The sequence below is a fragment of the Pseudomonas sp. Pseusp49 genome, assembly GCF_059491875.1.
This window is the reverse complement of sequence record NZ_CP168514.1, coordinates 2133753-2190891: the sequence shown is the minus strand read 5'-3', so window position 1 is coordinate 2190891 and position 57139 is coordinate 2133753. Positions and strand designations below refer to the sequence as shown.

General features: G+C 60.1%; 50 protein-coding genes and 5 tRNA genes (2 of these 55 only partly in view). 23 read left to right on the top strand and 32 right to left on the bottom strand.

What is annotated here, in order from left to right:
- The 7 genes from ACEN83_RS09795 to leuC all read right to left on the bottom strand — a co-directional run.
- Positions 1-1870, bottom strand: partial view of a motility hub landmark protein FimV gene (locus ACEN83_RS09795; RefSeq protein ID WP_495580127.1) — the 5' portion only. The gene continues 758 nt to the left of window position 1, outside the view; only the first 1870 of its 2628 coding nucleotides appear in the window; it begins with the start codon at positions 1868-1870; the stop codon falls past the left edge of the window.
- A gap of 205 nt (positions 1871-2075) precedes the next feature.
- Complete coding sequence (locus tag ACEN83_RS09790) at positions 2076-3086, bottom strand: aspartate-semialdehyde dehydrogenase (RefSeq protein ID WP_495580126.1); 1011 nt, start codon at positions 3084-3086, stop codon at positions 2076-2078.
- A 255-nt stretch (positions 3087-3341) separates the two neighbouring features.
- Positions 3342-4454: an aspartate-semialdehyde dehydrogenase gene (gene asd, locus ACEN83_RS09785; protein WP_495580125.1), complete on the bottom strand. Its 1113-nt coding sequence runs from the start codon at positions 4452-4454 to the stop codon at positions 3342-3344.
- A gap of 66 nt (positions 4455-4520) precedes the next feature.
- Complete coding sequence (gene leuB, locus ACEN83_RS09780) at positions 4521-5603, bottom strand: 3-isopropylmalate dehydrogenase (RefSeq protein ID WP_007975659.1); 1083 nt, start codon at positions 5601-5603, stop codon at positions 4521-4523.
- A gap of 51 nt (positions 5604-5654) precedes the next feature.
- Positions 5655-6422 (bottom strand): class I SAM-dependent methyltransferase, encoded by a 768-nt coding sequence (locus ACEN83_RS09775; RefSeq protein WP_495580124.1) that lies wholly within the window; start codon positions 6420-6422, stop codon positions 5655-5657.
- A 147-nt stretch (positions 6423-6569) separates the two neighbouring features.
- Complete coding sequence (gene leuD / locus ACEN83_RS09770; protein WP_103395076.1) at positions 6570-7214, bottom strand: 3-isopropylmalate dehydratase small subunit; 645 nt, start codon at positions 7212-7214, stop codon at positions 6570-6572.
- 10 nt (positions 7215-7224) lie between these two features.
- Positions 7225-8643 carry a 3-isopropylmalate dehydratase large subunit gene (leuC, locus tag ACEN83_RS09765; RefSeq protein WP_116582040.1) on the bottom strand — a complete coding sequence of 473 codons (1419 nt, stop codon included), beginning with the start codon at positions 8641-8643 and terminating at the stop codon, positions 7225-7227.
- Positions 8644-8791: 148 nt separating this feature from the next.
- On the opposite strand from leuC, the gene ACEN83_RS09760 reads away from it, so the two are divergent.
- Together ACEN83_RS09760 and ACEN83_RS09755 are read left to right on the top strand one after the other, a co-directional pair.
- On the top strand, positions 8792-9682 hold the full coding sequence (locus ACEN83_RS09760; RefSeq protein WP_007975654.1) for a LysR family transcriptional regulator: 891 nt from the start codon (positions 8792-8794) through the stop codon (positions 9680-9682).
- A 67-nt stretch (positions 9683-9749) separates the two neighbouring features.
- Positions 9750-13028, top strand: a complete 3279-nt coding sequence (locus ACEN83_RS09755; RefSeq protein WP_495580123.1) for a PAS domain S-box protein — start codon at positions 9750-9752, stop codon at positions 13026-13028.
- Between the two features lie 141 nt (positions 13029-13169).
- Here ACEN83_RS09755 and ACEN83_RS09750 read toward each other — a convergent pair whose 3' ends face one another.
- The 10 genes from ACEN83_RS09750 to gltX all read right to left on the bottom strand — a co-directional run bounded on the left by ACEN83_RS09750 (position 13170) and on the right by gltX (position 19182).
- Complete coding sequence (locus tag ACEN83_RS09750) at positions 13170-13616, bottom strand: Hsp20 family protein (RefSeq protein WP_218474865.1); 447 nt, start codon at positions 13614-13616, stop codon at positions 13170-13172.
- Positions 13617-13747: 131 nt separating this feature from the next.
- Positions 13748-14707 (bottom strand): tRNA dihydrouridine synthase, encoded by a 960-nt coding sequence (locus ACEN83_RS09745; protein WP_495580122.1) that lies wholly within the window; start codon positions 14705-14707, stop codon positions 13748-13750.
- 157 nt (positions 14708-14864) lie between these two features.
- Complete coding sequence (locus tag ACEN83_RS09740) at positions 14865-15302, bottom strand: acyl-CoA thioesterase (RefSeq protein ID WP_104449648.1); 438 nt, start codon at positions 15300-15302, stop codon at positions 14865-14867.
- Between the two features lie 48 nt (positions 15303-15350).
- Complete coding sequence (locus tag ACEN83_RS09735) at positions 15351-16184, bottom strand: alpha/beta fold hydrolase (RefSeq protein WP_495580121.1); 834 nt, start codon at positions 16182-16184, stop codon at positions 15351-15353.
- A 30-nt stretch (positions 16185-16214) separates the two neighbouring features.
- A complete protein-coding gene (locus tag ACEN83_RS09730; RefSeq protein ID WP_007978672.1) occupies positions 16215-16754 on the bottom strand; it encodes a TetR/AcrR family transcriptional regulator in 540 nt (179 codons plus the stop codon).
- Between the two features lie 184 nt (positions 16755-16938).
- Positions 16939-17014, bottom strand: a tRNA-Glu gene (locus ACEN83_RS09725).
- 80 nt (positions 17015-17094) lie between these two features.
- Positions 17095-17170: transfer RNA gene (locus ACEN83_RS09720), tRNA-Ala, on the bottom strand.
- 53 nt (positions 17171-17223) lie between these two features.
- A tRNA-Glu gene (locus ACEN83_RS09715) sits at positions 17224-17299 on the bottom strand.
- A gap of 79 nt (positions 17300-17378) precedes the next feature.
- A tRNA-Ala gene (locus tag ACEN83_RS09710) sits at positions 17379-17454 on the bottom strand.
- Between the two features lie 246 nt (positions 17455-17700).
- A complete protein-coding gene (gene gltX, locus ACEN83_RS09705) occupies positions 17701-19182 on the bottom strand; it encodes a glutamate--tRNA ligase (protein ID WP_104449650.1) in 1482 nt (493 codons plus the stop codon).
- 231 nt (positions 19183-19413) lie between these two features.
- On the opposite strand from gltX, the gene ACEN83_RS09700 reads away from it, so the two are divergent.
- Together ACEN83_RS09700 and ACEN83_RS09695 are read left to right on the top strand one after the other, a co-directional pair.
- Complete coding sequence (locus ACEN83_RS09700) at positions 19414-20502, top strand: HlyD family secretion protein (RefSeq protein WP_495580120.1); 1089 nt, start codon at positions 19414-19416, stop codon at positions 20500-20502.
- Positions 20492-22042, top strand: a complete 1551-nt coding sequence (locus ACEN83_RS09695) for an MDR family MFS transporter (protein ID WP_495580119.1) — start codon at positions 20492-20494, stop codon at positions 22040-22042. Before ACEN83_RS09700 ends, ACEN83_RS09695 begins: the two co-directional genes overlap by 11 nt.
- A 128-nt stretch (positions 22043-22170) precedes the next feature.
- Here the strand turns inward: ACEN83_RS09695 and uvrB are convergent, their stop codons facing one another.
- Positions 22171-24186: an excinuclease ABC subunit UvrB gene (gene uvrB, locus ACEN83_RS09690; protein WP_495580118.1), complete on the bottom strand. Its 2016-nt coding sequence runs from the start codon at positions 24184-24186 to the stop codon at positions 22171-22173.
- A 335-nt stretch (positions 24187-24521) separates the two neighbouring features.
- Here uvrB and ACEN83_RS09685 point away from each other — a divergent pair, with 335 nt between their 5' ends.
- Positions 24522-25718, top strand: a complete 1197-nt coding sequence (locus tag ACEN83_RS09685) for an amino acid aminotransferase (protein ID WP_007978664.1) — start codon at positions 24522-24524, stop codon at positions 25716-25718.
- A 212-nt stretch (positions 25719-25930) separates the two neighbouring features.
- A complete protein-coding gene (locus tag ACEN83_RS09680) occupies positions 25931-26140 on the top strand; it encodes a hypothetical protein (RefSeq protein WP_116582049.1) in 210 nt (69 codons plus the stop codon).
- On the opposite strand, the gene ACEN83_RS09675 is transcribed toward ACEN83_RS09680, so the two are convergent.
- Complete coding sequence (locus tag ACEN83_RS09675; protein ID WP_116582050.1) at positions 26137-26367, bottom strand: hypothetical protein; 231 nt, start codon at positions 26365-26367, stop codon at positions 26137-26139. The two genes, ACEN83_RS09680 and ACEN83_RS09675, sit on opposite strands and share 4 nt — an antisense overlap.
- A gap of 227 nt (positions 26368-26594) precedes the next feature.
- On the opposite strand from ACEN83_RS09675, the gene ACEN83_RS09670 reads away from it, so the two are divergent.
- Positions 26595-26670: transfer RNA gene (locus ACEN83_RS09670), tRNA-Asn, on the top strand.
- Between the two features lie 177 nt (positions 26671-26847).
- Here ACEN83_RS09670 and ACEN83_RS09665 read toward each other — a convergent pair.
- Positions 26848-28365, bottom strand: coding sequence for a nucleobase:cation symporter-2 family protein (locus ACEN83_RS09665; protein ID WP_007978657.1), 1518 nt, complete (start codon positions 28363-28365; stop codon positions 26848-26850).
- 255 nt (positions 28366-28620) lie between these two features.
- Here ACEN83_RS09665 and ACEN83_RS09660 point away from each other — a divergent pair, with 255 nt between their 5' ends.
- Positions 28621-28902 carry a BrnT family toxin gene (locus ACEN83_RS09660; RefSeq protein WP_495580117.1) on the top strand — a complete coding sequence of 94 codons (282 nt, stop codon included), beginning with the start codon at positions 28621-28623 and terminating at the stop codon, positions 28900-28902.
- Positions 28903-28905: 3 nt separating this feature from the next.
- Positions 28906-29211 (top strand): BrnA antitoxin family protein, encoded by a 306-nt coding sequence (locus ACEN83_RS09655; RefSeq protein WP_495580116.1) that lies wholly within the window; start codon positions 28906-28908, stop codon positions 29209-29211.
- A 55-nt stretch (positions 29212-29266) separates the two neighbouring features.
- Here the strand turns inward: ACEN83_RS09655 and ACEN83_RS09650 are convergent, their stop codons facing one another.
- Positions 29267-30097 carry an arylamine N-acetyltransferase family protein gene (locus ACEN83_RS09650; RefSeq protein ID WP_495580115.1) on the bottom strand — a complete coding sequence of 277 codons (831 nt, stop codon included), beginning with the start codon at positions 30095-30097 and terminating at the stop codon, positions 29267-29269.
- Positions 30098-30210: 113 nt separating this feature from the next.
- A complete protein-coding gene (locus ACEN83_RS09645; protein WP_495580114.1) occupies positions 30211-31005 on the bottom strand; it encodes an exodeoxyribonuclease III in 795 nt (264 codons plus the stop codon).
- A 356-nt stretch (positions 31006-31361) separates the two neighbouring features.
- On the opposite strand from ACEN83_RS09645, the gene ACEN83_RS09640 reads away from it, so the two are divergent.
- The gene (locus ACEN83_RS09640) at positions 31362-31688 is read left to right on the top strand and encodes a hypothetical protein (protein WP_495580113.1); all 327 of its coding nucleotides are present in this window, start codon (positions 31362-31364) and stop codon (positions 31686-31688) included.
- Positions 31689-31723: 35 nt separating this feature from the next.
- Here ACEN83_RS09640 and ACEN83_RS09635 read toward each other — a convergent pair whose 3' ends face one another.
- Both ACEN83_RS09635 and ACEN83_RS09630 read right to left on the bottom strand, forming a co-directional pair.
- Entirely contained in the window at positions 31724-33130 is a 1407-nt protein-coding gene (locus tag ACEN83_RS09635; RefSeq protein WP_495580112.1) for a DUF1254 domain-containing protein, read from the bottom strand.
- 112 nt (positions 33131-33242) lie between these two features.
- Positions 33243-34814, bottom strand: a complete 1572-nt coding sequence (locus ACEN83_RS09630) for a sensor domain-containing diguanylate cyclase (RefSeq protein WP_495580111.1) — start codon at positions 34812-34814, stop codon at positions 33243-33245.
- A 212-nt stretch (positions 34815-35026) separates the two neighbouring features.
- On the opposite strand from ACEN83_RS09630, the gene ACEN83_RS09625 reads away from it, so the two are divergent.
- The gene (locus tag ACEN83_RS09625; protein WP_116582057.1) at positions 35027-35494 is read left to right on the top strand and encodes a hypothetical protein; all 468 of its coding nucleotides are present in this window, start codon (positions 35027-35029) and stop codon (positions 35492-35494) included.
- Positions 35495-35799: 305 nt separating this feature from the next.
- Here ACEN83_RS09625 and ACEN83_RS09620 read toward each other — a convergent pair whose 3' ends face one another.
- Positions 35800-37554 (bottom strand): L,D-transpeptidase family protein, encoded by a 1755-nt coding sequence (locus ACEN83_RS09620; RefSeq protein ID WP_495580110.1) that lies wholly within the window; start codon positions 37552-37554, stop codon positions 35800-35802.
- A gap of 82 nt (positions 37555-37636) precedes the next feature.
- Between ACEN83_RS09620 and ACEN83_RS09615 the strand changes: the two genes are divergently transcribed.
- The 7 genes from ACEN83_RS09615 to ACEN83_RS09585 all read left to right on the top strand — a co-directional run bounded on the left by ACEN83_RS09615 (position 37637) and on the right by ACEN83_RS09585 (position 43897).
- Entirely contained in the window at positions 37637-38362 is a 726-nt protein-coding gene (locus ACEN83_RS09615) for a murein L,D-transpeptidase catalytic domain family protein (RefSeq protein WP_495580109.1), read from the top strand.
- Between the two features lie 80 nt (positions 38363-38442).
- Positions 38443-40149 carry a copper resistance system multicopper oxidase gene (locus ACEN83_RS09610; protein WP_495580108.1) on the top strand — a complete coding sequence of 569 codons (1707 nt, stop codon included), beginning with the start codon at positions 38443-38445 and terminating at the stop codon, positions 40147-40149.
- Positions 40150-40159: 10 nt separating this feature from the next.
- A complete protein-coding gene (locus tag ACEN83_RS09605) occupies positions 40160-41062 on the top strand; it encodes a copper resistance protein B (protein WP_116582061.1) in 903 nt (300 codons plus the stop codon).
- Between the two features lie 52 nt (positions 41063-41114).
- The gene (copC, locus tag ACEN83_RS09600; RefSeq protein WP_116582062.1) at positions 41115-41498 is read left to right on the top strand and encodes a copper homeostasis periplasmic binding protein CopC; all 384 of its coding nucleotides are present in this window, start codon (positions 41115-41117) and stop codon (positions 41496-41498) included.
- A gap of 3 nt (positions 41499-41501) precedes the next feature.
- A complete protein-coding gene (gene copD / locus ACEN83_RS09595) occupies positions 41502-42425 on the top strand; it encodes a copper homeostasis membrane protein CopD (RefSeq protein WP_495580107.1) in 924 nt (307 codons plus the stop codon).
- A 116-nt stretch (positions 42426-42541) separates the two neighbouring features.
- Complete coding sequence (locus ACEN83_RS09590) at positions 42542-43303, top strand: transporter substrate-binding domain-containing protein (protein ID WP_495580861.1); 762 nt, start codon at positions 42542-42544, stop codon at positions 43301-43303.
- 165 nt (positions 43304-43468) lie between these two features.
- Complete coding sequence (locus ACEN83_RS09585) at positions 43469-43897, top strand: DUF2628 domain-containing protein (protein WP_116582067.1); 429 nt, start codon at positions 43469-43471, stop codon at positions 43895-43897.
- A gap of 54 nt (positions 43898-43951) precedes the next feature.
- Here the strand turns inward: ACEN83_RS09585 and ACEN83_RS09580 are convergent, their stop codons facing one another.
- Both ACEN83_RS09580 and ACEN83_RS09575 read right to left on the bottom strand, forming a co-directional pair.
- On the bottom strand, positions 43952-44173 hold the full coding sequence (locus tag ACEN83_RS09580) for a hypothetical protein (protein WP_116582068.1): 222 nt from the start codon (positions 44171-44173) through the stop codon (positions 43952-43954).
- A 105-nt stretch (positions 44174-44278) separates the two neighbouring features.
- On the bottom strand, positions 44279-44659 hold the full coding sequence (locus tag ACEN83_RS09575; protein ID WP_495580106.1) for a DUF6124 family protein: 381 nt from the start codon (positions 44657-44659) through the stop codon (positions 44279-44281).
- Between the two features lie 431 nt (positions 44660-45090).
- Between ACEN83_RS09575 and dusA the strand changes: the two genes are divergently transcribed.
- A complete protein-coding gene (gene dusA / locus ACEN83_RS09570) occupies positions 45091-46086 on the top strand; it encodes a tRNA dihydrouridine(20/20a) synthase DusA (RefSeq protein WP_495580105.1) in 996 nt (331 codons plus the stop codon).
- A 55-nt stretch (positions 46087-46141) separates the two neighbouring features.
- Here dusA and ACEN83_RS09565 read toward each other — a convergent pair whose 3' ends face one another.
- Complete coding sequence (locus tag ACEN83_RS09565) at positions 46142-46975, bottom strand: undecaprenyl-diphosphate phosphatase (RefSeq protein ID WP_495580104.1); 834 nt, start codon at positions 46973-46975, stop codon at positions 46142-46144.
- Positions 46976-47530: 555 nt separating this feature from the next.
- Between ACEN83_RS09565 and ACEN83_RS09560 the strand changes: the two genes are divergently transcribed.
- The 4 genes from ACEN83_RS09560 to ACEN83_RS09545 all read left to right on the top strand — a co-directional run bounded on the left by ACEN83_RS09560 (position 47531) and on the right by ACEN83_RS09545 (position 52783).
- Positions 47531-48271, top strand: a complete 741-nt coding sequence (locus ACEN83_RS09560) for a winged helix-turn-helix domain-containing protein (RefSeq protein ID WP_495580103.1) — start codon at positions 47531-47533, stop codon at positions 48269-48271.
- Positions 48272-48566: 295 nt separating this feature from the next.
- Positions 48567-49226 (top strand): winged helix-turn-helix domain-containing protein, encoded by a 660-nt coding sequence (locus tag ACEN83_RS09555; protein WP_495580102.1) that lies wholly within the window; start codon positions 48567-48569, stop codon positions 49224-49226.
- 391 nt (positions 49227-49617) lie between these two features.
- Positions 49618-51012 (top strand): undecaprenyl-phosphate glucose phosphotransferase, encoded by a 1395-nt coding sequence (locus ACEN83_RS09550; protein WP_116582074.1) that lies wholly within the window; start codon positions 49618-49620, stop codon positions 51010-51012.
- Between the two features lie 808 nt (positions 51013-51820).
- Positions 51821-52783, top strand: a complete 963-nt coding sequence (locus ACEN83_RS09545; protein ID WP_495580838.1) for an IS110 family RNA-guided transposase — start codon at positions 51821-51823, stop codon at positions 52781-52783.
- Between the two features lie 13 nt (positions 52784-52796).
- Here ACEN83_RS09545 and ACEN83_RS09540 read toward each other — a convergent pair whose 3' ends face one another.
- The 4 genes in view from ACEN83_RS09540 to ACEN83_RS09525 are tightly spaced (at most 14 nt apart) and all read right to left on the bottom strand, a layout consistent with a single transcriptional unit that may run on beyond the window.
- Entirely contained in the window at positions 52797-54875 is a 2079-nt protein-coding gene (locus tag ACEN83_RS09540) for a YjbH domain-containing protein (protein ID WP_495580101.1), read from the bottom strand.
- Complete coding sequence (locus tag ACEN83_RS09535) at positions 54872-55633, bottom strand: capsule biosynthesis GfcC family protein (RefSeq protein WP_495580100.1); 762 nt, start codon at positions 55631-55633, stop codon at positions 54872-54874. The genes ACEN83_RS09540 and ACEN83_RS09535 overlap by 4 nt, the downstream gene beginning before the upstream one ends.
- Positions 55630-56295, bottom strand: a complete 666-nt coding sequence (locus ACEN83_RS09530; RefSeq protein ID WP_495580099.1) for a YjbF family lipoprotein — start codon at positions 56293-56295, stop codon at positions 55630-55632. Before ACEN83_RS09530 ends, ACEN83_RS09535 begins: the two co-directional genes overlap by 4 nt.
- A 14-nt stretch (positions 56296-56309) precedes the next feature.
- A protein-coding gene (locus tag ACEN83_RS09525) for a polysaccharide biosynthesis/export family protein (protein WP_420832634.1) crosses the window boundary here: on the bottom strand, positions 56310-57139 show its 3' portion. 286 nt of this gene lie beyond the right edge of the window; the window shows 830 of its 1116 coding nt (coding positions 287-1116); its start codon lies beyond the right edge, outside the window; the stop codon is at positions 56310-56312.

Below are 57139 nucleotides of genomic sequence, written 5' to 3'. Positions count from 1 at the left end.
ACTGCGCGTCCAGCTCGGCCGCAACGGCGGCTGCGGCGATGCCACCGGCAGCCACCAGCGCCATGGCCGGGAAGCGGCTTTTGAGCTTTTCCACCTGGGCGAAGTTGTCGCCATTGGCCACCAGCTTGCGCTCCTGGCCGACGAACGCATCGCGATCGCCTTGCTGGCCGTAGACTTCCATCAGCTTCAAGCGCAAATCGCTGCGCTGCGGCTCTCGCTTGACGCCGTCCTCCAGCAACGCGGCAGCCTGGTTCAGGCGACCGGCATCGATGTGCGACTGAGCCTGGCCCAGCACGTCATCGGAACGCTCGGCAGCCGGCGACACCAAGGGCGCGGCGATCGGCGTGGTCATCACGACCGGGGCAATGACCGGCGCAGGTGCAGGAGCTGGCGTCGGTGCAGTGGCCAGCTTCACGCTTGGCGACGGAACTTCCAGGCCTTCGAAGCTGCTTTCCGGCAGGTCGAGATCGGCCGAGAACGGCTGTTCTTCGGCCAGCGCACGCGCCATGCGCTGATGCTTCTCGGCTGCTTGCTGGGCTTTGCGGCGGCGCGCCAGCAACAGCAGCAAGAGCAGCAGAACGACAGCACCGCCACCCACCAGGCCCAGCAGCACCGGATTGCTCAGCAACTCATTGAATTTCTGATCGTCGGATGCGGCCGGCGTCGCCTCGACAGGTTGCCCGACCGGAGTCGGAGCTGCCTCGGGCGCCGCGGCCACAGGTGCAGTGTCTGCCGGAGCAGGTGCAGCCGGATTGGGCGCCAGCTCGGCCGACATTGCCGGAGCCGTTGCGGTGCCTGCTGCGCCAGTCGCACCCTCGGCCTGCAACTTGGCCAGTTGATTGTTCTTCAGCTCGATCAGGCGCTGCAGCTTGTCCACCTGGCTTTGCAGGTCGGCCATGCGGCTTTTCAGTTCGGCGTTATCACGACGACTGGAGTCGAGGCTTTCCTGAGTCACCGCCAGCTTGTTGCTGAGGGCGACGGCATCACCAGCAGGCCCTTTGCCACGATTCTTGCCGGACTCGGCAGACACCAGGCTCAGTTTGTCGCTGGCCGCTTGAGCCAGAGCAACATCGGAGCGAGCGCGATTGGTGGCGTCCAGTTGCTGCTGCCCTGCCCCGGGCTTGGCGACATAACGTCGCCCCTGACGCCAGGCCTTGTTCTGCGCAGCCACTTCGGCGATGGCCTTGGGTTGCGGCAGATTCGTGCTCTGCGCCTGATCCGGCATACGCAACACCTGGCCGGTTTTCAGGCGGTTGATGTTGCCGTCAATGAAGGCGTCCGGGTTCAGCGCCTGAATGGCCAGCATGGTTTGCTGGATCGAACCGCCATTACGCGCCTTCGCGGCGATTTCCCACAGGGTATCGCGCGGCGTGGTGGTGTATTGCGATGGCTTGGTCGCACCGGTGACCGGTGCAGCCACGGTTGAAGTCGGTGCAGGCTGCGCAGCCGCCTCGGCGGTTTGCGACGAGAATTTCGATGGATCGAGCAGCACACTGTAGTCGCGCAGCAAACGGCCGTTCGGCCACATGACCTGGACCAGGAATTTCACCATCGGCTCGGAGAGCGGCTTGCTGGAAGTCACGCGCAGGATGCTTTTGCCGTTGGCGTTAAGCACCGGGGTGAAGGTCAAGTCATTCAGAAACGCCTGGCGGTCGACACCGGCCTTGGCGAAATCTTCCGGCGAAGCCAGGCTCGGCACCAATTCGGCAGCGGTGAGGTCCTTGACATCGAGCAGCTCGATTTCCGCCACCAGCGGCTGGTTGAGCGTCGATTTCAGGGTCAGTTCCCCGAGCCCGAGGGCATGCGCCATACCGGAGGACAGCGCCGAGGCGGCCGCTATTGCTAACACCAGTTTGCGAACTTGAACCATTAGCTCATCCTTAGTTTGAACATTCCTCGGCCAGCGAGAAGATATTGATAGCCGCCGCCGTAAGGCATTGCGTGCAACGACGAAGGTTGTCGCGCGCGATCATTTGATTGATGCCCCGCAAAGCCCCGCAGAGTGGCTCGCCTTCAGCGCTCCGGCAAGCATAGGCTCGCGCGGAATCATTCGACAAATTGTTGCAAAGTATCTTTTACAGCAGGTCTTTAATCAACAACTCAGCCAGCTGCACAGCGTTGAGCGCGGCGCCTTTGCGTACGTTATCTGACGTCAGCCACAAATTAAGTTCCGACAGGTCGTCGATACCCTGGCGAACCCGCCCCACGTAGACCACATCCTGGCCTACCGCGTCACCTACCGGGGTCGGGTAATCGCCCGCCTCGACCAGCTCGATGCCGGGCGCGTCTTCCAACGCAGCATTGACTTTGGCCAAATCAATGTCGCTTGCGCACTGCAGGGTCACGCTATAGCTATCGCCAAAAAACACCGGGGCTTGAATGCAAGTGACGGAAATCTTCAATGCAGGCAGCGCCATGACCTGACGCAGCTCACGCACCAGGCGTTTTTCCAGCAGCGTATGACCTTGTTCGTCCGGCTTGCCAACCTGGGCCAACAGGTTGAAGGCCATCTGCCGATCAAAGAATTTCGGCTCCAGCGGCCGCACATTCAGCAGTTCAGCGGTTTGCCGGGCGAGCTCGCTCACGGCTTCACGGCCTTGGGCCGATACCGCCAGGCTGGCGGTCAGGCTGACGCGCTGCAAATCGAGCACATCCATCAGCGGCGCTAGCACCACCGCCAGCGTGGTAGCCGACGGACTTGGAGCGCTGACCAGAAACGGCTTTTTCAAGCCCGCCAACACCTGAGCGTTGGCCTCAGGCACGACCTGCGGCGCCTTATCCGCCGGCAGCGCACCGGACAGATCGATCACCGAGCAACCGGCATCGGTCGCACGGGAAGCAAAACTCAAGGAAACAGCCGGGCCGGCGGCAAAAAATGCCAACTGCACCTTGCTGAAGTCGAACTCATCGACTTCCCGGACCCGCACGTTCTTGCCGCGAAAGGGTACGGAACTGCCGGCCGACTCGCTGCTGGCCAACAGATGAAGGGTGCCGATCGGGAAATCGCGCTCTTCGAGAATCTGCACGAGTGTTTCGCCGACAGTACCGGTGGCGCCGATCACGGCAATATCAATGGACTGGTTCATGGCTTGGCCTCTGGCGAAACGGGGGGAGCGGCACTTTACCGGGTGACTGGCATGCAGGCAATTCTGCCGGGCCTTGTGGTGCCTGTGATGGCCCCTTCGCGAGCAAGCCCGCTCCCACAAGGATCGCGCTGAACCCTGTGGGAGCGGGCTTGCCCGCGAAGAGGCCGGTACGGGCAACACATAAACGTCAGACAGTCAGGGATAAAAAAACCCGCGCCTCTTTCAAGGCGCGGGTTCTTTCATTGCATCAGTCGATCAACGCTCGAGCAGGATCCGCAGCATGCGACGCAGCGGTTCGGCCGCGCCCCACAGCAACTGGTCGCCGACGGTGAACGCGCCGACGAACTGCGAGCCCATGTTCAGCTTGCGCAGACGGCCAACCGGGATGTTCAGGGTGCCGGTGACCTTGTTCGGGCTTAGCTCCTGAATGCTGGTCTCGCGGCTGTTCGGCACCAGCTTGACCCAAGGGTTGTGCTGGCTGATCAACCCTTCGATATCGGCGATCGGCACGTCTTTGTTCAGCTTGATGGTCAACGCCTGGCTGTGGCAGCGCATGGCGCCGATGCGCACGCAGATGCCATCCACCGGGATCGGGCTCTTGAAGCGACCGAGGATCTTGTTGGTCTCGGCCTGGGCCTTCCACTCTTCACGGCTTTGACCGTTCGGCAGTTCCTTGTCGATCCACGGGATCAGGCTGCCGGCCAGCGGTACGCCGAAGTTTTCGGTCGGGTACGCGTCGCTGCGCATGGCTTCGGCCACACGACGGTCGATGTCGAGGATCGCGCTGGCCGGATCGGCCAGTTGATCGGCGACAGCAGAGTGGGTCGCGCCCATCTGCTTGATCAGTTCACGCATGTTCTGCGCGCCGGCACCGGAGGCCGCCTGATAGGTCATGGCGCTCATCCACTCCACCAGGCCCGCTTCGAACAGGCCACCGAGGCCCATCAGCATCAGGCTGACGGTGCAGTTGCCGCCGATGTAGTTCTTGGTGCCGGCATCGAGCTGCTGGTCGATGACCTTGCGGTTCACCGGGTCCAGCACGATCACCGCGTCATCCTGCATGCGCAGGCTGGAAGCGGCGTCGATCCAGTAACCCTGCCAGCCGGCTTCGCGCAGCTTGGGGAAGACTTCGCTGGTGTAGTCGCCACCCTGGCAGGTCAGAATCACGTCGAGGGTTTTCAGCTCTTCAATGCTGTAAGCGTCCTTGAGCGGAGCAATGTCCTTGCCCACGGACGGGCCTTGGCCACCGACATTGGAAGTGGTGAAAAACACCGGCTCGATAAGATCGAAATCCTGCTCTTCCAGCATCCGCTGCATGAGCACGGAACCGACCATACCGCGCCAACCGATCAGACCTACACGTTTCATCGCAACTACACCTTCTTGAAATGTGGGCCGCTGCCTTGTCTTGAATTTGGCAGCGGGCCCGAGAGATTACAGATTCCGCAGCGCGGCGACTACTGCGTCACCCATTTCCTGCGTACCGACTTTAGTGCAACCGGCCGACCAGATGTCGCCCGTGCGCAAGCCCTGATCGAGCACCAGGCTCACGGCTTTCTCGATGGCATCGGCGGCAGCCTGCTGATTGAAGCTGTAACGCAGCATCATCGACACCGACAAAATGGTCGCCAGCGGGTTGGCAATGCCCTTGCCCGCGATGTCCGGCGCCGAACCGTGGCACGGCTCGTACATGCCCTTGTTGTTGGTGTCCAGGGACGCCGACGGCAGCATGCCGATGGAACCCGTGAGCATCGACGCCTGGTCGGACAGGATGTCGCCGAACATGTTGTCGGTGACGATCACGTCGAACTGCTTCGGGGCACGCACCAGCTGCATGGCGGCGTTGTCGACGTACATGTGGCTCAGTTCGACTTCAGGATAATCCTTGGCCACTTGCTCGACCACTTCACGCCACAACTGGCTGGACGCCAGTACGTTGGCCTTGTCCACCGAGCACAGCTTTTTGCCGCGGACCATGGCCATGTCGAAGCCGACACGGGCGATACGGCGGATTTCGCTTTCGCTGTACGGCAGGGTGTCGTAGGACTGACGCTCACCGTTTTCCAGGGTTCGGGTGCCACGCGGTGCGCCGAAGTAGATGCCGCCGGTCAGTTCGCGAACGATCAGGATGTCCAGCCCGGAAACGATTTCCGGCTTCAGGCTGGAAGCCTCGGCCAGTTGCGGGTACAGGATCGCCGGACGCAGGTTGCCGAACAGGCCCAGTTGCGCGCGGATTTTCAACAGGCCGCGCTCAGGGCGGATGTCACGCTCGATGGTGTCCCATTTCGGGCCGCCAACGGCGCCCAGCAACACGGCATCGGCCGCGCGGGCACGTTCCAGGGTTTCATCGGCCAAAGGCACGCCGTGCTTGTCGATAGCCGCGCCACCGATCACGTCGTGGCTCAGCTCGAAGCCCAGAGAGAACTTGTCACTGGCCAGCTCCAGGACCTTGACCGCTTCGGCCATGATTTCCGGGCCAATACCGTCACCTGGGAGAATCAGAATCTGCTTGCTCATGCTTTCCTCATGTCATCAGTCGGTGCGCCCTGGGGCGCTCCCGGAAAAATTCTATCGCTCGGCCATCAATACCAGCACATCGGTACTGAACGAACCATCGGCCTCAATCTCAAAATATTCGCGTACTTCATGACCCATCGACTGCTGCAACTGGCGGATCGCCGCGCGCATCACTTCAGGGGTGCGCATGCGCTCGACCCAGCTGTTGTACTCCAGTCGCAAGCGCTGACGGGTGGTACTGCGGGTGTACAACCCCGCCTCGCTGACCTGGCGCAGCCACTCACCGGCGGAATAATCGCGCACATGGCTGGTGTCGCGCAGCACTTCGACGCTTTGCAGGTAAGTGTCGAACAACGGACTGCCCGGTGACAACACGTCGACAAATGCCGCCACGCCACCCGGTTTCAACACCCGCCGCACTTCGCGCAGGGCCACGCCCAGATCGCTCCAATGGTGCGCCGAATAGCGGCTGAAGACGAAATCGAATTCGCCATCGGCGAACGGCAGGCGCTCGGCGGCACCGTTGACCGTGGTCACGTTACTCAAACCACGCTCGGCAGCGGCAGCCGTCACCACATCGAGCATCTGTTGCGACAGGTCGTAGGCCACCACTTCCTTGACCAGCGGCGCTACGTGGAAACTCACGTGACCGGCGCCGCAACCCAGGTCCAGGACCCGGGCATCGCCCTGCCCCGCCAGTTCAGCCTGTAGCAGCGCGAATTCGGTGCCTTGAGCGTGTACGGCGCTGCTCAGGTAGGCGGCTGCCTGTTCACCGAATTGCTTTTGGACTACCTGGCTGTGCTGGGCGGTGCTGGTCATGGGGACTTCCTTTTAGGTGTGAGCCTTGCGTTGTCTGGTCTGCCGTCTTCGCGAGCAAGCCCGCTCCCACATTGGAACGCATTTCAAAATGTGGGAGCGGGCTTGCTCGCGAAGAGGCCGGCCCTGCCTACATCAATTTCTGATCAATCACGCATCGCGAAACAACCACGGCTGGCTCGCACGGTGCTTGGCTTCAAACGTTGCAATCGCATCGCCGTCCTGCAAGGTCAGGCCGATATCGTCCAGGCCGTTGAGCAGGCAGTGTTTGCGGAACGCATCGATTTCAAAGCTCAACACCTTGCCGTCAGGGCGGGTCACGGTCTGGGCTTGCAGATCGACCTGCAACTGATAACCCGGATTGGCTTCGACCTGCTGGAACAGTTCGTCGACTTCAGCATCGCTCAGGATGATCGGCAGCAAGCCGTTCTTGAAGCTGTTGTTGAAGAAGATGTCGGCATAGCTCGGCGCGATGATGCTGCGGAAACCGTACTCTTCCAGCGCCCACGGCGCGTGTTCACGGCTGGAGCCGCAACCGAAGTTCTCACGGGCCAGCAACACGCTGGCGCCCTGGTAACGCTCGGCATTGAGGACGAAGTCCTTGTTCAGCGGACGCTTGGAGTTGTCCTGGTACGGCTGCCCCACATCCAGGTAACGCCATTCATCGAACAGGTTCGGGCCAAAACCGGTGCGCTTGATCGACTTCAAGAACTGCTTCGGGATGATCTGGTCGGTGTCGACGTTGGCACGATCCAAAGGCGCGACAAGTCCAGTGTGCTGGGTAAAAGCTTTCATGCTGCGCTCCTTAAATCAATTCACGGACGTCGACGAAACGACCGTTTACGGCAGCGGCCGCGGCCATGGCCGGGCTGACGAGGTGGGTACGGCCACCGGCGCCCTGACGGCCTTCGAAGTTACGGTTGGAGGTCGAGGCGCAATGCTCGCCACTTTCCAAACGGTCCGGGTTCATCGCCAGGCACATCGAGCAACCCGGCTCACGCCATTCGAAACCGGCTTCGAGGAAAATCTTGTCCAGGCCTTCCGATTCGGCCTGAGCCTTCACCAGGCCCGAGCCCGGAACGACGATGGCCTGCTTGATGGTCGAGGCCACTTTGCGGCCCTTGGCGATCACCGCGGCGGCGCGCAGGTCTTCGATCCGCGAGTTGGTGCAGGAACCGATGAACACGCGGTCGAGCTGAATGTCGGTGATCGCCTGGTTGGCGGTCAAACCCATGTACTTCAAGGCACGGACGATGGAATCACGCTTGACCAGGTCCATTTCCTTCGCAGGATCCGGCACGTTCTGGTCGACCGCCAGGACCATTTCCGGCGAGGTGCCCCAGCTGACCTGCGGCTTGATTTGCGTCGCGTCGAGCTCGACCACGGTGTCGAAACTGGCGTCGGTGTCAGACACCAGGTCTTTCCAGGCTTCGACGGCCAGGTCCCACTCCGCGCCTTTCGGCGCGAACGGACGACCCTTGACGTATTCCACAGTCTTTTCGTCTGCAGCCACCAGGCCTACGCGAGCGCCGGCTTCGATGGCCATGTTGCAGATGGTCATGCGACCTTCCACGGACAGGTCGCGAATCGCACTGCCGGCGAATTCGATGGCGTGACCGTTACCGCCGGCGGTGCCGATCTTGCCGATCACGGCGAGCACGATGTCCTTGGCGGTCACGCCGAACGGCAATTGGCCTTCGACGCGCACCAGCATGTTCTTCATTTTCTTGGCGACCAGGCACTGGGTGGCGAGCACATGCTCGACCTCGGAAGTGCCGATACCGTGGGCCAATGCGCCGAATGCGCCGTGGGTCGAGGTGTGGGAGTCGCCGCAGACCACGGTCATGCCCGGCAAGGTGGCGCCCTGCTCCGGGCCGATGACGTGGACGATGCCCTGGCGAACGTCGTTCATCTTGAATTCGACAATGCCGTATTCATCGCAGTTGTCATCGAGGGTCTGGACTTGCAGGCGCGAGACCTGGTCAACGATGGCGTCGATGCCGCCCTTGCGCTCCGGGGTGGTCGGTACGTTGTGGTCCGGGGTCGCGATGTTGGCATCGATGCGCCATGGCTTGCGCCCGGCCAGACGCAGGCCTTCGAAGGCTTGCGGCGAAGTCACTTCGTGGATGATGTGACGATCGATGTAGATCAGCGCAGAGCCATCGTCGCGCTGCTTGACCAAATGCGAATCCCAGAGCTTGTCGTAGAGCGTTTTGCCGGCCATCAGACGGTTTCCTCATCAGCTTGTTTCTATGCCCTGGGTCTTGAGCGATTCAATAACCCCTTGGCTTGTGAGGTCGATCCTATGGGGTTACATTAAATAACTCAAATTCATATTTTTTATGCTTTGGATAACCAACTGGAATACAAACATGGACCTGGCCAACCTCAATGCTTTTATTGCCATTGCCGAGACAGGAAGTTTCTCCGGCGCAGGTGAACGGCTGCACCTGACCCAGCCGGCCATCAGCAAGCGCATCGCCGGACTGGAGCAGCAATTGAAGGTGCGGCTGTTCGATCGCCTGGGCCGTGAAGTGGGCTTGACCGAGGCCGGGCGCGCCCTGCTGCCGCGGGCCTATCAGATTCTCAATGTGCTGGATGATACGCGCCGCGCCCTGACCAACCTCACCGGCGAAGTGACCGGCCGCCTGACCCTGGCCACCAGTCACCACATCGGCCTGCACCGTCTGCCACCCTTATTAAGGGAATTCACCCGACGCTACCCGCAAGTGGCGCTGGATATTCAGTTCCTCGATTCGGAAGTGGCCTACGAGGAAATTCTCCATGGCCGCGCCGAACTGGCGGTCATCACCCTCGCACCGGAGCCCCACACATTGGTCAAGGCCACCCCGGTGTGGGACGACCCGCTGGATTTCGTGGTCGCCCCGGAGCACTCACTGCTCAACAACGGCAAGGTCAGCCTGGCGGACATCGCCCGACACCCGGCGGTTTTCCCCGGCGGCAACACCTTTACCCACCACATCGTGCAACGGCTGTTTGAAGCCCAGGGCCTGACGCCCAACATCGCCATGAGTACCAACTACCTGGAAACCATCAAGATGATGGTCTCGATCGGTCTGGCCTGGAGTGTCTTGCCGCGCACCATGCTCGACGACCAGGTGGCGCGCATACCTTTGCCGGGCATACAGCTCACTCGCCAGCTAGGCTATATCCTGCACACGGAAAGGACGCTGTCGAATGCTGCGCGGGCCTTCATGGCCTTGCTGGACGCTCAACTCGATCTGCCAGGGACTCAAGGCTAACTTGTGCTACTCCTATAGAGCCGCGAATACCTGCAACAAACGCCCAACACCAGCCCAAGGCTTGCCAATGCCGAAATCTGTAGACCGTATTCCGCCGATGCCGCGTATCCAGGCAATTGATCCGAAAAGCTCCGAACAGAGCTGGGAAAGCGCCTCGCAATTGCTCGCCGCGCTCAACGGAGCGCGCCTGGGCGCCTGGTATTGGGACATCGAGCGCGGGCAGATCAGCTGGTCCCGGGGTACGCAGGCGCTGTTCGGCTTCGATCCACGGCAACCGCTGCCCCATGACCTGGAATACCTCGACCTGCTGCCGCCAGAGGATCGCGCCAAAACAGTTCGTGCCTTTCACGCGGTCATCGGCGGTGCGCCGCTGGAGCAGGCCATGCACCACCGCATCCGTTGGCCCGACGGCAGCCTGCACTGGCTGGAAATCAGCGGCAGCCTGTTGCCGGACAAGCATGGCCGGCCGCGGATGATCGGCGTGATCCGCGAGATCACTCACCAGCGCCAGCGTGAGCAGGCGTTGAGCAGCTCGGAAAAACGCTTCGCCACCCTGTTTCACCTGTGCCCGAACATGGTTCTGCTGACTCGTCAGGAAGACGGCCTGATTACCGAAGCCAACCAGTATTTCGAAAGCCTGTTCGGTTGGCCGGTGCAAAACGCGATCGGCCGCACCACCCTGGAACTGGGGCTCTGGGTACACCCCGAGCAACGAGCCGATCTGGTCAAGGCCACTAAAGCCAAAGGCGACCTGGTCAGCATGGAAGTGCAGTTCCGCGCCAGCAACGGCCAGATCCATGACGGCATCCTCAGTGCGCAAAAAGTCGAGCTCGAAGGCCAGCCCTATCTGCTGAGCACCTTCCTCGACACCACCGAACGCAAAGCCGCCGAACACGCCCTCAAGGACAGCCAGGAACGCCTCGACCTGGCCCTGGATTCGGCGCAACTCGGTACCTGGGACTGGCACATTCCCAGCGGCATGCTCTACGGATCGGCACGGGCCGCCCAACTGCACGGCCTGGAAGCCAAACCCTTTCACGAATCCTTCGACGCGTTTTTCGAGGGCGTGCCCGGCGAAGAGCGCGACACCATGCGCGACGCCTACCGCAGCCTGCGCGAAGGCCCGGCCGGCAACTATCAATTGACCTACCGCGTGCAATTGCCCGACGGCAGTTCACGCTACCTGGAAAGCCGCGCCCGCCTCTACCGCGATGACAACGGCGTGCCGGTGCGCATGGCCGGCACCTTGCTCGACATCACCGACCAGGTGGAGCGCGAACAACGGCTGGTGGCCTCCGAAGAAAAATTCGCCACGCTGTTCCAGGTCAGCCCCGATCCGATCTGCGTCACCCACCAGGACAGCGGCCAGTTCATCGAAATCAACTCCAGCTTCACCCAGACCTTCGGCTGGAGCACCGCCGATGTGATCGGCCGCAGCGCCGACGAAATCGGCTTGTGGGACGCCTCGGCGAAAAGCCTGCGACGGATCGAACAAGTGATCCGCGAACAAGGCCTGAACAATGTCGCCATACTGGTCCAGCACAAGGACGGACAGGCCCTGACCTGCGTGATTTCCAGCCGTCAGATCAGCGTCGGCGACCAGCCCTGCATCGTCACCACGCTGCGCGACATCACCCAGCAACAACGCTCGGAAGCGGCGCTCAAGGCCAGTGAAGAGAAGTTTGCCAAGGCCTTCCACTCCAGCCCCGACGCCATCACCATCACCGAGCGCGACACCGGCCGCTATCTGGAGGTCAACGACGGTTTCTGCCGCCTGACCGGCTACCGCGCCGAGGAAGTGGTGGGCCGTACGGTGTACCAGGTCGGGATCTGGGCAGAAGAAAAACAACGCTCGGCGCTGCTGGCCGAATTGCAGATCAAGGGCCGGGTTCATCACCAGGAAATGCTCGGGCGCAACAAGCGCGGCGAACTGCTCACCGTCGAAGTCTCGGTGGAGCCGATCACCCTCAACGAAACCGCCTGCCTGCTGTTGACCGCACGGGACGTGAGCCTGCTGAAAAACGCCGAAGCGCAGATTCGCCACCTGGCCTACCACGACCCACTGACCAACCTGCCCAACCGTGCGTTGCTGATGGACCGCCTGAGCCAGCAGATCGCTCTGCTCAAACGGCACAACCTGCGCGGCGCGCTGATGTTCCTCGACCTCGACCATTTCAAGCACATCAACGACTCCCTCGGGCACCCGGTGGGCGATACCGTGCTGAAAATCATCACCGCGCGCCTGGAGGCCAGCGTGCGCATGGAGGACACCGTTGCGCGCCTGGGTGGCGACGAATTCGTGGTGCTGCTCAGCGGTCTCGAAGGCTCGCGCAGCGAAGTCAGCGATCAGGTTCGCGAACTGGCCGACACCCTCCGCGAGCTGCTGTCCGAGCCGATGTTCCTCGACGGCCAGCGCCTGCAAGTGACGCCCAGCATCGGCATTGCGCTGATCCCCGATCACGGCTCGACCCCGACCGACCTGCTCAAGCGCGCCGACATCGCGCTCTATCGCGCCAAGGACTCGGGGCGCAATACCGCGCAGATGTACCACAACACCATGCAGAAGGCCGCGAGCGAACGCCTGCGCATGGAAACCGACCTTCGCCTGGCCCTGTCCCGAGGCGAGTTTCGCGTGCATTACCAACCCCAGGTCGACGCCCGGGGCGACCGCATCGTCGGCGCCGAGGCCCTGGTGCGCTGGAATCACCCGGAACTCGGCGCACAGTCACCCACCGAGTTCATCAAGGTGCTGGAAGACAGCGGACTGATCCTGGAGGTCGGCACCTGGATCCTCGACGAAGCCTGCCAGGCCTTCAAGCAATTGATCGACCGAGGCGTGGTGAACCCGTACAAATTCAGCCTGTGCGTGAACATCAGCCCGCGCCAGTTCCGCCAGAACGATTTCGTTGAACGCGTTGAAAACAGCCTCGCCACCTATGGGCTGCCCTGCTCGTTGCTGAAACTGGAAATCACCGAAGGCATCGTGATCCAGAACCTGGAAGACACCATCAGCAAAATGCGCCGCCTGAAGAAACTCGGCGTGAGCTTCGCCATGGACGACTTCGGCACCGGCTATTCCTCACTGACCTACCTCAAGCGCCTGCCGGTCGACACCCTGAAAATCGACCAGTCGTTCATCCGCGACGCCACCAGCGACCCGAACGACGCCGAGATCATCCGCGCCATCGTCGCCATGGCCCGCAGCCTGGATTTGAAGGTGATTGCCGAAGGGGTGGAAACAGCGGAGCAGCTTGAGTTCCTGCAGGGGCTGGAGTGCCACTTCTACCAAGGGTATTTGCACAGCCCGCCGTTGCCGGTGGAAGAGTTCCAGAAACTCCTGAAATAACGCAAACCCTGTAGGAGCTGCCGCAGGCTGCGATCTTTTGATCTTGATCTTAAAAAACAAAATCAAAAGATCGCAGCCTTCGGCAGCTCCTACAGGGCACAAAAAAAAGGGCGCCGATGGCGCCCTTTTTTGTGCCCGGACTCAGTGTTGCAGAGCCGGTTTTTGCACCCCGTTGATCGGGATGCGCTTGGCTTTCGCCTCTTCCGGAATCACCCGCAGCAGGTCGATGCTCAACAGACCGTTGCTCAGGCCGGCAGCCTTGATCTCGATGTGGTCCGCCAGACGGAAGGACAGTTTGAAGGCACGCTGCGCAATGCCCTGATACAGATAAGTGACGTCTTCGTTTGCGTCGCGTTTACCGCCACTGATGGTCAGCACACCCTTCTCGACTTCGAGCTCCAGGTCTTCTTCCTGGAAACCAGCCGCTGCGATGACAATACGGTACTGGTCGTCGCCATGTTTTTCCACGTTATAGGGTGGATAGCTGCTGCCTGGCTCATTGCGCAGGGCGGTTTCGAACAGGTCGTTGAAACGGTCGAAACCTACCGAGGAACGGAACAGTGGGGCCATGGAAAATGTAGTAGCCATGATTCAAATCTCCTGAAAACAATCAGCAAGGTTTTTTGTCTCCGCGACCCGAATTCGGCATCGCGTAACCCTTAGATAGGGACCGCCGATTGCATTTCAAGAGCTTATTTTCCACTTTTTTTAAAAGAGCCTCAGGCGGCTTCAGCCACCGGCAGCCCCAACAAACGCGAGACGTTATCCAGTTCGGTCTCACGACGCAGGACGGTGAACAGCTCTACCGCCTCGGGATAATTGCGGGTCAGCATCGCCAGCCATTGCTTCAGGCGACCCGGCGATTGGCGTGGCGTCATCTGCGCCTTGGCTTGCAGCCAGAAGTCCTGGATCAGCGGCAGCAGTTCGCTCCAGGTCATCTCCACGACCTCTTCACCGGCCCGGGCAGCGGCGATCTGCTTGGCCAGATCGGGGCGCGAGACCAGGCCGCGACCGAGCATGATGTCTTCCACGCCACTGATCTCGCGGCAACGGCGCCAGTCTTCGACGCTCCAGATATCACCATTGGCGAACACCGGCACCTTGACCACCTCCTGCACCCGCGGAATCCACTCCCAGTGCGCCGGCGGCTTGTAGCCATCGACCTTGGTCCGCGCGTGCACCACGATATGTTCCGCACCGCCTTCGGCCAGGGCCGTGGCACACACCAGCGAACCGTCCGGGCTGTCGAAGCCCAGGCGCATCTTGGCGGTGACCGGAATGTGCGCGGGGATGGCACGACGGACGTGCTCGACGATCTGGTTGAGCAGCTCGGGTTCCTTGAGCAGGACCGCGCCACCACGGGATTTGTTGACGGTCTTGGCCGGGCAGCCGAAGTTCAGGTCGATCACTTCCGAACCCAGCTCGCACGCCAGCGCGGCATTTTCCGCCAGGCACACCGGATCGGAACCGAGCAGTTGCACACGCAGCGGCACGCCAGAGGCTGTCCGGGCACCGTTGAGCAGCTCCGGGCCGAACTTGTGGAAATAGGCAGGCGTCAGCAACTGGTCGTTGACCCGAATGAACTCGGTCACGCACCAGTCAATACCACCCACGCGGGTCAGCACATCGCGCAGGATGTCGTCGACCAACCCCTCCATGGGCGCCAAAGCAATTTGCATGAAAAACACACTCGAGGAAAAACGTGCGGCAGTTTACTGGGTTTCAGCAATGAAAAGGTAAACCCCTGTGTAGGAGCTGCCGCAGGCTGCGATCTTTTGATCTTAAAAAATCAAGAGCAAAAGATCGCAGCCTGCGGCAGCTCCTACAAGGATTGTGTCAGGCTGGGGTGAGTAGCGCCGGGCCATAGCCTTCGATGAACTCCGTCGGCATGCGCTTGGGTTTGCCGGTGGACAGCTCGATGCAGACGAACGTGGTTTGCGCGCGCAGCAACGTTGCATTGTCGCTGGGGCGAATCAGCTGGAAGTGCCGGGTCATTTTCAGGCGCTGATCCCAATCGACGATCCAGGTCGCCAATTGCAGTTCGTCGCCTTCGTAGGCCGCGGCCAGGTAATCGATCTCGTGGCGCACCACCGCCATCGCCCGGTCCAGCCGCCGGTATTCGACCAGATCCAGGCCAAGGCGTTGGGAGTGGCGCCAGGCGCAGCGCTCGAGCCAGGTCACGTAGACCGCGTTGTTCGCGTGTCCCAGCCCGTCAATGTCCTCGGCGTCCACTTGCAGATCAATGATAAATGGCGTTTCCCGATCCCAGCCCATGCCCCACTCCCGGTCAGATGATTTCGACCGGGGCAGTGTAACGGAAGCTCAAGCGGATTGGCGTGATTGCAGACTGCGACCGGCCAGCAGTGATAACACGCCATCAATCACTCGGGGGTCGGCCAATACGCGCTGATGACCACCCTCCTTCAAGCGCAGCAGGCGACTGTCGAACCACGCTTCGTGGATCAATTCCGACTCACTGGCCGGGACGAAGTCATCATCTTCGGCGTGAACGATCAGGCCGGGCATATCGAGTTGATAGTGCGCGACATCCAGCATCGCGGCGCGCATGCCGACATCATTCTCCACCTGACGAATGAACGCCGAGCGAGCCTTCGGCGGCAGCCCGACATAACGGGCGAAACCACGCAGTACGCCGAGAATCCGCGCCGGGGCGGCAATGCTCACCAGGGTTTCGGTACGCAAACCCAACTGGACCGCGAGCATGGCACTGGCGCCACCCATGGAGTGGCCGATGACCGCTTGCAGCGGCGGCAGTTCGGAAGCGGCTTCAAGCATGGCGCGAGCAAACAGCACCACATTCGCCTCCTTGCCCGGTGAGCGGCCGTGGGCCGGACCATCCAGGGCGACGACCGAGTAACCGGCATCGACCAGCGCGGTGATGAGGCTGGCAAACTGCGTTGGCCGGCCTTCCCAGCCGTGCATCAGCAGCACGGCCGGCCCCTGCCCCCAGCGCAGCGCCGACAGGCCAAACCGCAGGGTAATGCGCTCGGATCGCGCTAACAGCGGCAGTTCCCAGTCACGGGGCGGCAGGTCCCGCGGAGTCATGAAGGCCAGTCGCATTTTGCTCGCGACCAGTTTCGGGGCAAACCAGCCCAAGGTGCCATTAACGCCACGAACCCACTTTAACGCGCTCATCGCATTCTCCTCAGGCCGCAGCCTTCAGGGTCAACGCACTGCCGATTTGGCGGCGCGCAGTAATCGATCGGACAACTCGCCCGGCCCCAGCGCCCGCGCCAGAGCCAGCCCACCCACCATCAAGGCCATATCGGCCAGGGCTTTTTCGGTTTCTTCAGGGCTGGCCGCCAACTGCGCGACCATCAATTCCACATGCTCATTCAGGGCGACACGAAACGCTTCCGGCAGCCGCCCCAGCTCGCCGACCGATGCCGGGATCGGACAGGCCGATTCGGAGGAGTCACGGTGCTTGCGCGACAGATAGAACGCGGCCACCAGCGCCCGGCGCTCTTCACCGGTCAACTGCGCATCCATGTCGGCAATCAGGTCGCGGCGGTGACCGAGCAATTGCTTGAACGCCTCGAGCATCATCGCGTCCTTGCTTTCGAAGTGTGCGTAGAAGCCGCCGACCGTCAGGCCCGCCGCGCCCATCACTTCGCCCACGCTTGGCTCGGCCGGGCCGCGCTGAATCAGCGCTGCGCTGGCAGCCTTGAGGATGCGCTCGCGGGTTTGAGCTTTTTTATCGTTCATCGTTGCCTCCGAATATTACGATTGAAATATTATTCTCATAATAAATTTTAGCAAGTCATGGGCGTGACCGCTGGTCTGAAGAACAGTTTTTTTGGAAATGGAGGAATTTGGCCAAACGCCAGACAAACAAAAGGGCCATTCAATAATTGAATGACCCTTATAAATCCCGCAGAGCGGGTAATCGTGGCGTCCCCTAGGGGACTCGAACCCCTGTTACCGCCGTGAAAGGGCGGTGTCCTAGGCCACTAGACGAAGGGGACACAAACCCTTCTATACAACTGATCAGTGCTGAGTGCTGATCGATTCAAGGCCGGTGTGGCCAGACCTTGAACTGTAAAATTGGTGGAGCTAAGCGGGATCGAACCGCTGACCTCCTGCATGCCATGCAGGCGCTCTCCCAGCTGAGCTATAGCCCCGGATTTTTCGCCTCGCGGCGGAGCGACATCTTGCAACATCGCTTCTGTAAAACTGGCGTCCCCTAGGGGACTCGAACCCCTGTTACCGCCGTGAAAGGGCGGTGTCCTAGGCCACTAGACGAAGGGGACGCAAACCCTTCTATACAACTGATCAGTGCTGAGAGCTGATCGCTTCAAGGCCGGTGTGGCCAGGCCTTGAAGTGTAAATTGGTGGAGCTAGACGGGATCGAACCGTCGACCTCTTGCATGCCATGCAAGCGCTCTCCCAGCTGAGCTATAGCCCCTCATCGTTGATGTCATCGCTGAGGACGGGGCGAATCTTAAGGGCGTATCGAAAGCCTGTCAAACTTATTTTTGAAATTTTTCAAAATTTTTTGTCGGCATAACAACCACTTACCGCCCTCCCCCCGGAAATTCGGGAGGTTTACACGCAACACAGACCTGTAGGAGCTGCCGAAGGCTGCGATCTTTTAGAAGCCAACGTCAAAAGATCGCAGCCTGCGGCAGCTCCTACAGGGGATCAGGAGCAGTTAGGCGATGGCGCCCAACAGCTTTTCCCACTCTTTGTTTTCTTTCTTCGACACACCGCCCAGCAGATCGATGGCCTGGCGCAGACGGAATCGGGTCAGGTCCGGACCGAGGATTTCCATCGCATCGAGCACCGACACCGAACTCGCCTGGCCGGTGATCGCGGCAAACATCAGCGGCATGGCATCACGCAGCTTCAACTCCAGGGATTCGACCACGGCCTGAATGGTCGCGGTGATGCTGTCCTTCTCCCACTGACGCAGGCTTTCGAGCTTCCACAGGATCAACTGCATCAACTGACGGACCTGATCACCCGACAGTTTCTTGGATTCGAACAGCTTGGCGTCCGGATTCACGCCACCGGCAAAGAAGAACCCGGCCAGCGGTGCCACCTGGCTGAAGGTTTCGACCCGGCCCTGCACGTGCGGTGCGATCTTCATCATGTATTCGGAATTGAACGCCCACTTCTGCACGCGCGCGGCGAACTCTTCCACCGGCAGGTCACGCAGCCACTGGCCATTCAGCCAGGACAGCTTCTCGATGTCGAAGATCGGCCCGCCGAGGGACACGCGCTTCAGGTCGAAGTGGTCGACCATTTCCTGCAACGAGAATTTCTCGCGCTCGTCCGGCATCGACCAGCCCATGCGGCCCAGGTAATTGAGCATCGCTTCCGGCATGAAGCCCATGCGCTCGTAGAACGTCACCGAGGTCGGGTTCTTGCGTTTGGACAGCTTGCTCTTGTCCGGGTTACGCAGCAGCGGCATGTAGCACAGCTCCGGTTGTTCCCAGCCGAAGTACTCGTAAAGCAGGATCAGCTTCGGTGCCGATGGCAGCCACTCTTCGCCGCGCAATACATGGGTGATGCCCATCAGGTGATCGTCGACCACGTTGGCCAGGAAGTACGTCGGCAGGCCGTCGGTCTTCATCAGGACTTGCATGTCCATGCGGTCCCACGGGATCTCGACGTCGCCACGCAGCATGTCCGGCACCACGCAGACGCCTTCGCTCGGCACCTTCATGCGGATCACATGGGGTTCGCCAGCGGCCAGGCGACGGGCGACTTCTTCCTTGGACAGCAGCAGCGCGCGGCCGTCGTAACGCGGGGTTTCCCCGCGAGCCATCTGCTCGGCGCGCATCTGGTCCAGCTCTTCGGCGGTGCAGAAGCACGGGAAGGCATGCCCCATGTCGACCAGTTGCTGGCAATACTTCTGATAAATATCGCCGCGCTCGCTTTGCCGATACGGACCGTGCGGGCCGCCGACGTCCGGGCCTTCGCTCCAGTCGATCCCCAGCCAGCGCAAGGCGTCGAAAATCTGCTGCTCGGACTCGCGGGTCGAACGCAATTGGTCGGTGTCTTCGATCCGCAGGATGAACTCACCGCCATGCTGCTTGGCAAAGCAGTAGTTGAACAAGGCGATGTAGGCGGTACCTACGTGGGGATCCCCAGTAGGCGATGGCGCGATGCGAGTGCGGACGGTGGTCATGGCATGTCTCGAAAAGAAAAAAAAGCGAAGTTCAAACTAGGCGCGAATGGTAACAGGCGACACCCGCCCGGCTCCAGCGAACAGGGCATTTAAGCCAAGGTTGCGTCTGTAACGCCCCTATGACGCGGTGAATGGCCGAATATCCGCCGATGGCATTTACCACTTATCGGCTGTATGCCAGATTTGCCTGCTGATAACTTCCCTTACAATTTCTCGACTACAGTTTGCCACATGCCTGCCCAACTCAAGCGTCGCCTCTTTACATTCCTGCTGATGGTCCTGTTGATTGCCGGGGGCCTGTTTGCCCATTGGTTCTTCAAGGGGCGCTTTTATGAAAGCACCGACAACGCTTATGTCCAGGGCGAGATCACCCGTGTGTCGAGCCAGCTGGGCGCGCGCATCGATCAGGTGCTGGTGCAGGACAACCAGCATGTCGAGAAGGGCCAGTTGCTGATCAAACTCGAAGGCGACGACTTCCGCCTCGCTGTCGACCGCGCCAATGCCGCCCTGGCCACCCGCCAGGCCGAGCGCCTGCAAGCCCAGAGCAAGCTGACCCAGCAAGCCAGCCTGATTGCCGCCAGCGAAGCGCAAGTCGCGTCCAGCCAGGCCAGTCTGGGCCGCTCGCAGATCGACCTGACCCGCGCCGAGACCTTGCGCAAACCCGGTTATGTCTCGGAAGAGCGGGTGACCACCCTCTCCGCCGAATCCCACATTGCCCGCTCGCAAGTGGCCAAGGCCCAGGCCGATGCGCAAAGTCAGCGCCAGCAAGTCAACGCGCTGACCGCCGAGATCAAACGCCTGGACGCGCAGATCGCCAACGCAAAAACCGACCTGGCCCAGGCCGAACTGAACCTGACCCGCAGCGAAATCCACGCCCCCATCAGCGGCCTGATCGGCCAGCGCGCTGCCCGCGAAGGCCAATACGTGCAGGCCGGCGCTTACCTGCTGTCGATCGTGCCGGACGAAGACATCTGGATTCAGGCCAACTTCAAGGAAACCCAGATCGGCCACATGCAGCCCGGCCAGAAAGCCGAGCTGACCTTCGACGCCTACAGCGACACGCCGATCGAAGCCCGCGTCGACAGTCTGTTCGCCGCCTCGGGCGCGCAGTTCAGCCTGTTGCCGCCAGACAATGCCACGGGCAACTTCACCAAAGTCGTGCAACGGATTCCGGTAAAACTGACCTTCGCCGCCGACAACCCACTGCGCGGCAAGATTCGTCCGGGCATGTCGGTGACCGCCAAGGTGAACATCAAGGATGCCCCGGCAGACGTCACCCCCACAGTGAGCAGCAAAGACGCCGCCGACGATGGCCGGTGATCAACTGATCCGCCCGGTCGGCGAACCGACCCGGCGGGACTGGATCGCGGTGATGAGCGTGATGCTCGGTGCCTTCATGGCGGTGCTGGATATCCAGATCACCAATTCCTCGCTCAAGGATATCCAGGGCGCGCTATCGGCGACCCTGGAGGAAGGCTCATGGATTTCCACCTCCTACCTGGTGGCGGAGATCATCATGATCCCGCTCACTGCCTGGCTCGTGCAGTTGTTGTCGGCGCGACGCCTGGCGGTGTGGGTGTCCCTCGGTTTTCTCGCGGCCTCCCTGCTCTGCTCCATGGCCTGGAGCCTGGAGAGCATGATCGTGTTTCGCGCCCTGCAGGGGTTTACCGGCGGCGCGCTGATTCCGCTGGCGTTCACCCTGACCCTGATCAAGCTCCCGGAACACCACCGCGCCAAAGGCATGGCCATGTTCGCGATGACCGCCACCTTCGCGCCCTCCATCGGCCCGACCCTCGGCGGCTGGCTGACGGAGAACTGGGGCTGGGAATACATCTTCTACATCAACATCCCGCCCGGCTTGATCATGATCGCCGGCCTGATGTACGGTCTGGAGAAGAAAGAAGCACACTGGGAATTGCTGAAAAGCACCGACTACGCCGGCATTCTCACCCTCGGCGTCGGGCTCGGTTGTCTGCAGGTATTCCTGGAGGAAGGCCATCGCAAGGACTGGCTGGAATCCAGCCTGATCGTGACCCTGGGCAGCATCGCGCTGGTCAGCCTGATCACCTTCGTCATCGTGCAGTTTTCCAAACCCAATCCGTTGATCAACCTCGGCATCCTCGGCAACCGCAATTTCGGCTTGTCCAGTATTTCCAGCGTCGGCATGGGGGTTGGGCTGTACGGCTCGATCTACCTGCTGCCGCTGTACCTGGCGCAAATCCAGAACTACAACGCTCTGCAGATTGGCGAAGTGATCATGTGGATGGGGGTGCCGCAGCTGTTTCTGATCCCGCTGGTGCCCAAACTGATGAAGTTCGTCTCGCCGAAATGGCTGTGTACATTGGGCTTCGGGCTATTCGGGTTGGCGAGCTTCTCTTCGGGTGTGCTGAACCCGGACTTTGCCGGACCGCAGTTCAATCAGATCCAGATCATCCGCGCCCTGGGCCAGCCGCTGATCATGGTCACCATCTCGCTGATCGCGACGTCCTACATCCTGCCCCAGGATGCAGGGTCGGCCTCGAGCCTGTTCAACATCCTGCGCAACCTCGGCGGGGCCATCGGCATCGCCCTGCTCGCCACGCTGCTGGATGCGCGGACCAAGGTTTATTTTGATTACCTGCGTGAGTCCATCGTGCCGAGCAATCCGCAGGTGGCCGAGCGCATTGTCTCGCTGACCGACCGGTTGGGCAGTGAAACGGCGGCATTGGGCAAACTCAGCGAGATCGCGCATCAACAGGCGTCGATCATGGCCTACAACGATGCGTTTCATTTTGTCGGGATTGCGCTGGGGATCAGCATGCTGGCGGTGTTGCTGACCCGGAAATTGCCGGCGGGGTTGAAGGCCGGCGAGGCCCATTGATACACCGCTACCTTGTGTAGGAGCTGCCGCAGGCTGCGATCTTTTGATTTTTTTAAGATCAAGATCAAAAGATCGCAGCCTGCGGCAGCTCCTACAGGGGGAATTGTCCGGCCATCAATTGGCGTGTTTCAGACGGTAATCAACCGCTCGCGCAACTTGGCAATTTCGTCGCGCATCTGTGCCGCGGCCTCGAATTCCAGGTCGCGAGCGAGCTGGTACATCTTCTCTTCCAGCCCCTTGATGCGCTTGGCGATCTCGCCCGGCGAGCGCAATTCGGCTTCGTATTTGGCGTTTTCCTCGGCGGCCTTGGCCATGCCCTTGCGCTTCTTGCTGCGCGAGCCGGGCACTGTGGCGCCTTCCATGATGTCGGCGACATCCTTGAACACGCCTTTGGGCGTGATGCCATTGGCCAGGTTAAAGGCAATCTGCTTGTCGCGACGACGCTCGGTTTCGCCGATCGCCCGCTCCATGGAACCCGTGATGCGGTCGGCATACAGAATCGCCCGGCCATTGAGGTTACGCGCCGCCCGGCCGATGGTCTGGATCAGCGAGCGCTCGGAACGCAGGAAGCCTTCCTTGTCGGCATCGAGGATCGCCACCAGCGACACTTCCGGCATGTCCAGGCCTTCGCGCAACAGGTTGATGCCCACCAGCACATCGAAGGTGCCCAGGCGCAAGTCGCGGATGATTTCGACCCGTTCCACGGTGTCGATATCCGAGTGCAGGTAGCGCACGCGCACGCCGTGGTCGGCCAGATAGTCGGTCAAGTCTTCGGCCATGCGCTTGGTCAGCGTCGTGACCAGCACCCGCTCTTCCAGAGCGACACGCTTGGTGATTTCCGACAGCAAGTCGTCGACCTGGGTCAGTGCCGGGCGGATCTCTATTTGCGGGTCCACCAGCCCGGTCGGGCGCACCACCATGTCAATCACGCGCCCGGCGTGCTCGGCTTCATAGTTGCCCGGCGTCGCCGAGACGAAAATCGTCTGCGGGCTGATGCTTTCCCATTCATCGAAACGCATCGGCCGGTTGTCCAGGGCCGAAGGCAGGCGGAAACCGTATTCGACCAGGGTTTCCTTGCGCGAGCGGTCGCCCTTGTACATGGCGCCCACCTGCGGAACGCTGACGTGAGATTCATCGATCACCAGCAAGGCATCGGCCGGCAGGTAATCGTAAAGGGTTGGTGGCGCCGCGCCAGCTTCGCGACCGGACAGATAGCGCGAATAGTTTTCGATGCCGTTGCAGTAACCCAGTTCGAGGATCATCTCCAGATCGAAACGGGTGCGCTGCTCCAGGCGCTGGGCTTCCACCAGCTTGTTGTTGGAGCGCAGGTATTCCAGGCGTTCCTGCAACTCGACCTTGATGCCTTCGACCGCGCCCATCAGGGTTTCCCGGGGCGTGACGTAGTGGCTCTTCGGGTAGAAAGTGAAGCGCGGCAGCTTGCGGATCACTTCGCCGGTCAGCGGATCGAATGCCGACAGGCTTTCCACTTCATCGTCGAACAGTTCGATGCGGATCGCTTCGAAATCCGATTCCGCCGGGTGGATATCGATCACATCGCCGCGCACACGGAAGGTCGCGCGGGCGAATTCCATGTCGTTGCGGGTGTATTGCAGGTCGGCCAGGCGCCGTAGCAACTCACGCTGGTCGAGCTTGTCGCCGCGATCCACGTGCAACACCATCTTCAAATAGGTTTCCGGGCTGCCCAGGCCGTAGATGCACGACACCGTGGTGACGATGATCGCGTCCTTGCGCTCGAGCAATGCCTTGGTCGCCGACAGCCGCATCTGCTCGATGTGGTCGTTGATCGAGGCATCTTTCTCGATGAAGGTGTCCGAGGACGGCACGTAGGCTTCGGGTTGGTAGTAGTCGTAGTAGGAAACGAAATACTCCACCGCGTTGTTCGGGAAAAACGCCTTGAACTCGCCGTACAACTGCGCCGCCAGGGTCTTGTTCGGCGCCAGCACCAGCGTCGGGCGCTGCACCTGGGCGATCACGTTGGCGATGCTGAAGGTCTTGCCCGAGCCGGTCACACCGAGCAGCGTCTGGTGCGCCAGCCCGGCCTCGATGCCCTCGACCATCAGGCGGATGGCTTCCGGCTGATCGCCGGCGGGCTCGAAACGGGTGACTAGCTGGAATTCAGACATGAAATACCTCTGGATCACTCTTGCCGGACAAACCGACACGAACGAGAAAGACCGCAAACGACCGATGTCGCCCGAGGAAAAAACTGGATTGTGCTCAATGTGGAGCCGATTGCCAGCGCTTTCAAGGCAAACGTCCTGCATCACGCAAAACCTTTGCCGACACCATTCGACTGACGGTCGATAAATAATCGGAAAAACTTGCCTTAAAAGGTCAATCGCCTGTCGCCAGCCATCGCCGATGGCCTCTATACTAGCTCCCCGTTTGTGCACCGCTCTAGTGCATTCGGCTGGAGCGCGACACGTCCCTCCACTCTCCATTCAGAGCCGCCGCAATAATGAGCCTGTTCTCCGCTGTCGAAATGGCACCACGCGATCCAATCCTGGGCCTCAACGAAGCATTCAACGCCGATACCCGTACCAACAAGGTCAACCTGGGGGTCGGTGTTTACTGCAACGAGGAGGGGCGAATTCCACTCCTGCGCGCCGTTGTCGAAGCCGAAACGATTCGCGCCGCTCAACACGTTTCCCGTGGCTACCTGCCAATCGACGGCATCGCCGCCTACGACCAGGCCGTGCAAAAGCTGCTGTTCGGCAATGATTCGCCACTGCTCGCCGCTGGCCGCGTCATCACCACCCAGGCCGTTGGCGGTACTGGCGCTCTGAAAATCGGTGCCGACTTCCTCAAGCAACTGCTGCCGAACGCTGTCGTGGCGATCAGCGACCCGAGCTGGGAAAACCACCGCGCCCTGTTCGAAACCGCCGGTTTCCCGGTGCAGAACTACCGCTACTACGACGCCGCGACCCACGACGTGAACCGTACCGGCATGCTGGAAGACCTGAACGCGCTGCCAAACGGCTCGATCATTGTGCTGCACGCCTGCTGCCACAACCCGACCGGCGTGGACCTGAGCCCGGCCGACTGGAAAAACGTCCTGGAAGTCGTCAAAGCCAAAGGCCACGTGCCGTTCCTCGACATGGCGTATCAAGGTTTCGGCGATGGCATCGACGAAGACGCCGCTGCCGTGCGCCTGTTCGCCGAGTCGGGTCTGACTTTCTTCGCTTCCAGCTCGTTCTCCAAGTCGTTCTCGCTGTATGGCGAGCGCGTCGGTGCCCTGTCGATCGTCAGCGAATCGAAAGAAGAAAGCGCGCGCGTGCTGTCGCAGGTCAAACGCGTGATCCGTACCAACTACTCCAACCCGCCGACCCACGGTGCCAGCGTTGTCGCTGCCGTGCTGAACAGCCCGGAACTGCGCGCCCAGTGGGAAGCCGAACTCGCCGAAATGCGCCTGCGCATTCGTGGCATGCGTACCCAGATGGTCGACCTGCTGGCCAAAAAAGCGCCTCAGCGCGATTTCAGCTTCGTCGGTCGTCAGTGCGGCATGTTCTCCTACTCCGGCTTGAGCGTTGAGCAAGTTCATCGCCTGCGCAACGAGTTCGGCATCTACGCCCTGGACACCGGCCGCATCTGCGTGGCCGCGCTGAACCAGAGCAACATCGAGGTGGTGACGGACGCGATTGTCCAGGTCATCTGATTCAGCCTTGAAATGAAAAACGGGAAGCCTGTGGCTTCCCGTTTTTTATGGACCATCGATATTCCCCTAGACTGAATCAGATCAACGTGTGGGAGCGGGCTTGCTCGCGAAAGGGCCAGCAGCTCCAACACCGATGTCTCAGTCAGATCGCATTCGCGAGCAAGCCCGCTCCCACAGGTTTGCGTACACCTGAATGACCTACGAGATCCCACATGAAAAACGATGACCTGCGCGCCGACCGCGATGACCTGGATGACCTGGATCGCTTCACCCCCCGCGCCCCGGCCAAACGCGGCAACAACCTGGTAATGCAAGTCGCTGCCGGTGTATTCCTCGGCGGCCTGGCCCTGTGGCTGGTGCAACTGGGCGCCACGATGCTGTATGCCAAACTGATGCTTGGCACCATTACCTTCGGCGGTTAAGCCAGTTCGGACGCACGCTGGCTGGCAGCGTCGTCGTAGGCGACATACAGCGATTCGGCGATCTGACTCTTGATCGCCTTGGTGCTTTCCAGCCCCAGGACGAAACCTTCGGCCTTGCCACCCGCACGGTTCAATGCTTCAGCGGTGCCGGCCTGAGTGATGGCGTCAAACAACTTTTCGGCATGGGGGCCGACACCCTTGGGCAGGCTGATCTGAGAGATGCTCATGGGTGCACCCCGTGGTGTCGAGGTTGGAGGATCGAATGATTCATGGCGCGTACCTTTTCGGCGAATGGCCGGCAGCGCGTGTCACCACTTCCGGGCGGCCATGGTAGACCTCTGGGGCGATCCTGGTAACCGTCAATCGCCGCTAAACCACCGCCCGTCCCGATAATTCGCTCCATTTATTATTCGATGCTTGACTTCTCTTTTTGAATCAGTAAGATACGCGCCATTCCGCGATAGCTCAGTTGGTAGAGCAAGTGACTGTTAATCACTGGGTCCCTGGTTCGAGTCCAGGTCGTGGAGCCAGACAGCAACACAAAAAAGCCCCTGAATCGAAAGATCCAGGGGCTTTTTTGTGGCCGATATAAATATCAAAAGATCGCAGCCTGCGACAGCTCCTACACAGGCTGCGATCTTTTGATCCATAAAAAAAGCCGATCTGTCCATTCAACAGATCGGCCCTTTTTTCAGTCGCTGCGAACGTCAGACATGCTCACTGCTTTTCGCATGCACCGCGTGTGGCTCGCCATGCCCGTGGTCCACCTCAACCACCGGAATCTCCTTGCCGTCGCAATCGTGCAGTTTGCCGTCGCTGAAGTAGTCCCCTTCGCGCAACGCTGCCAGATCCTGATAACGCAGCACCCGCTCGGTACCGGCCGCAAACACCGATTGCTGGTCGGAGTTACCGGCAGTGAGGTGGTTGAAGGTCAGGTTCAGCACGATGGCCATGATCGCCGACGAACTGATGCCCGAATGGAAAATGGTCGCGAACCAGCTTGGGAAGTGATCGTAGAAGCTCGGTGCCGCGATCGGGATCATGCCGAAGCCGATCGAGGTGGCAACAATGATCAGATTGACGTTGTTGCGGTAGTCGACCTTGGACAAGGTCCGGATGCCGCTGGCCGCGACGGTGCCGAACAGCACGATGCCGGCACCACCCAGTACCGAGGTCGGCACGGCGGCGATAACCCGGCCCATGAAGGGCAGCAAGCCGAGGAGCACCAGGAACAGACCGCCAGTGGCCACCACATAGCGGCTCTTGATGCCGGTGACCGCCACCAGCCCTACGTTCTGGGCAAAGGCGCTCTGGGTGAAGGATCCGAAGATCGGCGCGAACATGCTCGACAGCATGTCGGCGCGCAGGCCATTGCCCAGGCGCTTGGAGTCCACCTTGGTGCCGATGATCTCACCGACCGCCAGAATGTCGGCCGAGGTCTCCACCAGCGTCACCATCACCACGATGCACATCGACAGGATCGCAGCAAAGTGGAAGGTTGGCATGCCGAAGTGGAACGGCGTCGGGAAGCCGAACATCGGGCCCTGGGTCACTGACGAGAAATCCGCCATGCCGAGGAACACCGCGATCACTGTACCGACGACCATGGCCAGCAGGATCGACAGGCGGGAGATGGTCGCACTGCCGATTTTGCTCAGCAGCAGCACCAGCACCAGCGTCACCGCCGCCAGACCGATATTCGCCATGCTGCCGAAATCCGCTGCGTGGCTGTTGCCGCCCATGGCCCAGCGCGCGGCTACCGGCATCAGCGTCAGGCCGATGGTGGTAATCACGATGCCGGTCACCAGCGGCGGGAAGAACTTGGTGATACGCGAGAACACCGGGGTTATCAGCAATCCGATCAGGGACGCCGCTATCACCGCCCCCAACACCGACTGGAACCCGCCCTCCCCGCCACTGCTGACAATCGCCACCATGGTCGCGACGCCGGAGAAGGATACGCCCTGCACCAGCGGCAATTGACAACCAAAAAACGGTAGACCCAGGGTTTGCAGCAGCGTTGCCAGCCCCCCCGCAAACAATGAAGCAGCAATCAACAAACCGATGTCCGCTGGCGAGAGCCCGGCCGCCTGGCCGATGATCAATGGCACAGCGACGATACCGCCATACATGGTCAGAACATGTTGCAGGCCATAAGCCATATTCGCGCCGATCCCTAGGTTTTCGTCCTCGGGCCGTTGGTGTGAAACATGGGGCGTTTTCATGGTAGGGGGTTCCCTGGTTTTTGTTATGCGCACACTGTATGCAAGACATAGGACAAATGTCTATAGAGTTGTATACAACTTATCAGTCACAAAATGGATACTTGTCCATTCCCGCCTGATACCCACCCTCCTGCCCCCGCCAAAAACCTTGAAATACATCCCTCGCTGCCTCCCCCCCAGTGCTGACTAGTCTTTCGAATTCCTGGCGACCATCGGTATGACTCGCCTCTTTTTTATACATATAAAGTATGCATAATGAAGCCATTCGACATTCAGTTCCACAAGGCAAAGAACGCAGCCAACAAACTCAAGCACCAAGGCATCAGCCTCGCAGAGACTGAAGCGGTATTCCATGACGAACGAGCGCTGACCATCGAGGACAACCACCACGATGAACAACGCTGGATCACCCTGGGGCTGGATGCCAAAGGCCGTTTGCTGGTCGTCGCGTACACCTGCCGCGATCCGAATTTCGTTCGAATCATTTCCGCGCGCATCGCCACCAAAAGCGAGCGCCGTCAGTATCTGGAGACATGACAGATGAAAGACGAATACGACTTCAGTGACGCCAGGCGCGGGGCCGTGGCGCCCGCCAAAGGCAAGACCCGCATTACCATCATGCTCGATGACGCCGTCATCGAAGCGGCCCGCGCACTGGCAGAACACGAGGGGTACGGCTACCAGACGGCGATCAACAATACGTTGCGCCGGGCCCTGCTCAACGAAGGCAAGACGGCAAAACTGAAACAACCCCTCACGCCTGCCGAACTCAAGGGCCTGGAGCAGAAACTGGCAGAGGCCTTGCGCGAAATCCAACGGGTGATGGCGCCGGGTGTTCAGCCCTGAAGCGCAAAGGGCCGATCAATCCGACCCGCCCTTTGTGATGTCTGCGATCAGCCCGCTATTGCGGCGCTGCGATCAATCGCTCCAGCGTCTTCACCAATTGCGCCTGCTCCGGTACGCGGATGCCGAACTCACTGCCCAGCAGCCCAATCAGTTCCTGCACATCCGTCACCTCCCGCCGCTCGCTGTCATGGCCGATCCGGTGAATAGCGAAGCTGCCGTTGTTGAGCGTACGGCGCCAGCCCTCCCCGGTGCGCGCCACCATCAACTGCCTGGCGAAAGTCGACTCGGGGTGGGTCGAGACGTACCAGTTGCCCACAGCAAAATCGATATCTTCCTGGCGTTGCAGGTCGAAGATGTACATCGCTCGCCATTCACCGGCCACATTGGCGCGCAGGGTAAAACCGTCGACGTGCAGGTCGATGCGATACGGCTCGTGCGGGGTGAGTTGTTCGGCGCGGGAATCGAGCAGCAGTGGCGCGGTCGGCACCATGCCGCCGAAGCCGACGTCGGTGATGTAGCGTACGTCGTCAATGATGACCAGGCTCAGGCGATGGGTCCGGGCCGTCCAGGCGCCCTCCGGTTGCCCCATCACCACCCGACCGCTGATGGCGCGGGCGTCGAAACCCAATTCCTGAAGCAAGGCCAGAAACAGCTTGTTGAGTTCGTAGCAGTAACCGCCACGCCCCGCGTGCAAGACCTTCTGCTCGATGGACGGCAGGTCGATCAGCACCGGTTCGCCGGACAACGTGGTGAGGTTTTCAAACGGGAAAACGCCGGTATGGCGCAATTGCAGCTGGCGCAAGGTTTCCAGCGTCGGTGCCGGGGGTGCATCGAACCCCAGGCGTTGCAGATACAAAGCACGGTCAGTCAGGCGTGGCTCGCTCATCGTTCAATCCTTTTGCACGCAAGCGGCGGATTGCTCCGCCAATGGTCGCTATGTATACGGGATCGGGTACGGCCACCGACAATTGATTTAGCCAATCGCTCGTCAGGAAAAACTCAACGCCGCTTGCGCGAACCCAATTGAATCCAGGTCGGCGCATGGTCGCTGGCGTGGGGCTCATTGCGCACCCAGGCATCTACCCCGGCGTCTTGCAGATACGGACTCAAGGCCGGGTTGAGCAGCAAATGATCAATGCGCAGGCCGGAGTTTTTCTGCCAGTGCTGGCGGAAGCAATCCCAGAATGTGTAGAGCCGATCCTGCGGATGCAAGTGCCGCAATGAATCGGTCCAGCCCTGCTCCAACAAGCGCTGGTAGCACTCGCGACTCTCCGGCTGCAGCAAGGCGTCCTTGAGCCATGAGCGCGGGTTATAGATATCCAGGTCGGTGGGCACCACGTTGTAGTCGCCCGCCAGCACCACCGGATGCTCACTGCCTTGAAGTGTCTGCGCATGACGGATAAGCCGTTCGAACCACGCCAGCTTGTACTCGAATTTCGGCCCCGGCTGTGGGTTGCCGTTGGGTAGGTACAGGCAACCCACCAGAACCCCGTGGACCGCGGCTTCCAGATAACGACTGTGCTTGTCGCTGTCATCGCCGGGCAACCCGCGCCGGCTCTCCAGCGGCTGCGCATCCCGCGCCAGGATCGCCACGCCGTTCCATGACGCCTGCCCCTGCCAGATAGCGCCGTAGCCGAGCGCTTCAAGCTCGGCAGCCGGGAATGCGCTGTCCACTGCCTTCAACTCCTGCAAGCAGGCGATGTCCGGTTTTTCCCGTTCAAGCCAGGCCAACAGGTTGGGCAGCCGGGCGCGCAGGCCATTGACGTTGAACGTGGCGATCCGCAGCTTCTTCATGAATGGACACTCCTGAAGGCGAGGTGCCTGAACTGTGACACCTGCCCCTTTCGGTGGTTGCATCCGTGGTCCCGGGGGCGGCAGCACCTTGAGCGCAAGCTTGTCGATTCGAGGGTGTCCGCAATTTCCCGTCCGGCACAGATCAAATGTGGGAGCTTGCTCGCGAATGCGCAGTGTCAGCCAACATCAATGCTGAATGGGCCGACGTCTTCGCGAGCAAGCCCGCTCCCACAAGATTCTCGCTTGGCCATGGATCGGTGGCCCACCAGGGCCCCGCGCCACTCGTCAACCGGATCGGCACCTACCACGTGCCCTGTCACACTGACATCAGGCAATGACTCATCCTGGAGACGACCATGATGAACATAAAAATGACTTCGCTGCTCATGGCCACATGGATGTCGGCTACGTCCGTGGCCATCTTTGCTGCGTCCGGCGAGGGGCCTGGTACGACCAGTACGGCACCCGGCGCCACCCGCAGTTCAACCATGCTGCCAGACAGCAACAGGCCCAGCGATCCCTCGGGTAACAACGGGCGCGCAAAGAGCCCCGGCTCGTCAATGGGCAGCACCGGCGTCAATGGTCCGGGCAGTGGCGCGGGTGGAGGCACCGGTGCACCCGGTGGCGGAACCGGCGGTGCTGGCGGCGGCACGGGTAGCTGGACAGGCAAAGGCAACCAATGACATGCCGCCATTGGCCGCTTTTTGTCAGCTGATACCTACATCGGCTTGATCGCCGGCGGGTTCCATTGGCCATTCAACGCCTCGGCTTTCGGGCCGTACAAGCGCATGGTCAGATTGAATGAGCCTTTGGGCGCCGGCAGCCAGTTGGCCTCCAGATCCTTGCCGGGGCTTTCGTTCTGGAAATAGAGGTCCAGCGAGCCATCGGCGTTGTGCTTGAACGGCATCCAGCTACTGACTGCAAAACGGTTGAGTGAGTTGCCGACCTGGAAACCTTGCGGGTCGTACAGGGTGATCGACCAGAAAGCGTTAACCGGTGGTGTCTCGCCCTTGCTGAAATGCAACACGTATTTGTGCGCGCCATTGAGTGGCTTGCCGTTGCTGTCGCCGATATTCAACGGATAAATCGCGTCCTCGGGCAGGTTGGCGCCGAGCCCCACCTGCGTAACGATGGCACGCTTGAGGTAATAGTTGCCGTAGACGCCCATGGTGTCGGTGTTCATCGACCAGCCATTGACCTCCCGTGCCAGGGTCGGCACTTTCCAGGCCATCAAGGCCTGCGCATCCTGGGGCACCCTTTGCAGCACGGCCTGGATTTGCGGGTCCAGCGCGTCCATGCTGAACGACTTGCCGACTTCGATTCCAAGGCGCTTGATCTGCGCCAGCATTGGCTGGTCGGTGCTGTGCGGCGGGTTCACCTTCAGCAACTCGGCAGCGTAAGTGAAGTAATCGGCAGCCGACATGGAGTCGACCTGAATCTTCGGTGGCGTTTTCATGTCCACCGCAGGGTCGACTTTCACGGTGACGGCTTCAGGTTCCTTACCTAAGCGCGACAACGGCGTCACCGTGTAGCCGGCCTGGATCTTGTGCACCGCCGCGTAATCCTCTGCACCGTCAGTCTTGGTCCTGCCGATGACCCAGACAAAGGGCGTTGGCGCCGGCAGATGGCTCATCCCGGCAGGCACCGCGCCCGCCCAGCCCGGTGGCGTCACGAGGAATTGTCCGGCCTCGGTGCCCGTGGTGCGCCAGCCCGGCGATGCGAACACGTCGCTCCACATATCGAGCATTGGCAGCAGGTAGAAGCGTCCATCGGTATTCGGCGCAGCGATCACCAGCGGCTCCTTGCTCAAGTCCAGCCAGGCAATCGAATACAAGGTGTCGAAGTTTGAGCGCACCACCCCTTTGAAATCGGCTGGTGGGTACTGCGGCACACTGACAAACATGTTCATCGGACCCTTGCCGAATTCCTTGCCCGGCTCAATGTTGGTGAATTGCTTGCGGGTGACGTCCATGCTCAGCAGCGGGTAAAAATAGATGTAGGCATCCACGCCGATGGCATGCGCTTCTTCGGCGGTGATTTTCGGTTGCGCTTGGCTGACCAGCGGAAAAATGGCAGCGGCTGCGACGGTCAGAGCAACGGCTGTCAACGTTTGAAGTAGCAACATGTTGGCGATCGTCCTTACGTGGGGGAGCCTGCCGGGTTCGACAGCGCTAACGGAACTCTAGACGATCAATTCTGACGGACCCGGAAGACGGACCACCGGCAGCAAAAGCACTTCAACGGTCGGAGCGCATCAACGCCTCGCCAGCCCCGGCCATCGACAACGTAGCCACGCGGTTCCGTCCCGAATGCTTGGCCTGATACAACGCCGCATCCGCCCGCTCGACAAACACGTCCATGCTGTCCCGGCCCGCGGGCACGAACGAATAGCAACCCAGGCTGACCGTCACGTAGCCATTGGGCGAGCCGGTGTGAGTGATGTTCTTGTCGATGACACTGCGACGAATCTGCTCGGCAATCGTCATGGCGCCATGGATGTCGGTGTCGGGCAGCAGCACCGCAAACTCTTCACCGCCGTAACGCACCGCCAGATCGGCCTTGCGGTGGCAGCAACTCTTCAGCGCGCGTGCCACCTCGGCCAGGCAGTGATCCCCCACCACGTGGCCGTAGGTGTCGTTGTAGCGCTTGAAGTAATCGATATCGAGCATGATCAGGCTCAAGGAGCTTGCCTGCCGGGCACCGCGCCCGAACTCGACGTCCATCGCCCGCTCGAACAACCGGCGGTTGGCCAGGCCGGTCAGGCTGTCATGCGTGGCGATCAGCTCCAGTGCTTGCTGGGCCCTGCGCAAATCCGACTCGACCTGCTCGCCAACACGCACCTGATGCAGGAACACCCACCCGAACAGCCCCACGCCCAGCAGCACCAGGGCAACGATGAGGCTGGAGCGGAACGCCGTGTCGTACCAGTCCGCGAGAATGGTCTGCGTGGACGACGCCGCGGCGACCACCAGCGGGTACGCCTCCAGCTGGCGGTAACCGTACAGGCGTGTCACTCCATCGATGATGGACGTGAACATCGCATTGCCTGAGTTGGCCAGTGGCAGGAACTTCTGGAAGATCTCGCCCTGGGCCAGCGACACGCCGATCTGCGCTTCTACAAAAGGTCGACGCGCCAACAAGGTGCCATCGGTCAGGCCGAGAAACATCGAGCCGTTGTCGTCCAGGCTGAAGCTTTTGAAGAACTGGTCGAAGTACGACATCTTGATGCCGGCCAGCAATACGCCCTGGAAATGCCCGTTCCTGTCGTTGACCCGTTTGGAAATCGGGATGATCCACTCGCCGTTTTCCCGACTGCGGATGGCCGGGCCGATATGCGCCACCGACGATACGTTCTGCTGGTGATACTTGAAGTACTCGCGATCCGCGACCCCGGTCCCCCGGGGCAGGTTTTCAAACGAGGTCACCACCCACTGGCCCTTCTGGTCGAACAACAGGATGCCGTGCAATTGATCCAGTGCCAGCACCCGCCGGGCAAAGGTCTGCTGCAAGCGGGGGCGCATGTCCTGGCCGAAACCGTCGACCTGAATCCAGTCCACCAGGCTGGTCAGCACCAGGTCAGCTTTCATGAAGGTGTCTTCGGCTTGCTGCGCCATGGCCCGCGTCAAGTTCGAAGACGCCACTTGCGCCAGGCTCAGGTCATGGCGACGGGACTGCTCCAGTTGCAGGTAGAGCAGACCGCACAGGCACAGGCACACCGTGGCAATGAACAACACCGCGGCCTTGCGCAGCGGTATGCGTTTCAATACAACGCCAGGGGCGTGGTCCGGGTTGTTAAAGCGCGTGGGCAAACGTTCATCCTTTCGGGGGCAAGCATGGACAACGGCCCAAAGCCCTCAGTTTTTGTGGGCCGTAGTTTACGGGGTTATCCACGACAAAGGGGCAACCACTTGCCCGGCGGTCTCACGCCTGCCCGGTGATGGTGGTGCAAACATGACCCAGGGCAGCACTGCCTGCGCCTCAACGAGCTACGATTAGACTGACCTCCATACAGGGAATCGACATGAGCAAGGCAGACGAGCTCGCTGCAAAATTGAAACAGACAGGGCTGACCAGCGCGGATCAGGCGATCGATGGCTGGCCGGGCCAGGTCTACGAACTGTATCAACGGATAGAGCACTGGCTGCTGCCCTTGACCGAAGCGGGCCTGGTCCTGCGGCGCAACGCCACCCACGTGATCGAACGTCATGCCGATGGTGACACTTACGATTACGCCATCGACCAGTTGGTCATCGCCGGCAACGGGCACAGCATGACCTTTGACCCGGTTGCACGCTTCACCGCCGATGGCGAGGGACGCGTCGAGATTCACTCCCCGGGCAACGAGTTCGCCCTGTTGCGCACCTTGGACGAACACGGCGAAACACACTGGTGGCTACAAACGATCGAGCAAGCCACGGCTCAGCTGGATGCGGTGGCGCTGACAGAAAGTGATCTGCTTGTCGTGGTGCAACAAGGGTTGGCGCTTTAGGAAGGTTGCCAAAGGGTTCGGGAAACTGTAGGAGCCAGCTTGCTGGCGATGGACTCGAGTGCGCCGCGTTTATCCAGTTCACACGCGTTATCGTTAACGTCCATCGCTGGCAAGCCAGCTCCCACAAGGGGTCGTGCCCACGCTGAAACTGTAGGAGCCAGCCTGCTGGCGATGGACTCGAGTGCGCCGCGTTTATCCAGTTCACACGCGTAATCGTTAACGACCATCGCTGCGATGCGGCGACCCGACAAGCCATCTCCCACAAGGGGTCGTGCCCACGCTGAAACTGTAGGAGCCAGCTTTGGTTACTGTTGGCCCTGCCCCGTCACCACCAGCGGGATCTCTGCCCGACGCAAGTCCAGGGGAGGCAATTTCGTCGGCTGACTCAAGCCCTGCAACACCCGGGTGTCGTAATCATAAATGTCCGGCTTGAACGTCACCCGCCCGTCATTGCTCAGGTCCACGGTCCAATAGGCCAGAAGCACCGGCACCTTCACCGGCAGCTGGATATTCTCGGTCCGGCCATTGGCCAACTGTTTTTGAATCCCGGCACTGTTCCAGCGCACCGGGTCGTTGAACAACAACTCGACCAGTTGCAGCGGGTTTTCCACGCGGATGCAACCCGAGCTGGTGGCCCGCACCGTCTTGGCAAACAGCTCGCGGTGCGGCGTGTCATGCAGGTAAATCGCATAGTCGTTGGGGAAGCGGATCACCACCTGCCCCAACGAACTGTCGGGCCCGGCATCCTGACGCAGGTGGATGCCTCGCGGGTTGCTCCAGTCAACGTCCGATGGATCGAGTACATTGCCTTCGCGATCAAGCACACGAATCCGGTTGGCCGCCAGATAGCCAGGATCGTTCTGGACTTTCGGAATCACGTCCTGCTTGAGGATGGTCGGCGGCACGGTCCAGGTCGGGTTGAACGTGATGTAGGTGATTTCGGCCTGGAACACCGGCGTACTGCGCACCGGCTTGCCGACCTGCACCCGCGAACGCCAGATCGGCAGACCGTCGCGGTACATCGCCACCTTGTAGCCAGCGATATCGACGATCACGAACGTGCCCTGAAGTTTGTACAACAGCCAGCGGGCGCGCTCCATGTTGACCCGCACCTGATCGATCCGCGCCTCGACCGGCACGTTCAGCGCCGCCAGCGTCGCCGCCCCCGCCACGCCGTCGGCTCCCAGGTATTGCTCGGTCTGATACTTCTTCACCGCTGCAATGACCTTGTCGTCGTAACCGGTTTTTTTCGCCAGGTGCGGGTCCAGGTACCCGCCCGCCACCAGGCGCGCGCGCAATTGTCCGACCGCCACCCCATCCATGCCGGGCTTGAGCGATTGGCCTTCGGTGACTTTCGGCCAGCCACCCGCATCACGCACCTGGCGCAACCGGGCCAGGCCTTCGCGCAAATTGCGGTAAATCTCTTCCTGGGGAGGCGCCTCGGCGAATGCACGTGCCACGTCATGGGCATCGAGAGCGGCGAACAGGTTGTCCATGTCATCGCGGGCACCGCCACCGGAAGGATCGAAATTCCAGTGAATGTCCAGCCGCGACGGATCGACCTTGCCCCGGCGCAATTGCAGCAGCGCGGTGATGAAGGTACGCGTGGCCGCCATGTCGAACATCGCCCGCTGCGCCGTGGAAGGCATGGCGGCCATCAGCGATTCATGGGCCTGGGCCAGTTCGGTGATACGGAAATCCGTCGGGGTCAGGCCGTCGATCCGGGTGTCTTCGAGACTCTTGAGCAACTGCACCACATCACGATCATCCGTCCACGCGGCGCGATAGTTGCGATGCATATAGAAATCCAGCACCACCCGGCTGACGTCCGCACGCTGATTGCGCCTTGCCGTGAGCAACGGCGGAAAGGCCGAGCGCAGCGGTTCCAGCGTTGCCTGAATCGCCTGGCCGACCGCATCGTCGGGCGCCGCGGCATCGCTTATGCTGCTCGCGGCAGATACCGGCTCAATCGGCGAAGTTTGCGCAAATGCAGCACCGCTGATCAGAAAGCCCATAAAAAAAATGCGGCTTATGACGAATGACCTTGTTAATTGCACCATGGATAATCCTTAATCCCCTGATTCAACGGCGCCAGCTTTGCGCTCGCTGCTAGACTCGAAATTATCATGATGAGACCCGACTATGGCGCTAAACCGCTTTGGCCTTTTATTTGCCATTTTACTGACGTGCCTATCAGTAACGTCAGCCTACGCCGATTCGCTTGAAAACGCGCTGGTCAAAGCAGCACCAGGCGCCGACGCCAAAGTGATTGCCCTGGCCGTTCGCGCCACCCAATGCAGCCGTGCCCAAGGCGTCGCCCCAGCGCAAAGGCTGGCGGTGATCGATTACTCCCTGCCTTCGACCGAACAACGCCTGTGGGTCTTCGACCTTAAACGGCGCAAGTTGCTGTTTCACGAACTGGTCGCCCATGGCCGCAACAGCGGCGAAAACATGGCCACGCTGTTCTCCAACCAGAATGAAAGCCACGCCACCAGCCTCGGTCTGTTCCGCACCCAGCAAAGCTACCTCGGCCAGAACGGTTACTCGCTGCGCATGGAAGGCCTGGAGCCCGGCTTCAACGACAACGCCTTTGACCGGGCCATCGTCATTCACGGCGCGCCCTACGTCAGCCCGGTGCTGGCCCGCGCCAATGGCCGCATCGGCCGCAGCCTGGGTTGCCCGGCCGTCAGGCCGGCGATTGCCCATCGGCTGATTGATTCGATGAAGGACGGCCAGTTGTTGTTTTCCTACTACCCGGACCAGCGCTGGTTGAAGTCGTCCTCCTACATCAACTGCGGCGACACCGTAGCCTCGAGGGAAAAGCCCGCTTCAAGCCAGAAAGCAACGTCCAACCTGTCAAAACTGTAATCCCCGCCTCAGCATGCTGAAAGGCACCGCCCGCTAGCCTCGTCGACAAGTTCAACAGGCTGACGGGCGGAACACACGGCATGCACTCCCACACATCAAGACGCACCTTCGTCAAAGGCCTGGCCATCGGCGGGCTCTTCGGCGGCCTCGGGTTATGGCGCACGCCGGTCTGGGCGATCAGCAGTCCCGGCGAACCGCAGGTGTTGGCCGGTAATGATTTCGACCTGTTCATCGGTGAATCCCCGGTCAACTTCACCGGCACCCCGCGCACTGCACTGACCATCAACGGTGGCATTCCCGGCCCGCTGCTGCGCTGGCGTGAAGGCGATACGGTGACACTGCGGGTACGCAACAGACTCAAGGACAGCACCTCCATTCACTGGCACGGCATCTTGCTGCCGGCCAACATGGACGGCGTGCCGGGCCTGAGTTTCAAGGGCATCGAGCCGGGCGGCCTGTACGTCTACCAGTTCACGGTGCGGCAGAACGGCACCTACTGGTATCACAGCCATTCGGGGTTCCAGGAGCAGTCCGGCGTCTACGGCCCGCTGGTAATCGACGCCAAGGACCCGGAACCGTTCCAGTACGACCGCGACTACGTGGTGATGCTCAGCGACTGGACCGATGAAGACCCGGTCAGCCTGATGAAGACGCTGAAAAAACAGTCCGATTACTACAACTTCAACAAGCGCACCGTGGGCGACTTCATCCACGACGTCAGCGAAAAAGGCTGGGGGCCGACCGTCGCCGATCGCACGATGTGGGCCGAGATGAAGATGAACCCCACCGATCTGGCGGACGTCGGCGGCGCCACTTACACCTACCTGTTGAACGGCCAGGCGCCCGACATGAACTGGACCGGGGTGTTCCGCCCGGGGGAAAAGCTGCGGCTGCGCTTCATCAACGGCTCGGCCATGAGTTACTTCGACGTGCGCATCCCCGGCCTGAAAATGACCGTGGTCGCCGCCGATGGCCTCCATGTCAAACCGGTAAGCGTCGACGAGTTTCGCATTGCCGTGGCGGAAACCTTCGACGTTATCGTCGAACCGACCGAAGCGGCCTACACCCTGTTCGCCCAGGCGATGGATCGCACCGGCTACGCACGCGGCACCCTGGCGGTGAAGGCGGGATTGATAGCGCCGCTGCCGGCACTGGACCCACGCCCCCTGGTGACCATGGATGACATGGGCATGGCCGGCATGGACCACGGCAGCATGGCGGGCATGGATCACAGCAACATGGCCATGGGCGACATGCCCGGCATGCAGTCCCACCCGGCCTCGGAAACCGACAACCCGCTGGTGGACATGCAAGCCATGTCCACTGCACCGAAACTCGACGACCCCGGCATGGGCCTGCGCAACAACGGGCGCCGCGTGCTCACCTACTCCGACCTGCGCAGCACCTTCGAAGACCCGGACGGCCGCGAGCCTGGCCGCACCCTCGAACTGCACCTGACCGGGCACATGGAAAAATTCGCCTGGTCGTTCAACGGCGTGAAGTTCTCTGATGCAGAGCCCCTGCGCCTAAAGTACGGCGAGCGGCTGCGGATCGTGCTGGTCAACGACACGATGATGATGCACCCCATCCACCTGCACGGCATGTGGAGCGACCTCGAAGACGAGAACGGCCAGTTCATGGTGCGCAAGCACACCATCGACATGCCACCAGGCTCCCGGCGCAGCTATCGGGTCACGGCCGATGCGCTCGGCCGTTGGGCCTATCACTGCCATCTCCTGTACCACATGGAAATGGGCATGTTCCGTGAAGTTCGCGTGGAAGAATGAGGCACACCCCATGATTCGATTCACCCCGGTTTTTTTCGCACTCGTGACCTCCACGGCGATGGCCGCCAACGACGACATGCAAGGCATGGATCACAGCCAGATGGACCACAGCCAGATGCAAGGCATGGATCATAGCCAGATGGACCACAGTCAGATGCAGAGCATGGACGAAGGCCAGATGCAGCCCGCTGCCCCCAGCGAAAGCCGTACGCCGATCCCGGTGCTGACCGATGCCGATCGCGCGGCGGTGTATGCCGACCCCGCCGGCCACCATGTGCACGACAACACACTCAATTCATTTTTCCTCGCCGACAAACTCGAATGGCAGGACGCCGATGACGGCAGCACCCTGGCCTGGGATTTGTCCGGCTGGGTCGGCGGCGACATCGATCGCCTGTGGCTGCGCTCCGAAGGCGAGCGCACCAACGGCGTGACCGAGGATGCGGAAATCCAGGCCCTGTGGGGCCACGCCATATCCCCGTGGTGGGACGTGGTCAGCGGCGTGCGCCAGGATTTCAAACCCGGCGCCCCGCAAACCTGGGCCGCCTTCGGCGTGCAAGGCATGGCGCTGTACAACTTCGAGGCCCAAGCCACAGCCTTCATCGGCGAAGGCGGCCAGAGCGCCGTGCGGCTGGAGGGCGACTACGACATCCTGCTGACCAACCGGCTGATCCTGCAGCCGACCGTCGAACTCAACGCCTACGGCAAAAACGATCCGCAACGGGGCATCGGCGCGGGGCTGTCCAACACCGAAGCCGGCCTGCGCCTGCGCTACGAAATCCGCCGGGAATTCGCGCCCTACCTCGGCGTGACCTGGAACCGCACCTACGGCAACACCGCCGACTACGCCAACGACGAAGGCGAGGATCGCAGCGAAGCCCGCCTCGTGCTCGGTGTTCGGATGTGGTTCTGAACAGACTCACCCAAAACCAACAACAACCGCTTCGAGCGGTAAAGGATCTTGCATGCGCATCATCAAACCCACCGCCGTCGTTATCGCGTTACTCAGCGGCCTGCTCATGAACACCCTCGCTCAAGCCCACCCCAAACTGCTCGCCTCCACTCCAGTGGAAGGCGCGGAAGGTGCGCCGCCCGACAAGATCGAACTGCACTTTTCCGAAAACCTCGTCACGCAGTTTTCCGGCGCCAAACTGCTGATGACCGAAATGGCCGGCATGGCCCACGCCCCGATGCCGGTCAAGGCCAAGGTCAGCGGCGGCAGCGATCCGAAAACCATGCTCATTACCCCGACAACACCTTTGACTGCCGGTACCTACAAGGTCGAATGGCGCGCGGTGTCGTCGGACACCCACCCGATCACCGGCAACGTCACGTTCAAAGTGAAATGATCGATGAGCGACCCGGCCAACGTCGTTCTGCGGTTTGTGTTGTATATGGATTTGATGCTGTTGTTTGGCGTGGCGCTGTTCGGGCTGTACAGCTTTAAAGAACAGCAACGGCGATCCGGCACGGTGCTGTCCTTTCGCCGATGGCTGACGGGAACTGCCGGTCTCGGTGCACTGCTGTCCATCGCCGGCATGGTATTGATGGTCCGCGTCATGAGCGGCGAATCAGACCTTGCCGAGCTAGGCCCTCACCTCGAGATGATGCTGTTCGAGACAGACGTCGGGATGGCCTGGGCCGTGCGGATGATTGCGTTGGCGGTCGCAGGTCTGGCGGTGACGCTCAACCCACGCGCCCCCGGCCTCAGCCTGGCAATCGCCAGCACTGCCGGCGGCATCGCCCTCGCCAGCCTGGCCTGGAGCGGCCATGGCGCCATGGACGAAGGCAGCCGTCGTTACTGGCACTTCACCACAGACATCCTGCACCTGCTGGTGGCGGGCGCCTGGCTCGGCGCGTTGCTGGCGTTTGCATTGATGGCGCAACCACGGGCCCTGCAAACCGAAGCACACATACGCTTGCTGGCTCACGCCGTCAGGCGATTCGAGCTTGTCGGTGCGCTGGTCGTCATGATCATCACCGTGACGGGCGTGGTGAACTACCTGTTCATCGTCGGGCCGAGACTCGATGAGGTTTTACTCAACCACTACGGAACTCTGCTGGCGATCAAAGTGCTGCTGTTTGCCGGGATGCTGGTGTTGGCGGCGCTGAACCGCTTTCATCTTGGCCCCTTGCTGGAGCGGTCTTTGCGCGAGGGCCAGTATCGCGTGGCAGCCCATGCACTTCGACGCAGTGTGGTAGTGGAAATGGCCGCGGCAGTTTTGATTGTGGGGTTGGTGGCGTGGCTGGGGACGTTGAGCCCGGAAGTGGAATGAGCCTTCTTCAGGGGGCATTGATTTTTCACACCGGTGAAAGTTTCACTACACTCCCCCCTTCAAAACCACTCCAGCACAAAAGCCCGATAACAATGACGAAAATCAAAAGAGCAATGATGCTCGGCGGCTTGCTCGCACTCTCCCTTGGCGCCCAGGCAGAACCTTCGCATCTGGACAGCGTCATGCAACAGGGACAACTGCGCGTCTGCACCACCGGCGACTACAAGCCCTACACCCTCAAGGCCGAGGACGGTGCGTATTCCGGCATCGACATCGCCATGGCCCACACCCTGGCCGACAGCCTGGGCGTCAAGGTCGAGTGGGTGCCCACCACCTGGAAAACCCTGATGCCCGACATGCTCGCCGGCAAGTGCGACATCGCCATGGGCGGCATCTCGGTCACCCTGGAACGGCAGAAAAAAGCCTTCTTCAGCAACATCCTCGACGTCGACGGCAAAATCCCGCTGGTGCGTTGCGAAGACCAGGCGCTGTACCAGACCGTCGAACAAATCAACCAGCCCTCGGTTCGCCTGGTCGAACCCGCCGGCGGCACCAACGAAGCGTTCGTCCACGCCTACCTGCCCCAGGCGCAATTGCAGCTGCGCGATAACCTGAGCATCTTCCAGGAACTGCTGGATAAAAAGGCTGACGTGATGATCACCGATGCGTCGGAGGCGCTGTATCAGCAAAAGCTCAAACCGGGCCTGTGCGCCGTCAACCCGACGCACTACATGCAATACGGCGAAAAAGCCTACTTGCTGCCCCGTGACGACATCACCTGGAAGCTGTACGTCGATCAGTGGCTGCACCTGGCCAAGGCGACGGGCAATTATCAGAAGATTCGGCGGCAGTGGCTGGCGGTGCCTGAAGGCAACTAACGGCATGCCAAGGCGCCTGGTCATGACTTGTTAAATCGCGTTACATCCTTGAAACTACTTTCGCACCGGTAACAGGCCGGTCACAGCAAGACGCGTTGATAGGCGCACCGAACGATAATCCGGTCGATGCCTCGACCGAGCAGAACCCTCAAATAAGGACAGATAATGAGCAGCACGGATGAATTGCAAACCTACAATGTCAGCCCGAAATGGCAGGAACGTTTCGCTTTTTTTGATCAGTACGGCGGCCCCAAAAGCCCTGACTTCAAATTGGGCTTCAAACAGCTGCCAGCGCGCAAGCGCATCCTGATCAACCTGAACTTCATCGCATTCTTTTTCGGGCCGATCTATTTCTTCGTGCTTGGACTGTGGAAAAAGAACCTGGCAATCATCGCGATCATCATTGCCCTGTCCTTTGTCCTGGCATTGATTTTCACCCTGCTGGGTTATGAAGAAGCCCCCAAGGCCCTCAACAGCGGTATGAATATCGTCTTTGCACTGATGTACGGATTGAGCGCCAACTACGCCTACTACCTGAAACAGGTAAAAGGCTCGCAAGGCTGGAATCCTTTTGAAGGCCTGAGGATGGTCTGAGCCTCCCCCGGATAGCAAAACGGTGGAAATCACTCCACCGTTTTGCGTCACCGATCAATCCTCGTGCAACAACCCCGCACCATACTCGCCAAAACTATTGCCCAGCGCACTGCCATGGAAATTCATCTGGTTGGCATTGCTGTGGGTGGGTCCCGGACCAAAGCCGGCCGGCTGCACCGAGTCAGCCGAATAATCGCGATGGGCACTCACACCCGAACAGGCGCTCAACAGCACGGCACCTGCGATTAGCGAGACCTTGATCAGGTTTGCGAACATTTTTTTATTCCTGTGGATTGAGGCGTGGGGACATGACCTTTGGCGGTTATCCTATGCCTCACATCAACGAAACATCATGAAACTTTTCGGCAAGTCAGCGTTGGTTCAGGAACCGTGCGCACCTGGAGATCTGTCATCCCAATTAACTTGGGGATCAACATTATCCAACGCCCGATTCACCAACAACTCCCCCACCACCGCCAACTGCTGAATCGACAGCGCCAGACTGCGTGGCGAGCCTTCGAGCTTGCAGGCCAGATCGGTTGTCAGGACGTTCAGCGACGCAAGGGTTTCGCAGGCGTGGCACAGCAAGGTTTCGGTGTCGACGTCGGGAAGGATGGTAAAGACGTGACAGATGGGGTCGGCATGATTGGGGTTGCGCAGGCGTTTACTGACGATGCGATGGCTGGCTTCGGATAGCTGGTCGAGATCAAGTGAGTCGCAAGCTGCTGAAGCAGCCGGAGGATCAGGCGTGATTTTTTTCATTGTTGTCGTTCCTAGAATTGAATGAAGGAACTGCCAGCATCACTTCCACATGATGGGGTGGCAGCTGTGCGCAGGTGTGGAAGACCGGGGATCTAGGAACCCGGCGCACCCGAAGGTGCCCCGCGCACAGCCGCCATAATTTAACAGCAGACATGAAAAAAGCGCCTGCCTAAATTCAGGTGGCGCCTGTGCGCCTAGATCTTGTGAAGGGCTTCCACACCCTTGTCGCTGAATGTGCAGCGACGCAAAAAGGCTATCCGGGTGGCTGAGGCAGTGCAATGTGGGCGATGGGGACGTGTGTTGCGGGAAATATCCGACATTTTCGTACTGAGTTAAACAGACCTGATTGCCGGCATTCGGACTCCTGAGCCCCGTCTTCCCATTCCTGATAAACTCCCCCACCTCCCAGCCTCACCGATTCCAGATTGCCAATGTCCGCAGCCAACGCTTCACCCGCCCCGCTCTCCCGCCGTTTCTCCGTCGCGCCGATGATGGACTGGACCGACCGCCACTGCCGCTTTTTCCTGCGCCTGCTGTCGAAAAACGCCCTGCTCTACACCGAAATGGTCACCACCGGTGCCTTGCTCAACGGCGATCACGAGCGTTTTCTGCGCCACAACGAGGCTGAGCATCCGCTGGCCCTACAGCTTGGCGGCAGTGTGCCGCTGGACCTGGCGGCGTGTGCGCGCATGGCGCAGGAGCATGGTTACGATGAGGTGAACCTGAATGTCGGCTGCCCGAGCGATCGGGTGCAGAACAATATGATCGGCGCGTGCCTGATGGGGCATCCGCAGTTGGTGGCCGATTGTGTGAAGGCGATGCGGGATGCGGTGTCGATTCCGGTGACGGTCAAGCACCGTATCGGGATCAATGGCCGGGACAGTTACGAGGAGTTGTGTGATTTCGTCGGCACGGTGCGGGATGCCGGGTGCACCAGTTTTACCGTGCATGCGCGGATTGCGATTCTGGAGGGGTTGTCGCCGAAGGAGAACCGTGACATTCCGCCCCTGCGTTATGACGTGGCGGCGCGGCTGAAGGCGGATTTTCCTGAACTGGAGATCATTCTCAACGGCGGCATCAAGTCGCTGGCGGCCTGCCACGAGCATTTGCAGACGTTCGACGGCGTGATGCTGGGCCGCGAGGCGTATCACAACCCTTATGTGATGGCCGAGGTGGATCAGCAACTGTTCGGCAGTACGGCGCCGGTGATCACCCGTGCCGAAGCACTGGCGCAGTTGCGGCCGTATATCGCGGCACACATCGATGCCGGCGGTTCGATGCACCACATCACGCGGCATGTGTTGGGGCTGGGCACCGGGTTCCCGGGGGCGCGCAAGTTTCGGCAGTTGTTGTCGGTGGATATCCACAAGGCCAAGGAGCCCCTGGCCTTGCTGGATCAAGCGGCCGGGTTGCTTGAAGGGCGTTGATGCCCGGTTGTTCTCGCCATTCAAGCCAGGCGGTTCGATCCGCCTGGCTCGCCTGTCAGCTGGCGGCCGCCGCCGTCCAGTTCACCCATCCGAATGCCCAGGTCGCCAGGATCAACAATCCGAACACAATCCGGTACCACGCGAAGGCGGCATAGCTGTGGTTCGCAATGAACTTGAGCAAGCCGCGCACGGCGACCATGGCGAAAAAGAACGCTATGACGAAGCCCAGGGCGAAAACCGCCAGGTCGCCGGCCTGGAACAGCTCCCGGTACTTGTAGCCTGAATACACCGCCGCACCGACCATGGTGGGCATCGCCAGGAAGAACGAGTACTCGGTGGCGGCCTTGCGCGACAGGCCAAACAGCAACCCGCCGATAATGGTCGATCCGGAACGGGAAGTGCCCGGTATCATCGCCAGACATTGCGCGAAGCCTACCTTCAACGCATCCGGCCAGCGCATGTCGTCGACATGGTCGATGTGCACCACGTGGTCCCTCTGCTCCGCCCACAACATGACAATGCCGCCTACGACCAATGCGACGGCCACGGTGATCGGGTTGAACAGGTAGTGATGAATCTGGTCGGCGAACAAGACTCCCAGGACGACGGCCGGAAGAAAGCCGATCAGCAAGTTCAGGGTGAAGCGCTGTGCATTGCGTTGGGTCGGCAGTCCTTTGACGATCTCTGTAATCTTGCGGCGAAACTCCCAGACTACGGCAAGAATGGCGCCCAGCTGAATTATGATATTGAACGCCATGGCGCGTTCACCGCCAAACTCCAGCAAGTCCGCAACAATGATCTGGTGGCCCGTACTGGAGATGGGCAAGAACTCAGTCAGGCCCTCTACCGCGCCCAGTACCAACACTTTGAAAAGGGTCCAGAAATCCATCAATCCTCCGTCAGACCGTTCTTTGTGAACGATCCGTCAACTGCACTCAGATATTGAGTAGCTCAAGCAAAACAATCGAGACATCCACACCCATTACCTGATGTAGCGAGGGAGAATATGTCTTATCAAAAGACACACTCAAGCCATGTTAATAATCGTCCGGGTACGAACAGCGCGGAAAATATTTAGGCAATTAGTAGAAAAAAGTCTCGCCACTCAATAAAGTGTGATCGCTCTCACAGTATTTGTGTTCTTACTGGATTCAGCACCTTGGCCTGAATGATGGCACGTAGTGGGCCAAACAGTGGCAAAAGGACATAAAAACAAATCGCCATCGTTTCAAAATAGTGGCACAATTCCATATTGCCACCATCTAAGGACGCTATTTCACTAGTTCAGCCCGCCGAGAAAATCAACTAAAAGCTTGAAAAGCTTAACTATTGTTAGAAAACTCGGGAGCCACGTCTAAAATTGGCGTAAATGTTACCAATTGTCAGTCACAGATGAGAACCGGTGCTTTAACATCCCGATGTCAGCACCTATTCGAGTCAATGCATGATGCTTACAGGGAACTTAGCGACTAGAAGCCCGCGCCAGACTAACGATGAACCCGGAGTTCTCACTCTGGGTCGTACCCGTGGCGTGGCTGAACATTTTAGAGCGCTAGTCGCAAGGCATGTGCGGACCGATATGGCACTAGAGGCCAACGCCTACACTAGTTCATTCAAGAACAATGAACGCTCTGGTTCGTACCGCGCCATCTTCATCATCATCGACTGCCCCCAGGCCCTCGAGGAAAGCCTCGCGCTAGTGGAAAACCTGCGCACCGGCAACTTGAAACCCATCATTTGCGCAGTCATCACGGGCCGAGGCAGCTACAACAAGATCAAGTACTATCTTGCGGGGGCCGACTACTGTATCAAGTTCAATACCCTTTCCGATGAAAGCTCCGAGTTACTCGCTGAGTTCTTCAACAGTGAAGAATGGCAAAGAGACATCAATTTGATATTGGACCCCACCCGTATTTGTCTACTGGGCACCAGCAAGAAGCTGGACATTTCCTTTGCAGAAATGAAGATCCTGGAAGCCTTTGCGCAAACCAGTAACCACATACTAAGCCACGATGAAATCGCCAACATCATGGGGCTCAACACCAACTTTTATGACCCAAGGGCGCTGGAAAAATCGATCAGTCGCCTTCGTGGAAAAATCAAGGACATGTATGGCACAAACGCCATCCAGAGCATCCGGGGGCATGGCTACCGGTTGATGAGGGGGCTGATCTCGACCCCCTGATACACAGCAGGGATGGCGCTTTAATATCAATTCAACAGGCGATACTCCTCAACGATACAAAGGTCTCGACTTCATCGTTTTTTTTGTATTTCATACTGACGGCACTTATCGATTCAATCACCGAGGCAACATCGGACCATAACAATAAGAGTTTATTCTGCAGCTGTAGATCGAGTGGAACCTATCGAGGGCCAATTTGGGCCCAGACCCTGCCTTTCGATTACTTCCGAGGGAGTCTTTACTCCCCTGCCGATCATCTTTTCGCCAAATTTGGTGTGTACTTCAGGAGAGAGACATGGAAACTAGTACAACCCTCCCAAGGAAATACTTTGTCGTCGTGACCCACAGCACTACGTCGCAGCGTGAACTTGAGACCATCCTGTCCAGTGAGCGCTTCAACTCGTTTGGCACCTCTCAGGCACAAATGTTTGTTGAAGGTGTTGCTTCGCCCTCTTCCGCTCCCGTGCTGATGGAATTCAGCTACCCAAACGTTTCAAGGAAGAACGTCGCGCGCAGTATCGAACATGATACACAGCGACTATTGGCCACCCTGGAATCCGAATGGCTGGCAGCGCAATCGACGAATCCATTCCACAGCCTGCCGGCAACTGCCGGGGTAGCCAACGATATCTCGCAATCAATCGAAGGCGACACTCCTTACAGCGAAGCCTGGCAACTCGACAAGGACCAGAGCGTATTGGCAAAAGAGGGCGTCGAGATCAGCTTGACCGGATTGGAAGCCGCGCTGGTGAAGAAGATGCTGCACCATGAAGAGCGCGTCGTCAGTCGCGACGAATTGATCCTCAGCATCGGCAGGGAGCCGGAGCAGTATCGCGGCCTGGAAATGTGCCTGAGTCGGTTGCAAGATAAATTCAAATTGGCCAGTAACGGTGAACGACTGTTTCGCGCAGTCCGAAATCGCGGCTATTGCCTGATCCAGGAAGTCGTGGCGTAGGCACCTCGAACTTTATCAATTAAAACAAACAGAAACAGTGCGACTACAACAATAAAAAAAGCACTCTGTTTGGTTTCAACCTCCGCGCTGGCAAGACTCTCTTATCCCCACCCCTCCTACAATACCAAAGCCCCCTCTAATTATTCACCTACTTCCCTTCGACCTTTTCTAACGCTCGAACTTTTCTAAAATTTTGCTAGTTGGCACTTTGCCATCTTGTTAGAACTTGTCAGACAGTATCTCCGCCAATAACTTAGTCTATTGACTGACGACAGTTCGGCATATCGACGTTGTTACCTCAGGACACTCGCTCCAACAACAATAACAAGTCTACTTAACAACTCGGATTTCAACTGTCGAAACCTGAATGGACGTCTTTTGGGGATATGGTATGGATCTTACTCTTGGTATCAATCGAAACACTGGCCTCAAGGGACTTACCTTTTGGGGACAATGGGCGCTGGCACAGGGCTTTGTAGTTTCTCTGTTGTTCATACTTGCTGAACGGCACACCGGATCGGTCGAGTTCTATTACCGAATGTGCGCAACGCTCGCCGTCCTGGCCTCGGTTCCGGCTTATACGTTCAGCGGTGTGTACCGCAAAAGAGACAATTATCTGTCAGGGCTCGGGCGCCTGTTCATGGGCTGGTCCATGACGATGGCGGCGCTGGCCTGCATCGCGTTTATCTGCAAGGCCGATGAGTTGTTTTCCCGCCAAGTCATCCTCGGTTGGGCGGTGTACGGCTTCCTCGGACAGGCGTTGCTGTATGCACCGCTGCATGCGTTTTCGAAGTTCTACCAGCGGTCACGCAAAAGCGAGCATAAAACCCTGATCGTCGGCACCGGTGAACTGGCACTGGGATTGGCGAACAAGCTGAGCGACCTCGAGAACCTGCCATTGGTGGGCCTGGTCAGCAACGGCACCCTTCCCTCCCTGGAACCCGGCGCACCCCGCATCGTCGGCGCCCAGGAAGACCTGCTGGAACTGATCAAGACCCATGACATCCGTCGCTTGTACATCACGCTGCCCCTCTCGGAAGCGGCACAAATCGAAGCCATGTACGTCGATTTGCTGGATGCCAACGTTGACGTGGTCTGGGTGCCGGACTTGAACAGCCTGACGCTGCTCAATCACTCGGTGAAAGTCGTGGACGGCTTGCCGGCGATCTACCTGAATGAAAGTCCGCTGACCAGCCGGCCCACTGCCGCGCTGAGTAAAAGCCTGGCGGAAAAAAGCGTGGCCCTGCTGGCCATTATCCTGCTGAGCCCGGTGTTGCTGCTCATTGCACTGGCCGTAAAACTCAATTCGCCCGGCCCGGTGTTCTTCAAGCAGGACCGCCATGGCTGGAACGGCAAGGTGATCCAGGTGTGGAAGTTCCGCTCCATGCGGGTGCACGACGATCATGAGGTCAAGCAGGCCAGCCGTAACGACTCGCGCATCACCGCCGTCGGACGCTTCATCCGTCGCACCTCGCTGGACGAGTTGCCGCAACTGTTCAACGTGCTGCAAGGACACATGGCCCTGGTCGGCCCACGCCCACACGCCATCGCGCACAACAACTACTACTCAGGGAAAATTCTCGCCTACATGGCACGCCATCGAATCAAACCGGGCATTACCGGCCTGGCGCAAATCAATGGTTGCCGTGGCGAGACGGACACCATCGACAAGATGCAGAAGCGTGTCGAGATCGACCTCAAGTACATCAACAACTGGTCGTTGTGGCTGGACTTGAAGATTCTGGTGAAGACGCCGTTCACCTTGTTGTCGAAAGACATCTACTGATGGTCTAGGGCTACACAAGGCAACACCGCAAGGGGACGCAAGTCCCCTTTTTCGTGGCTATGATTCGGGGGTTGGGCGGCTACGCGGATCTGCGGTCCACCAAAAGCCCCCCCTGTGGGAGCCTGCTCGCGAAAGCGTCGTGTCAGCCAACATCAATGCTGGATGTGCCGACACCATCGCGAGCAGGCTCGCTCCCACAGGGGATTGGCGGTGTGCCTGGATATACGGGTCGCCAAGTAACTACTGTGGGAGCGGGCTTGCCCGCGATAGCGTCGGATCAGCCAACATGGATGCTGGATGTGCCGACGCCATCGCGAGCAAGCTCGCTCCCACAGGGGATTGGCGGTGTGCCTGGATCTACGGGTCGCCAAGTAACTACTGTGGGAGCGTGGCTTGCCCGCGATGGCGTCGGGTCAGCCAACATGAATGCTGGATGTGCCGACGCCATCGCGAGCAAGCTCGCTCCCACAGGGGATTGGCGGTGTGCCTGGATATACGGGTCGCCAAGTAACTACTGTGGGAGCGTGGCTTGCCCGCGATGGCGTCGGGTCAGCCAACATGGATGCTGGATGTGCCGACGCCTTCGCGAGCAAGCTCGCTTGTATGGTAGGACTTGAAGGGAGGAGGAGGGACAAGGCTCGATTCTGACTGTTGACGCAGTACAGACCGTGGGAGATATCGCCCCTCCTCCTTTCACCCAAGCGCCGATAAAGAATGCATCTGGCTAGACCGACGATAGGAACAAGCCTGCGCCTCTGGGTGAGCCCTTCAAGTGCTCAAACCTTATCCCGGAGGAAATCCTGTGGCAATGCCGGTCTCTCTATCAAAACCGATCGTGGGTGTGGATGTCGCCAAGAATGAACTGGTGATTTATCAGTCTGATGGTGATTTTCTTGAAGAGATTGCCAACACCAAAACATCCATCAAGCAGTGGCTGAAGGCGTTGTCGGGGACGGTGGCTATTGCCATTGAGGCGACCAACATCTACCACCTGGACTTCGCTGATCTGGCCTATGAGGCCGGTTGCACGATTTACATGGTGGGAGGCTATGAACTCAAACATTATCGCGAAGGCGTGAAAATCCGCGCCAAAACCGACGCGCTGGATGCCAAGCTACTGGCTCGTTACCTGAAGAACGAAGCCGAGGAGTTGCGTCCTTGGACCCCGCCCTCACCGCTGTACCGCCAGCTCCTGAGCCTTTTCCGCCGTCGCGCAGCCTTGGTCCAGGCCAGGGTCGGCCTGGTGCAGAGCTGGTCGAATGAGCCGCTGCTCAAGGCGGCTTTTGCCGAGCAAGTGAAGTCCATGCAGCAGCTTGAGACGCTGATCGAAAAGACGATCAACGATCAGCTCAAAGAAGCCGGTTTGCTCGGTCAATTGAAGCGCTGCCTGAAAGTTGAGGGTATTGGTTTTTTGACTGGGGCCCGCTTGATAACCGCATTTCAGCGAGGGGATTTTAGAAACGCGGATGCATTTATCGCCTTCCTGGGCATGGATTTACGGGTGGCGAAATCAGGACAGAAAGACGCTCGCCGCAGTTTGACCAAGCGCGGTGACCCCGAGGCCCGCCGACTTCTGCACAATGCAGCGATGTCGGCTAGCCGTACGAAAGCCTGGAAAGGGTATTACGAAGAACAAAGAACTCGGGGGTTCAGCACCACTCAGGCGTTGGTGATGCTGGCTCGCAAGCTTGCTCGGGTGGTATTCGCCTTGCTGAAAGGGCAAAGCGAATATCAACCAAAAAGCCAGTTGAGGGCTTTCCCTCAACCATAGAATCTCCCACAGGTTACTCGGTGATCTTCTCGAAGTTGCGATAGAACATGTCGTCGTCGCGGCTGTCGGTCATGGAGTGCAGCTGGAAGCTGCGATTGAGCCGTGCACCGCCGTCCCGGGTCAGTGGCGACCAGACGAGGTTGGCGCGGCGCATGGTCGACATGCTCATCAGTTCGTCGAACGGAATGGACAGGTAGATGCCTTTGTCGAAACTACCTTCGCCGTATTCAGCGCCGGTGGCGGTGGTGATCGTTGCCCAGGCGCCAAACCGTACGCCGTTGGAAAACTCCCGCGAGATATCCAGTGTGCCGCCCCAGTCACCCGCCAGGTACCGCCCGACACTGACAGCGGCCAGCGTATCGTAGGGCAAGTCGGTGTAGCCGGTGATGTGGCCGGTCACCACGGAATAATCACGCAAGCCAAACCCCTGGTCGAACTCCCGCTGGCGGACGTAGTTCAGGTCCGCGCCCACCGACCAGCGCTCGCCGGTCGGACGGAACAGCACCTCGCCCCCGACGCCGGCAAACATCGACTCCAGGTAGCCACCGTAGACCATGCCATACAGGTCCTTGTCCAACTGCTCGGCATGGCTGACCTGGAACAACGGCATGGTGACATCGGACGTGGTCATGTACTGGCGCAAGTCCGTGCGCACGCGGGGCAAGCCACTGGGTGCGTCATAGGTGAACTTGTCGAAGTTGTTGATCAGGTTGGCACTGAGCAAGCCACTCCACCAGGTGTTGCGGTTGAAGCGGTACTCGGCGTCCGCGTCGGCGCTGAACTGATAGAGCAAGCCATCGGGGCCGCCCACGTTCTGCTTGAAGCCCAGCCCGACACCATAAGCGAATGGCTGCATCGCTTCGGTGTAGAGAGTTTTCTCGTTGTGCGGCATCGCCGGGTTGATCTCGGTGGTGCGGTGCAGCGATTGCAGCGGCTCCTCATTGTTGATCACTTCGCGGAAGGTTTGCCGAGGCACGCTGGTTTCTTCCAGCGGCAGGCCGTAGCGCTTGTTCACCACGGTGAACCAGTCGATATCGTCGTTGACGCTGTTGTCCAGAATCCGGCTCGCGCGGCCTACGGCCTTGGCCGAATGGAAGTAGCGCTGCTGCTCGCCGTACACGAACAATTCGGAATCGCGCTGGCTGATGCGCTCGACCTTGTACCCGGCATTTTGCTGCAGGCGCCGGGACACATCGGCCCAATCGACCTGATCCATCCCGGTGTTCGGCGCCTTCGCCGGCAAGGGTTCAGCCGGCGGGTCGAACGTTTTGGCCGGCGCCTTGCGGCTGGCGAAGTTGGTGTGAAAGGTGACGCCGAACATCGCCGTATTGCCGCGCTCCCAGGCCGCGCTGACGTCGATCGAGTCAGTCAGCTTGAACACCGCGCCAAGGTTGATCGGCGTGTCCTGCTTGATCACGTTGTCCTTCGGCTCGTGCTTGTAATCGTTGCCTTCGTATTCGAGTTTCAGGCTGAGCCGATCCCAAGGTGTCTGGTAGCTCACGCCACCGAAAAAGGAAGGGCTACCGCGAAAATAGGCCCCGGCGTTGACATCACCGGTGCCTTCGTTGTTCGGCCGGGTCTTGAATCGATCACCGAGGTAGCCCAGCGGGTTTTCGAAATCGCCGCGGTTGCCCAGGTAGCCCCAGGCAATGCCTGCGCTGAAATCAAAATTGTCGTAGCGCTTGTTGGCCACCACGAACTCACTGGAGAACAGGCCTGTACCGCCGATGTCCCGAAAGCCCAAGGCCACCTCGGGCGCCCAATGGGTTTCTTCCCACAGGCGGGCCTTGAGGTCGACCGCCTTGTCCTTGTAGCTCTGGTTGCCGCTCAACGATTCGGGGCCATAGGGGCGGTTGGTAATCGCGGTGTAGCGAAATGAACCCTCCAGCCACTCAAGTGGCTGAAGTGAAACGCTGTAGCGACTGTAGGGGTCGGTGCGGTTGGCATTCAGGCTCAACTCACCGGCCGGCGCCATCCGCGCCGTCGGCGTCTGCAACAAGCCCGCGCCACCGAAATCATTCTGGGTAATGCGTGGTTCTGCATAAGCCAGACCACACGGCAATAACAATACGGCTGCAAAACGTAAATTCAACGAACCACCTCAGCCAGCTGCGTGGCAATAAATTCGGCCAACTGCTGATTCAGTTCAGGGACAGGCGGATCAAGGTCATCGGTTTTGACCGGGACCAGAATCTTGCTGCCGGCGACAGGTATCTGCCCGCTCTCGCGATTCCAGTGCGCAATGCCGACGCGCCGGGTGACGCCGTTGGGCTGGATCAACCACAGGTAATCGGCGTCCGCATCGACCAGCGGCGTGCAACCCTGCAGGTAATCGCGGGCCTCTTGCAGTGGCTGATAGGTCAACCGGCACGACTCGGCGACAGCGCCGAGCACCTCGACTTCGTCGACCCGCAACGGGTAGATGAGGCGGTCGCCGTCGTCCAGGCGGATGTTGCGGGCAAACCCGACTTCCACGGCGACCGGGTCCAGAACCGCTACCTGGCGCCCGGTGACCGGCATGCGCCGGACTTGCTCGGCCAAGCGCACCGCCAGGGCAGCCCGGCTCGGCCTGTCGAAAAGCACAGCCATGCGCTGCAACACGTCCAGATCGAACAGCACCCCGGCCTTGAGCCGGGCCTGTTGCTCGACGAGGGACTGACGCAGCAATACGCCCGCCAACCAGTAACTCTCGGCATTGGGCTGGGCCACGCTGATCACGTCCAGCAACCGCCCGCCCGCCGGCAGGTCGACCGGCCCCGGGTGGGCCACGTCACCGGTGACGGTGACCGCTGCATGGCTGACACTGGTGAGCAACAGCAGGCACGCCGATAGAGCCCTGACCCGCTTCACCGGGCATGCCTGCGGTCAGGGGTCAGTTGCACGATCTTGACCCGCAACTGCGAGGTCAGTTGCTGCTCACTCTGCACAATGAAACCGTCAACGGGGTCGACCCAGTAACGATTGGTCGCACGCAGGCCGATGGCCGGCGCGTCAATCTGCTCATCGACACGTAGCACGGCGTATTCCTTGTTGAGGATTTCCAGGGTTTCCACGGATTTGCGCGAGAAGCGACTGTTCAAGGTCACCCCGACTTCCTGGCCCTGGTAGAGATCGATCCAGCGCTGGCTGGTGTAGCCATCGGGCACGTTGTGGAGGCCAAGCTTGAAGGGCGAGACGTCGGCAAGGCGCGTCCCGTCCAGATCGCCGCCCAGGCCCAGGCCGATGCTGCGCACTGCCAGGCCATCGCGCATGAGCAGAACCTGTTTGCCCGACGCGACCCAGAACTGCAGGTCGTCGCGCTCACGCACCAGCGCCAGCACGCCGGAACCGGACGGTGTGGTCAGCTTGAGCTGGGGATAGCGGACATCCGCCACCTGGGCCGCCGTCACGTCCAGCTCATCGGGCCCTGACACCGCCGATTTGAGGTTGGTCAACGAAGCGACCATCAGCGGGTTACAGCCACACAACACCAAGGCCGCTATCAAGCAGACGCCAACTTTCAACGTTCTCACGATCGGACCCGGCCTTAATTGCTGTTGCTGCTGACTTCACTCATGTTCTTCGCCGCGGAAGCGCCCGTTCCGACAATCGATGCCGACGGCACCAACTGGCTGATGAAGCGATTCCAGCGAGTCACGTTGGCAGGACCTACGTAGACGACGTCCTGGGGACGTACTTCAAAGTGCGTGGCCAGCGCCATGGCGGTCGGTGATTCGGCTTGCAACTGGTAGACCTTCGCCGGTTCCACATCGAGGTTTTCAACACCCCTGATCACGTACACGGCGTTACCGTTGGAGGTGGTCTGACTCAAGCCGCCGACCGAGCCCAGCACATCGGACAGGTTCATGGTGGCGGTCTTGAAGCTCAGTGCGCGCGGCTGGTTGACCTCCCCCATGACGTAGATGCGCTTCTTGTCGTTGTACGGCAGATACAACTGGTCGCCACCCTTGAGGTAGACGTTCTGCAACTCGGAATCCGACTGATTGAGCGTATCGAGATTGAGCGTATAGACCCGCCCGTTTCGCGTCAGCAACAGACCGGACAGGTCGGCGCTCGCCGTATCGATACCGGCGGAACCGAGGGCCTCGACCACACTGAGCGGGTTGGTGGAAATCGCTTGCGGACCAGCCTTCGAAACGGCGCCCGTCACCACGACTTTCTGGCTGGAAAAGCGCAACACGGCGACATCCACTTGCGGCTCCGCGATGAAGGCAGACAGTCTGGCTTCGATGTCCGCCCGCAGTTGCTGGACGGTTTTACCGGCCGCCTGGACCTCTTTGATAAACGGGTAGTAGAGCGTGCCATCGGCACGCACCAGGCGACCGTTGGCGTCAATCTGCTGTTGCGCGCCGGAGG

Excerpts from the sequence above, each read along its gene's own strand:
- ACEN83_RS09555 (WP_495580102.1), top strand. The coding sequence starts at position 48,567 with ATGGAAACTAGTACAACCCTCCCAAGGAAATACTTTGTCGTCGTGACC.
- ACEN83_RS09685 (WP_007978664.1), top strand. The coding sequence starts at position 24,522 with ATGAGCCTGTTCTCCGCTGTCGAAATGGCACCACGCGATCCAATCCTG.
- ACEN83_RS09575 (WP_495580106.1), bottom strand. The coding sequence starts at position 44,659 with ATGAAAAAAATCACGCCTGATCCTCCGGCTGCTTCAGCAGCTTGCGAC.
- ACEN83_RS09635 (WP_495580112.1), bottom strand. The coding sequence starts at position 33,130 with ATGTTGCTACTTCAAACGTTGACAGCCGTTGCTCTGACCGTCGCAGCC.
- ACEN83_RS09695 (WP_495580119.1), top strand. The coding sequence starts at position 20,492 with ATGGCCGGTGATCAACTGATCCGCCCGGTCGGCGAACCGACCCGGCGG.
- ACEN83_RS09735 (WP_495580121.1), bottom strand. The coding sequence starts at position 16,184 with ATGAGCGCGTTAAAGTGGGTTCGTGGCGTTAATGGCACCTTGGGCTGG.
- uvrB (WP_495580118.1), bottom strand. The coding sequence starts at position 24,186 with ATGTCTGAATTCCAGCTAGTCACCCGTTTCGAGCCCGCCGGCGATCAG.
- ACEN83_RS09675 (WP_116582050.1), bottom strand. The coding sequence starts at position 26,367 with ATGAGCATCTCTCAGATCAGCCTGCCCAAGGGTGTCGGCCCCCATGCC.
- dusA (WP_495580105.1), top strand. The coding sequence starts at position 45,091 with ATGTCCGCAGCCAACGCTTCACCCGCCCCGCTCTCCCGCCGTTTCTCC.
- ACEN83_RS09745 (WP_495580122.1), bottom strand. The coding sequence starts at position 14,707 with ATGCAAATTGCTTTGGCGCCCATGGAGGGGTTGGTCGACGACATCCTG.
- ACEN83_RS09625 (WP_116582057.1), top strand. The coding sequence starts at position 35,027 with ATGAGCAAGGCAGACGAGCTCGCTGCAAAATTGAAACAGACAGGGCTG.
- ACEN83_RS09550 (WP_116582074.1), top strand. The coding sequence starts at position 49,618 with ATGGATCTTACTCTTGGTATCAATCGAAACACTGGCCTCAAGGGACTT.
- ACEN83_RS09605 (WP_116582061.1), top strand. The coding sequence starts at position 40,160 with ATGATTCGATTCACCCCGGTTTTTTTCGCACTCGTGACCTCCACGGCG.
- ACEN83_RS09610 (WP_495580108.1), top strand. The coding sequence starts at position 38,443 with ATGCACTCCCACACATCAAGACGCACCTTCGTCAAAGGCCTGGCCATC.
- ACEN83_RS09655 (WP_495580116.1), top strand. The coding sequence starts at position 28,906 with ATGAAAGACGAATACGACTTCAGTGACGCCAGGCGCGGGGCCGTGGCG.
- ACEN83_RS09760 (WP_007975654.1), top strand. The coding sequence starts at position 8,792 with ATGGACCTGGCCAACCTCAATGCTTTTATTGCCATTGCCGAGACAGGA.
- ACEN83_RS09580 (WP_116582068.1), bottom strand. The coding sequence starts at position 44,173 with ATGTTCGCAAACCTGATCAAGGTCTCGCTAATCGCAGGTGCCGTGCTG.
- ACEN83_RS09585 (WP_116582067.1), top strand. The coding sequence starts at position 43,469 with ATGAGCAGCACGGATGAATTGCAAACCTACAATGTCAGCCCGAAATGG.
- ACEN83_RS09750 (WP_218474865.1), bottom strand. The coding sequence starts at position 13,616 with ATGGCTACTACATTTTCCATGGCCCCACTGTTCCGTTCCTCGGTAGGT.
- ACEN83_RS09650 (WP_495580115.1), bottom strand. The coding sequence starts at position 30,097 with ATGAGCGAGCCACGCCTGACTGACCGTGCTTTGTATCTGCAACGCCTG.
- leuD (WP_103395076.1), bottom strand. The coding sequence starts at position 7,214 with ATGAAAGCTTTTACCCAGCACACTGGACTTGTCGCGCCTTTGGATCGT.
- ACEN83_RS09645 (WP_495580114.1), bottom strand. The coding sequence starts at position 31,005 with ATGAAGAAGCTGCGGATCGCCACGTTCAACGTCAATGGCCTGCGCGCC.
- ACEN83_RS09775 (WP_495580124.1), bottom strand. The coding sequence starts at position 6,422 with ATGACCAGCACCGCCCAGCACAGCCAGGTAGTCCAAAAGCAATTCGGT.
- ACEN83_RS09615 (WP_495580109.1), top strand. The coding sequence starts at position 37,637 with ATGGCGCTAAACCGCTTTGGCCTTTTATTTGCCATTTTACTGACGTGC.
- leuB (WP_007975659.1), bottom strand. The coding sequence starts at position 5,603 with ATGAGCAAGCAGATTCTGATTCTCCCAGGTGACGGTATTGGCCCGGAA.
- ACEN83_RS09680 (WP_116582049.1), top strand. The coding sequence starts at position 25,931 with ATGAAAAACGATGACCTGCGCGCCGACCGCGATGACCTGGATGACCTG.
- ACEN83_RS09560 (WP_495580103.1), top strand. The coding sequence starts at position 47,531 with ATGATGCTTACAGGGAACTTAGCGACTAGAAGCCCGCGCCAGACTAAC.
- ACEN83_RS09620 (WP_495580110.1), bottom strand. The coding sequence starts at position 37,554 with ATGGTGCAATTAACAAGGTCATTCGTCATAAGCCGCATTTTTTTTATG.
- gltX (WP_104449650.1), bottom strand. The coding sequence starts at position 19,182 with ATGACCACCGTCCGCACTCGCATCGCGCCATCGCCTACTGGGGATCCC.
- ACEN83_RS09590 (WP_495580861.1), top strand. The coding sequence starts at position 42,542 with ATGCTCGGCGGCTTGCTCGCACTCTCCCTTGGCGCCCAGGCAGAACCT.
- ACEN83_RS09660 (WP_495580117.1), top strand. The coding sequence starts at position 28,621 with ATGAAGCCATTCGACATTCAGTTCCACAAGGCAAAGAACGCAGCCAAC.
- ACEN83_RS09700 (WP_495580120.1), top strand. The coding sequence starts at position 19,414 with ATGCCTGCCCAACTCAAGCGTCGCCTCTTTACATTCCTGCTGATGGTC.
- copC (WP_116582062.1), top strand. The coding sequence starts at position 41,115 with ATGCGCATCATCAAACCCACCGCCGTCGTTATCGCGTTACTCAGCGGC.
- ACEN83_RS09565 (WP_495580104.1), bottom strand. The coding sequence starts at position 46,975 with ATGGATTTCTGGACCCTTTTCAAAGTGTTGGTACTGGGCGCGGTAGAG.
- asd (WP_495580125.1), bottom strand. The coding sequence starts at position 4,454 with ATGAAACGTGTAGGTCTGATCGGTTGGCGCGGTATGGTCGGTTCCGTG.
- ACEN83_RS09665 (WP_007978657.1), bottom strand. The coding sequence starts at position 28,365 with ATGAAAACGCCCCATGTTTCACACCAACGGCCCGAGGACGAAAACCTA.
- copD (WP_495580107.1), top strand. The coding sequence starts at position 41,502 with ATGAGCGACCCGGCCAACGTCGTTCTGCGGTTTGTGTTGTATATGGAT.
- ACEN83_RS09790 (WP_495580126.1), bottom strand. The coding sequence starts at position 3,086 with ATGAACCAGTCCATTGATATTGCCGTGATCGGCGCCACCGGTACTGTC.
- ACEN83_RS09740 (WP_104449648.1), bottom strand. The coding sequence starts at position 15,302 with ATGGGCTGGGATCGGGAAACGCCATTTATCATTGATCTGCAAGTGGAC.
- leuC (WP_116582040.1), bottom strand. The coding sequence starts at position 8,643 with ATGGCCGGCAAAACGCTCTACGACAAGCTCTGGGATTCGCATTTGGTC.
- ACEN83_RS09640 (WP_495580113.1), top strand. The coding sequence starts at position 31,362 with ATGATGAACATAAAAATGACTTCGCTGCTCATGGCCACATGGATGTCG.
- ACEN83_RS09730 (WP_007978672.1), bottom strand. The coding sequence starts at position 16,754 with ATGAACGATAAAAAAGCTCAAACCCGCGAGCGCATCCTCAAGGCTGCC.
- ACEN83_RS09545 (WP_495580838.1), top strand. The coding sequence starts at position 51,821 with ATGCCGGTCTCTCTATCAAAACCGATCGTGGGTGTGGATGTCGCCAAG.
- ACEN83_RS09755 (WP_495580123.1), top strand. The coding sequence starts at position 9,750 with ATGCCGAAATCTGTAGACCGTATTCCGCCGATGCCGCGTATCCAGGCA.